Raw genomic sequence first — 56,028 nt, 5'->3', positions numbered from 1 at the left:
AGAGGATTTAATTTTATTTTTGAGAAGTATTGTATAGATTGCAAAAGTGAAATGAGGAATTTTGATGGCGAAAAAAAAGACAGCTTATGTTTGCCAAGAATGTGGATATAATGCAACAAAATGGTTAGGTAAATGTCCTGGCTGTGGTGAATGGAATACATTAGTTGAGGAAAGGATTCAGCCTGAACGACAAGGGGGACTTAGTTTGGGGCTTTCGACAGGGAGTTCGCCTATTGCAATTGACGAAGTCACTACGGAGGATATGCCAAGATTTCATACGGGATCTATGGAACTGGATAGAGTTTTGGGTGGTGGTGTTATTCCGGGCTCTATGGTACTTGTGGTTGGGGATCCAGGAGTAGGAAAGTCGAGTTTAACATTAAAAGTTTGTGCAAATGTTGCGAAAAAACAAGGTAAAGTACTTTATGTTACGGGGGAAGAAAGTACTCGTCAAGTACGTATGCGGGCAGATCGATTAGATGCAATAGAAAAAGATTTACTTGTACTTAGTGAAACGAATTTAGAAATGATTGCAAAACAGGTTTTAGAGGTGAATCCTGAACTGCTTGTTATTGATTCGATTCAGACCGTTTTTAAACCAGAAATTCAAAGTGCACCAGGCAGTGTAAGCCAAGTGCGTGAAAGTGCTGTGGAACTACTAAGAATTGCAAAATTAAATTCAATTGCTGTCTTTGTAGTCGGGCATGTTACGAAAGATGGTGTTTTAGCAGGTCCGCGAGTTTTAGAGCATATTGTGGATACAGTTCTTTATTTCGAGGGTGAGAGAAACGCACAATTTAGAGTACTTAGAGCAGTAAAAAATAGATTTGGCAGTACGAATGAAATTGGTTTATTTGAAATGCGGGGAGAAGGATTAGTAGATGTGCCTGATGCATCAAAATTATTTTTGTCAGATTCGCCAACGAATGTACCAGGCAGTGTGATTATTCCAACGGTTGAGGGAACAAGACCTTTATTAGTTGAGGTACAGGCCTTAGTCAGTCAAACACCTTATATGCCGCCGCGTCGTACGGCTGATTTTGTGGATGTAAAGCGTATCCAGCTATTGCTTGCTGTTTTAGAAAAGCGAGTAGGAATGTTATTGGGAAATTGTGATGTATATGTAAAAGTTGCAGGGGGAATTAAAATTGATGAACCAGCAATTGACTTGGCACTTACGATTGCATTAGCTTCAAGCTTTCGCAACAATACAATAATGAATGAAACTGTTATTTTTGGTGAAGTAGGGCTTGCAGGAGAGGTAAGAGCTGTTACACAAGTGGAAAGCCGTGTACGTGAAGCGGTAAAAATGGGATTTAAACACATCATTTTACCCAAAAAGAATCTTACCAATTTATCTACAGATAAATTGGTAAGAGTATATGGAGTTGAAAATGTCCGCGAAGCATTAGAAATCGCTTTTCGGTAAAGGTTATAAGTGTATTTTTTTTACAAATTTAGCGAATGCATGATTCCCGTCTAATTTTACGACTTCATATAAGCTGTTGTCTTCAGCAAGGACTTCATCACCGATATAAACTTGAACGGAAACGGTCATTAATTCAATGGTTCCAGTTTCATCGGTGATGCGATAATAATCAAAAGGTTTAGCTGTTTTTATCTCTGGTGAAGGCGTTAGGGGGAAATTGTCATTCATATGATAATAAAATGTATAAATTTCAATAAAACAGAATATGATACATAGTGTCCATAAAATGTAAATGTTAAATTTTTTCATAGCGCACCTCAATTTGGTGGGATTTTTGATTGTAGCTTAACCGGACAAATTATTTTTATGTATAATTTTATAATAAAGGAAGACTTGGTCCAGGGCTTTTATTTAAATCTTATTTTTAACGAATTAGCTGTTTTTAACTTTAACGATAAAAGGTAGGAAGCTGGAAAGATGTGAATCAAAATCTTTTGTTTTCCGTGAATTGCTATTTTTTGAGAAGAGAGGGATGGACATTGGATAAATAAAAGAGAAAAAAGTTTTTATCTGGATTGACAATGTGATGATTGCGTGCTAAAATAATAAATTTTGACAAATAAATAATTCTATGTTATAATTTTAGCATATAGGAGGTGCTGCTGTGCTTAATGTAGGTGATAAGGTAGTATATCCAATGCATGGTGCTGGAGTTATTGAAGGCATAGAAGAATGTGAAGTAATGGGCAAGAGTAAGAATTATTATATTTTAATGATGCCTTTTGGTGGAATGAAAGTGATGATTCCAATGGACAATGTTGAAAATATAGGCTTGCGTGAAGTCATTACTGCATCAGATGTTGAAAAAGTTGTTGAAGTATTTAAAAATGAGCCTGAGCAAACGACAGGAAGTTGGAACCGTAGGTTTAATGCCAATTTATTGAAGATTAAAAGTGGCAGTATATACGATGTTGCTGAAGTTGTAAGAAATTTGATATTACAGGACCGTTCAAAAAAAATATCTACTGGTGAAAGAAGGTTATTGGATACTGCAAAGCAAATATTAGTTAGTGAGCTGGTGTTTGCTTGTGATAAGGATGCTTCAACAGTTGAGGCATGGGTTTATGATTTACTTGATAAAAATACGCCAGGTGACTGACGTATTTTTTTATTGATTTTTGGTTAGAATTGTAATATGTTAGGTATAATAATGTTAAAAGGAGGTGAATCTATGTTAGATAGAGTGTTAAGATTTGTTATCACGATTTTAATGGCTATTGTTGGTTTAATGTTGATGAGAATGGCGAGTCCGCTTGTCACGTTGCTCATCGGTGCAGAGTTTTCACAGATGGGCATATTTGGCATGACCTTAACTAATATATTATCTGTTTTATTTGGTGCTATTTTAGGGGGAGCGCTTGGTTTTTATTCATCTCCATGGATGATTAAAAAGCTAATCAGCTTTTCTGTGTGGGTAGAAGCACAATTAAACAAAATGCCGATTCATGATGTAATTACTGGGGCCATTGGTTTGGCTATTGGACTTATAATTGCTAATTTATTAGGTGCTGCTTTTTCTTCTCTTCCGATTGTTGGAAATTATGTTCCGGTTATCTTTAGTATTGTACTTGGTTATTTAGGAATGCATATTACATTGCAAAAACGCGACGAAATTGCAAGTATGATGGCAGGATTGGTTGCTTTGTTTACCAGACTTGTAAGAGAGATTCCTCGTGAACGCGATAAAGAAAAAGATAAAGATAAACAGAAAAAATCCGATAAAAGCAAGTATAAGCTTCTAGATACAAGTGTAATTATTGATGGACGTATTGCTGATATTTGTAAAAGTGGTTTTATTGAAGGAACGCTTTTAATCCCGGTATTTGTTTTAGAGGAGTTACAACATATTGCCGATTCGGCAGATCTTTTAAAACGAAATCGAGGCCGACGTGGTCTAGATGTGTTGAATCGAATTCAAAAAGAATTTGAGATGTTTGTTGAAATTGATGAACGAGATTTTGAAGATGTTAGTGAAGTTGATTCAAAATTAATTAAACTAGCACAAGTAGTGCAGGGGAAAATCATTACCAATGACTATAATTTAAATAAAGTTGCAGAATTGCAGGGGGTACCTGTCTTGAATATCAATGAGCTTTCAAATGCCGTAAAGCCGGTTGTGATTCCAGGTGAGGATATGATTGTTTGTGTAGTAAAAGACGGTAAAGAATTTGGTCAAGGTGTTGCCTATCTAGATGACGGTACGATGATTGTTGTTGAAGGCGGTAAAAAATTCATGGGAGAAACGATTGAAGTAGTTGTAACTTCTGTGTTGCAGACTGCGGCAGGTAGAATGATTTTTGCGAAACCTAAAACTGCGGTAGAAAAAGGCGCTTGAGCCTAATTTTGAATTTCACTAAAGAAAAAGTTCTACTTTTGTAAAAGAAAGTAGGACTTTTTTTGTTTTGGTTGAACTTTTATAATATCAGAAAAAAGTATTTCGGAAAATGAGGGAAATAATAATCATGATAACAGCGATTTTTCCTGCTGCCGGTCAAGGCAAACGCATGGGGATGAAAGTAAATAAAATTTTTTTGTCTTTAGGGGGAAAAACAGTTTTATATCATACGCTATATACTTTTTCAAAGTGTGAAATGATTGATGAGTTGGTTGTAGTTGCTTCGCCAGAAGAGGTAACAGTTGTACGTGAATTATTAAAGACAATGGATGGATTGAAACCTTGGCAGGTAGTTGCAGGCGGCTTAGAAAGACAATACTCAATTGATAATGCGCTTGAAGTCGTTTCTCCGGGAACTAAAATTATTTTAGTGCATGATGCGGCTAGGCCTATAATTTCAGCTAAAATTATAGAAAAGGTCATAGAGGAAACCCGTCAGCATGGTGCGACGATTACTGCGGTCCGAGCTAAGGACACGATTAAAGTGGTTGATGAAAAGGGAATTGTTATTGATACTCCCCAGCGTAATGGACTGTGGGCGGTTCAGACACCGCAAGGGTTTCAAGCAGATATTTTGAAGGATGCTTATCAAAAAGCAAAAGAAGATGATTTTCTTGGAACTGATGATGCTAGCTTAGTAGAACGAATGGGCAGAAAAGTCAAAGTCGTGGAAGGCGATTATACAAATATAAAAATAACGACACCGGAAGATTTAATTATGGCGGAATCGTTTATCAAACGGAGGAGTAATCAATGATTAGATTTGGAATGGGCTATGATGTACATAAATTAGTCGAAGGACGTAAATTGATTTTAGGAGGCGTAGAAATACCGCATACATTAGGGTTATTAGGACATTCGGATGCAGATGTTTTATTACATGCAATTTCGGATGCGTTGCTTGGTGCCGCTGCACTTGGCGACATAGGACGTCATTTCCCCGATACAGATGAAAAATATAAAGGAATTTCTAGCTTAGTTTTACTAAAACATGTAAAAGATTTATTAATGAAAAAAGGGTATATGGTAAATAATATCGATGCAACAATTGTTGCACAAAAACCAAAATTAGCGGGATTTATTCTACAAATGAATAAAAATATTTCCGAAGTCTTGGAAATTGATTTAGATGGTGTGAATGTAAAAGCGACGACAACAGAAGGGCTAGGTTTTGCGGGTATGCAAGAAGGAATTGCTTCATACGCTGTTGTTGGAATTAAAAAAGTATAAAGTAGACTTGATTTAGGTGGAGTGTTCACTTCTCCTAAATCTTAGCCATCGGATAAATTTATTTTATTTGTATAATTTTTTTCTAATGGTATATATTAAAAGTAATGATTTGGCAGGGAGGACTTGCGATGCGTACTTTTATTTGTACTATATTAATTTATTTCATGATGGCTGCAAGTTGTGTACAAGCAAATGGATTAAATCTGGAGTTATCAATGGGCGAAGATTCTCATTTATCGGGACGACTTTGGTATGATAATCAATTGATTTGGTCAGTTTTTTTTGCCGGAAAAAATTATGCACAGCCAGCAGTGGCAAATCAAAGTGATGGTAAAACGGTTATCATTACTCCGGAAATTGAGTCAGGTTTTTTCGTTTTTAAATTGCATTAATGAAAAAAATAGCATAAAATAGCTAGGATAAGGTTTTTCTTGTCTTAGCTATTTTGCATGTATAGATATTATTTGATAGAATATACATATTATTGTTTTGGAGGTTTTTACATATGTCAGAAGAAATACGTGTACGGTTTGCGCCAAGTCCAACCGGACCATTTCATATTGGTGGAGCAAGATCAGCATTGTTTAATTGGTTATTGGCAAAAAAATATCAAAATGGGAAATTAATTTTACGTATTGAAGATACAGATCGCGCAAGATCGACAAAAGAATCAGAAGAAAACATCAAAGAAGCACTAAAGTGGTTAGGTATTACTTGGGATGAGGGGATAGATGTAGGTGGTGAGTATGGTCCATATCGCCAAACAGAACGCCTTGATATTTATAAAGAATATACAGATAGATTAATTGCTGAAGGTAAAGCATATTATTGTTACTGCACGGATGAAGAGTTAGAAGCGGAACGTAAATCGTTGATGGAAAAAAATGAAATGCCGATTTACCAAGGTCGCTGTCGCCATTTAACGGAAGAGCAAAAAGCGAAATTTATTGCTGAAGGGCGTAAACCGACAATTCGTTTTAGAACACCGGAAAACGGGCAGATTGTGTTCGATGATTTAGTTCGTGGGAAAATGTGTTTTGAATCTAATGGTGTTGGTGATTTTGTTATCGTAAAATCAGATGGAATTCCAGTTTATAATTATGCTGTAGTTATTGACGATGCATCGATGAAAATTACACATGTTATTCGTGCCGAGGAACATCTTTCCAATACGCCTCGTCAAGTTGTGCTTTATGAAGCTTTAGGATTAAAAGTTCCGACCTTTGGGCACATCTCTTTAATTCTAGGTAAAGATAAAACAAAAATGAGTAAGCGTCACGGTGCTACTTCGGTTGAACAATATCGTAAACTTGGATATTTGCCAGAAGCAATTGTAAATTTCTTAGCCTTACTTGGGTGGGCACCAAATAGTGAACAGGAAATTTTCTCAAGTGAAGAATTAATTCAAGAATTCTCTATGGATAGAGTTGCAAAAAATCCGGCTGTTTTTGATATTGATAAATTAAATTGGATTAATGCACACTACATGAAGGAAGCTGATCCACAGTTAATTACGGATTTAGCAATTCCACATCTAGTTGAAGCTGGATATATTAAAGGTGAGTTAACTGATGAGGGAAAAGCGAAACTTAAAGAGTTCGTAGCAGTTGTACAAGATCATTTAAGTTATGCAGCACAAATCGTAGATTATGCAGGCATTTATTTTAATGATGATGTTGTTATCGAAGGTGAAGATGCAGAGGAAGCAAAAGCAATGCTACTTGATGAAGAAATTCCAGCAGTGATTGCATTATTTAAAGAAAAATTGAATGCTTTAGAAATAGTAGATGCTACAGGAGTAAAACCAATTTTAAAAGCGATTACAAAAGAGTTAAAAGTGGGCGGGAAAAAAGTATTCATGCCAATTCGTATTGCAATGACTGGTCAGATGCATGGTCCAGATTTAGTACAATTAATTGCAGTATTAGGTCGTGAAAGAGTTATTCAACGCATTGATAAAACAATGCAGAGTGTTAGAGGATAAGTAAGCATTATTTTATGATGTATATCATAGAATACAAGGTAAAAACAATGATGAGGAGAGTAAGTGAATCGAATCTTGACAGAGAGGCGTTGCAAAGCTGGAAGCAATGCTAAGGGGCGATCACCCAAATGCACCTCGGAGTTATTTGGCTGAAGATAGTAGGTCAAATCGGCAGCAACCGTTATTGTGTAAGTGAGACATTTATTTTTATTTGTCTAAACAGAGTGGAACCGCGGACCACCGTCTCTGTATGAGATGGCGGTCTTTTTTTATTCATTTTTAAAGGAGGAATATGATGTTTGCTCGTATAAAAGAGGATATTGATGTAGTTTTTGATCGTGATCCTGCGGCAAAGAGTGTTTGGGAAGTGTTATTTTGCTACCAAGGCTTGCATGCGATTTGGTTGTATCGGATTGCACACTATTTATTTGTACGTGGTTGGGTCGTTTTGCCGAGAATGATTTCAAATTTTGCTCGCTTTTTAACAGGAATTGAAATTCATCCAGGAGCAACAATTGGCAAAGGTTTGTTCATTGATCATGGTTCTGGTGTTGTCATTGGAGAAACTGCAGAAATTGGTGATAATGTAACGCTATATCAAGGCGTTACTTTGGGTGGTACTGGTAAAGAGAAAGGGAAGCGTCATCCGACGATTAAAAACAATGCTGTTGTAGCCTGTGGGGCTAAAGTATTGGGATCTTTCACCGTTGGAGAACATGCAAAAATTGGTGCAGGTTCTGTTGTTTTAAAACCTGTACCACCGTATGCGACAGTAGTAGGTATTCCAGGGAAAGTTGTATTAATGTATGGTAAAAAAATAGACGAAGATTCGAGATCTATTGATTTGGAACATAATAATTTACCAGATCCAGAAGAAGAAATGTGGTTGTGTATGCATCGTAACATTCAACAGCTGGAAGAACGTATTAAGCATTTGGAAAAGGAGTAGAAACAGTGAGTTTGAGAGTATATAATACATTGACGAAACGAAAAGAAGAATTTGTACCACAAGTAGCAGGTGAAGCAAGTATTTATGTATGTGGAGTAACACCGTATAATCATCCTCATATAGGAAATGCAAGACCTTTTGTTACATGGGATGTAATTAAACGTTACTTAAGAAAGTCAGGGTATAAAGTAAAACATATTCAAAATTTTACAGATGTTGATGATAAGATTATTCGGACGGCAAATCAAGAAGGGGTAAAATGGTCAGACATTTCCAATCGTTACATTGATGCATATTTTAAAGTGATGGATCAATTACATGTAGAGCACGCCGATGTTTATCCAAAAGTATCTGAGCATATGGGTGAGATTATTCATATGATTGAAGTTCTAGTGGAAAAAGGTTACGCTTATCCATTAGATGGTGATGTATATTATAGTGTTGAAAGATTTGAAGGTTATGGTAAATTAAGTGGTAGAAAATTAGAAGATATGCAAGCTGGTGCACGTGTAGATATAGATCAACGTAAAGAAAATCCCATGGATTTTGCTCTATGGAAAAGTGCGAAACCGGGTGAACCGGCTTGGGAAAGTCCTTGGGGAAAAGGCAGACCAGGTTGGCATATTGAATGCTCGGCAATGTCGCTTAAATATTTAGGGGAAACGTTTGACTTTCATGGTGGTGGCAGTGATTTGATTTTCCCTCATCATGAAAATGAAATTGCCCAATCACAGGCTTGTTGTTCTAATCATGATAGCTTCGTAAAATATTGGCTACATAATGGCTTTATTACAATTAATGAAGAAAAAATGAGCAAATCGCTAAATAATTTCTTTACTGTATTAGATATTTTGGAAAAATATCCGGCAGAAGTTTTACGTTTCTTTATTGTTGCTACACATTATCGTAGTCCGCTTGACTTTAGTGATGAACGCTTAAACGAAGCAGCGCGCAGCCTTGACCGTCTAAAAACGGCAATGGAAAACTGTATGGAATTAGAAAAACATGCAGAAGGAGAAACAAGTGAAATTAGCAAGTCTTTAGTTGATGCTGCGAAACAGGCAAAAGCAGATTTCTATGCGGCAATGGATGATGATTTTAATACTGCATTAGCACTAAGCAGTATGTTTGCCTTAGCAAAAGAAATCAATGTATATTATAATGCGATAACAACAGGGAAAATTACACACGCGAAAGAAGATTTCATCATTGCCCATGATGTTTATTTTGATATGGCGGATATCTTGGGAATTTTAATTGATGTACGCGAAGGAAAACAAGAGGAGGATCAAGAAATGGTTGAAGATTTGATGAAGATTATTATTGAGTTACGTCAAGAAGCACGTCAAAATAAGGACTGGGCAACTGCAGATAAAATTCGCGATGGATTAAATGCAATTGGTGTGACCTTAGAAGATTCACCAACAGGCGTTAGGTGGAAAAAATAATGCAATTTGAACATTTTAAATATCTTGTGGATACGATGTTTCAAGAAGAAGAAACAGGTGGATTGAAACAGAAGTATCACGATATAAAAGTAGAAGCTATGCATCCGCTAGTTTTAGCATATATTGGTGATGCATATTTCAATTTATATGTACGGGGCAAACTTTTGGCTTATGAACAGAACAAGGTGCAAGTGCTGCATAGTTTTGGGGCGAAAATTGTTTCGGCAGCTTGGCAGGCAGTTGCTTATCAAGGAATTGCTGAAGAATTAACAGAAGAAGAGCAAACATTTTTTAAGCGAGGGCGTAACGCAAAAAGCCATGTGCCTAAAAGTGCGACAGTTGCTGAGTATCGTGCAAGTACCGGCTTTGAATCATTATTGGGGGCACTTTATTTAAGTGAGAGGTTTGACCGCTTAAATGACCTTGTAGAAAAATCTTTTCAAATTATTGCAAAAGCGATGATGCAAAAAACACGAAAAAAATGATTTCGAAGATCATAATGTTGGCTGGTAGAACCTTGGTTTTGCCAGCCAGCGTTCTCTTGTTGTTTTGATTTGTGTAAATTTAGGGGGATAGTGATGAAAATTACGCAATTTACCGCAACTGGCTTACAGGAATTAGAAGCTTGTTTAGAGATGAATGAAATTAATCGAATCGGCGAAAGTGAATTAAGAAGTTTATTAAAAACGATTAACTTGTCGTTTATTTATGAGGATATCAATCGCTTGCAAAGTACGTTAATTTGTGAATGCAAAGACTCCTATGTGCAGCAGAGTCAACGATATGTGTCATTAACGGAAGATGCTTATGACTTGCCGGAGTTGAGCAAAGAGGATGAAATTCAAGCGAATTCATTGTTAAAAGAAGCCTTTTCTCTATACGCCGAAATGTCAGAAAAAAAAGCGGGTGAGTTTAAAGGTCGTCCCAAAATTGAGCATTACTTACATGGAATTCCAATTGAAGATGCACGCTATATTTTGCCTTTAATGGCAAAAACAAATGTATGTACAGCAATGGCAGGAGACAAACTAATTGATTTATTTCGTTTATTTAATGATGTACAGTATGGTGCATTATTTCATGAAATCGCTGAAAGTTTGCAAGAGTTCGTTCCAAAGCGTTTATTTATGCTAATTTGTCAGCAGAATAATCGTGAGATACATTCAGAATTAGTGGAAAGTTTTTATGCAGAGATGTTTGCTAAATTATCACCGACGGATAATTTAGTTTTTTTCGATCAATGCGGGGAACTAGATAAAAAAGTAGGATTTGGTGCGTTGACGAGTACTATGAAAGACGCGCCGTCAGCTGTGATTGCACGCTGGGGTGAGGAAGCAGATACAAAGGCTCGCGGAGTAGTAGAGCGTGTTTTGGGATATGGACATGACAGCATTGCCGAACAGGCAAGAGTCCGTTTTGCGATGATGTGTAGTTTAGTGACGTATCATCAACAAGAACGCCATAGAATCACATCGAATTATCGGGAGGATTTTGTAAAAGTAATCTTAGATGAAAATCGTGAAGTAAAAATTCCACAGACGATTAATAATTCTAAATTTAAAGAGCGCTTTATTGAATTGACGAAAAAATTTAAAGATTTTCGTTTAGATATAGCTAAGCGTTATGGTATGGATAAAGCAATGTGCTTTTTATTAAATTGTGATCAAATAAAATTGATGATTTCCACAAATGCACGGGCGGATATTTCCATGCTTGCAGATCGAACTTGTATGAATGCACAATGGGAAATTCGTGAATTGGCAATTAAAAAGGTGATCGCACTTAGAACTTTATCACCTGTATTATATGAAAAAGCTTTACCTTCTTGTGTAAAAGGTATTTGCCGTGAAGGAAGAATGTCTTGTGGACAAGCAGGAAAAGTTCGGGAGTTATTTGCAAAACTTTAATAAAAGGAAGATGGCTATGGAAAACAATATGACAGATGAGATGATTGTTGGCAGAAACAGTGTGATGGAAGCTATAAAAAGTGGACGGGTAAATAAGATTTTGTTGGCAAAAGGTGATAGACAGGGTTCGATTCGCGAAGTTATTGGTGTGGCAAAAGAAAAAGGTATACTGATTCAAGATGTTGATATAAAGAAAATTAATGATTTGGCAAAAGGCTTGAGACATCAAGGCGTTTTGGCGTATGTTGCACCTGTTGAATATGTTGAGCTTGAAGATATTTTAGCAAAAGCGGAGGCTGCTGGTCAGCCACCTTTTATTGTTTTATTAGATGAATTAGAAGACCCACATAATTTAGGGGCGATTCTTCGGACTGCTGACGCAGCAGGAGTACATGGTGTGCTTATACCAAAACGTCGTAGTTGTCCACTTTCGGCTACAGTTGCAAAAACTTCGGCGGGTGCGGTAGAATATGTACCCGTTGCGAAAATTGGCAACGTCGCGCAAACGATTAAGGAATTGCAAAAACTTGGCATGTGGGTTGTCGGGGCAGATATGGACGGCGATAAAGATTATTATGAAGCGGATTTAACAGGTCCGTTAGTATTGGTCATTGGTAGCGAAGGTAAAGGAATTGGCAGATTAACCAAAGAAGTGTGTGATTTTCTCGTAAGGATTCCGATGCAGGGGAAAATAAACTCACTTAATGCATCGGTAGCAGGATCAATTTTAATGTATGAATCTATGAAACAACGTCAAATTAAATGAGAATATAATTAAGCCAATATAAAAGAAAGAGGTACTGTAAGAGTATCTCTTTCTTTTATATTAAGGGTAGTTTATAATGAATAGAGATTGTAGATTCATAGGAGATACAAGATGAAAAAGCATAAAAAAGAGCACTACATCATTGATGGATATAATGTAATAAATTCATGGCCAGAGCTTGTTGCACTACGTGATAATTTATCCTATGCTAGAGATCGTCTAATTGATATTATGGCTGAATATGGAGCGTTTGAACATTATGATATAACGATAGTTTTTGATGCATTATTTGTTGGTGGAAATGAATCACATTATGAAATAAATGAAAATTTAGTGGTTGTATACACTGAGGAAGGAGAGACCGCAGATAGCTATATTGAAAAATTTGCTTATCAATTGGTACGCGAGGGCAAAGAAGTGTATGTAGTTACCTCGGACGGAATTGAACAAAGTGTGATATTAGGAGCTGGAGCATATCGTATTCCATCAAAAGAAATGTTAAGGAATGTAAAAAAGACAAAGAAGAAAATAGCAGAGGAATATACTTTGCCTAAACATAAAATTCAGAGACGTGAATTAGGCGGTCGAATAAATGATGATATTGCAAAAAAATTAGATATTTTGCGGAAAAAGCAATAGAAACTATGGAAATATGAGGAGTATTTCTTAAAATGCTTGACTAGTATGGGGTGCTAGGGTATAATTTGCAGTAAAGTAAACATGTCTATTGCTTTTTTGGAGGCGCTTAATTGCGTTTTTTTTTCTGTTTTATTGGTCTGCAAGTTAAACGAAAGTGTTTATTTTGAATTCATTTAGAAGTTTTAGGTGTTGCTCTTCATGAAAGAGTTTGGTTTATATTAAATATAGTGTTTGGGAAATGCCGTTAGGAGGTGGTGCGATGCGTACAAATACTCAAAGTGAAGATTTGTATAGTGTCTTTGAGAACATGACAGATGAAGAGATTGTTGCTGAAGCCAAAGAAAATAATAATACTATCGCACTAAATTATCTAATTAATAAGTATCGTAATTTCGTTAGAGCGAAGGCTCGTTCTTACTTTTTGATTGGTGCTGACCGTGAGGATATTATTCAAGAAGGTATGATTGGTTTATACAAAGCAATTCGTGATTTTCGTAATGATAAGTTATCTTCTTTTCGGGCTTTTGCTGAGCTTTGTGTTACCAGACAGATTATTACAGCAATAAAAACAGCTACAAGACAGAAACATATTCCGTTAAATTCTTATGTTTCTTTAAATAAACCTATATATGATGAAGATTCAGATCGCACATTACTTGATGTACTATCTGGTTCGAAAATTTCAGATCCAGAGGAATTAGTAATTAGCAGAGAAGAATTTATAGATATTGAGTCCAAAATGGGACAAATCCTAAGTGACCTTGAATGGAAAGTTTTAATGGCATATCTTGATGGAAAATCTTATCAGGAAATTGCAGTAGAGCTTGATCGTCATGTAAAATCTATAGATAATGCTTTGCAACGTGTAAAACGTAAATTAGAACGCTACTTAGAAAATCGTAGTGATGATACAGATGTAAATACTGTATACAATGGACTTACGACGATAAATAAGCAGCTACATGGATTATGTGGTGGACTAGGACACGATTGATAAAAAGCATAGAAAGTTAATGCGAATATAAAAAGTGGACAAGGTTAAAATTGATTAGAAATAATCATTTATAAAAGAAAAATTGAGATTGTGTCATATAAAAAAAGGCATCTATTAAATGATTAGATGCCTTTTTTCATGGTATGTTTTGTATTGTATGAAGGATGAAATAGTAATTTTGACGAATACATAAATGATAAAACTTTTATCCGGAATTATTTACCGAGATATTCATAATATAAAGTTTTAAAGAATATTCTTTTAACGTTGTCTATCTGTAAGTGAATTTTTAGCTGATAGCAAGGATAAAAATTTTAGGAGGAAATGGAATGACAAACAAGAAAAGATTGGCGATTATTTGCGGTGGTGGTCCAGCACCAGGAATGAATAGTGTAATTAGTGCAGTTACGATGGAAGCGCATAAACAAGGCATTGAAGTATTGGGAATGTATGATGGTTTTTCACATCTAGCACAAGGAAAGAAAAACTATGTAGTTTTGAATTATGATATGGTAAGTCGCATTCATTTAAATGGTGGCTGTATTCTACATATGTCTAGATACAACCCAACCAAGAATGAAGATGATTTAGCTAGAGTGGTAGATACTTTGCTTGAACTTGGTGTAACGTATATGGTCACAATAGGTGGGGATGATACTGCTTTCAGTGCTTCAAAGGTTTCAGAATATGCACGAAAATGTGGAAAAGTAATCAATTCCGTTCATGTACCTAAAACAATAGACAATGATTTACCTTTGCCTGAAGGGATTAGTACATTTGGTTTTGAAACAGCTAGAGCATTAGGCACTACAGAGTTAGAAAATTTGATGGAAGATGCACGTACGACAAATAATCGTTGGTATTTTGCAATTGCTATGGGGCGTACAGCTGGACATTTAGCGCTCGGCATGGGAAAAAGTGCTGGAGCGATTATTACAATCATTCCTGAAGAGTTTAAAACAAAGGAAGTTAGGCTGCAACATGTAGTTGATTTACTTGTTGGTTCGATTGTAAAAAGGAATGCAACTGGTCGTAACTATGGTGTAGCGGTTATCGCAGAAGGTGTTATCGACAGGATTGCTCCAGAAGATTTTAGTGTGCTAGGCGCAGCTTGTTTTGATGATCACGGTCATCTTCGCTATTCTGAACTTGATTTTGGTGATGTATTAAAAAAATTAGTGATAATAGAATTGAAAAAGATTGGTTTGAATGTAACGATTATAGATAAGGAAATTGGTTATGAGCTTCGTTGCGCTGCACCGATTTCTTTTGATATTGATTATACGCGATCGCTTGGTTATGCAGCAGTAAGTTTCCTTATGGAGGGTGGAACGGATGCAGTTGTAAGTATTCAAAATAATAAAATTGTTCCTTTGAAATATGAAGAAATTCGCGATGAAAATACAGGAAAAACAAAAGTAAGATATGTGGATATTCATTCATTAAATTATTTTATTGCTACAGAATATATGATTCGTTTAGTAAAAGATGATTTTATAAATGAGGATAAATTGAAAATTTTAGCAAAAGAATTTAACTTAACACCTGAACGCTTTAAAGAAAAATACGAATATCTTGTAAAATAGAGAATGGAAAGATGAAGAAAATTGATTTTTCTTCATCTTTTATCTGATAACTAAGCTGCGCTAAGACTTTTAACCTTTATAAGGAGGAGTTAGTTATACCCACAGGGCATAGGCGGGCGGCTAAGTTTCTGGATAAGATCAACTAAGGTTCAGATAGAGTGGAAACTTTACCTGGATCAAGTCTTACCTTAACATTTTCAGTAAAATGTTAAGAATATGTATAAATTTTTAAAAAAAAGATAAAATATTTTCAAAAAGGTATTTACAAATTTAAAAACATGTGATAATATTATATATCGTCACCAGTTGATAGAACACATCGCGGGGTGGAGCAGTTGGTAGCTCGTCGGGCTCATAACCCGAAGGTCGCAAGTTCGAGTCTTGCTCCCGCAACCAAAAAAAGTGTTGACAAAGCAAAAAAAACGGTGTACAATAAATGAGGTTGTTAACGCTGGTGTAGCTCAATTGGTAGAGCAGCTGACTTGTAATCAGCAGGTTGGGGGTTCAAGTCCTCTCGCCAGCTCCATATAAGGATGGGTTCCCGAGTGGCTAAAGGGAGCAGACTGTAAATCTGCCGGCTCTGCCTTCGTTGGTTCGAATCCAACCCCATCCACCATTAATTTAATATCGCGGGGTGGAGCAGTTGGTAGCTCGTCGGGCTCATAACCCGAAGGTCGCAAGTTCGAGTCTTGCCCCCGCAACCAAAACAAAAGTTAGTGATCGCTGATGTAGCTCAGTCGGTAGAGCGTATCCTTGGTAAGGATAAGGTCACCGGTTCAATCCCGGTCATTAGCTCCATAAATACGGCGGCGTAGCTCAGTTGGCTAGAGCATGCGGTTCATACCCGCAGTGTCCGGAGTTCGAATCTCTGCGCCGCCACCAACAAAAAAATAAACCCCTATTGGGGTTTTTATTTATGTCAAGGTATCTGTTTATCATAAATTTATGTATATAGGCTTTATTAATGTATATAATAAGTAAAATATCTACATAAGTATCTGTTTATTTCAACTTATTACTGTGAAGGTTTTTAAAATAAGTTTTTGTTGTAATAATCTTGATAGAAAAAGGTGTGGATAAGCTGTTGACAGCTTGGATTAATTATGATAAATTATATTAGTGACATTTTGAAATGTAGTATATTTTCAGGCAAGAGGGGTGCATAGGATGCGTAATGCAGTTACATTGGCCTGCGTTGAATGTAAACAACGTAATTATCAGACCAATAAAAACAAAAAAAATGACCCGGATAGATTAGAATTCAACAAATACTGCAAGTTTTGTAAAAAACACACTTTACACAAAGAAACAAAATAAAATTTTGCTTAAATTTGTTTTGATATAGGGGTATAGCTCAATTGGTAGAGTAGTGGTCTCCAAAACCATTGGTTGTGGGTTCAAGTCCTACTGCCCCTGCCAATTTACTTTGTGGTGTATCTAGCAGTATGTTACGGGGATGTGAAATGATGGCTGCTCAAGAAACAGCTGTTCAAGCTAACGGTTCACGTGTTAAGAAATTTTTCCGTGAAGTAAAGGCGGAGATGCGTAAAGTATCATGGCCTAATAAAAAGGAACTTATAGCGTATACAGGTGTGGTTTTTATTTCTGTAGTGTTTATAGCTGCGCTTATCGGTTTAATTGACGGAGTATTTGCGCGTTTGCTAGAACTTTTTTTACGTTAATTCGGCTAAGGGGGTGGGGGACGTAGTTGTCGTCCCTTAAGTGATGGAATCCGAAAAAAAATGGTATGTAATCCATACATATTCAGGCTATGAAAATAAAGTAAAAGCTAATCTAGAACGTAAAGTTCATTCTATGGGAATGGAAGATGAGATTTTTCGCATTGTTGTTCCTATGGAAGATGAAGTTGAATACAAAGGTGACCAAAAGAAAGTCACGAAGAAAAAAGTTTTTCCTGGATATGCATTGGTTGAAATGATTGTAAGTGATAAATCTTGGTATATTGTTCGTAATACACCGGGTGTTACTGGGTTTGTTGGTTCTGGAACGAAGCCTATACCTTTGACAGATGCTGAAGTGAAACGAATTCTTAAATCCATGGGGATCGAAGAGTTGAAGCCGAAGTTTGATATTGAAGTATCACAAGCGGTGAAAATTACTTCTGGTGCTTTTGAGAATTTTGAAGCTACAGTGACAGAAATTAATCCTGAACGTAGCAAGATAAAAGTTCTTGTTAGTATGTTTGGACGTGAAACTCCAGTTGAACTGGATTTTACTCAAGTAGAAAAGATTTAATGGTTTATATTAAGGAGGTGTAATACAAATGCCGAAAAAAGTTGTTAAACTTGTAAAATTGCAAGTCCCTGCTGGTAAAGCTACTCCAGCTCCTCCAGTTGGTCCTGCACTAGGTCAAGCTGGTGTTAATATCATGGCTTTCGTAAAAGACTTTAACGAAAGAACTGCACAACAATCTGGACTTATTATTCCAGTTGAGATTACAGTTTTTGAAGATAGATCCTTTACATTTATCACGAAGACTCCTCCAGCTGCTGTTCTTCTTAAAAAAGCTGCTGGTATTGAAACTGCTTCTGGTGAACCTAACAAGAAGAAAGTTGCTAAATTACCACGTGCTAAAGCTATGGAAATTGCTGAAAGCAAAATGAAAGATTTAAATGCTGCTAACCTTGAAGCTGCTACTCGCATGATTGAAGGTACTGCTCGCAGTATGGGTATCGAAATCGTAGATTAATTCTGCATTTGATATCTGTGGGAGGAATAACCGCTATTACCACGAAAGGGGAAAGAAAGATGCCAAAATTCGGTAAAAAATATCAAGAAGTTGCAAAACTTATTGAAGATAAATTATATGATCCGCAAGAAGCGATTGAGCTTGTGAAAAAAACGGCTACAGCTAAATTTGACGAAAGTGTTGAACTTGCTGTAAAATTAGGTGTAGATCCTAAACATGCTGATCAACAAGTTCGTGGTGCTGTTGTATTACCACATGGTACTGGTAAAAGTAAACGTGTGTTAGTATTTGCTAAGGGCGACAAAGTGAAAGAAGCAGAAGCAGCTGGTGCTGATTTTGTTGGTTCTGATGAACTTGTTGCAAAAATTCAAGGAGGCTGGGCAGACTTTGATGTTGCTGTAGCTACTCCTGATATGATGGGTACGGTTGGACGTTTAGGTAAAATCCTTGGTCCAAGAGGTTTAATGCCAAATCCTAAAGTTGGTACTGTAACTTTAGACCTTACTCGTGCTATTAATGAAATTAAAGCAGGTAAAATCGAATACCGTACAGATAAAGCTGGAAATATCCATGCTCCTATCGGTAAGGTGTCATTCGATGCTGAGAAGTTATTAGAAAACTTCCAGACCTTAATTGATACATTGAATAAAGTGAAACCTGCTGCTGCTAAAGGTCAATATATGCGTTCAATTTCTGTAAGCGCAACTATGGGCCCTGGCATTAAGGTTAATCCACTTAAAGTTTCCGCCAAAGGCTAATTTTAGTCTTACAACTTAATAATTTTTAAGGCTGTAGATAGCAGGTGCGTATGCATAATGGAGTAGTCCTCCTGCCGAGGTCGGAGATTTAAGTATGGCTTACATTGCCATTTACGACCTCCGGTATTTACTGCCGGAGGTCTTTTCGCGTTATTTAATGAGAGGAGGTGTAGTTCATGGCTGTAACTTCAGCAAAACAAGCAGTTGTTGCTAGTTTGAAAGAAAAAATTGGCAGTGCCCAAGGTGCTGTATTAACTACTTATAGTGGTTTAAGTGTTGCTCAAGATACTGAACTTCGTGCTAGACTACGTGAAGCGGGTGTTGAGTATCGTGTTGTAAAAAATACAATGCTTCGCATTGCGACTAATGAGTTAGGTATTGAAGGTTTAGAACAATATCTTGAAGGTACTACTGCAATCGCAATTTCTGCGACTGATCCAGTAGCTCCAGCAAAACTTATTTCTGAGTTTATTAAAGAAAACAAATTAAAAGCTCTAGAAGTAAAAGCTGGTCTTGTAGAAGGCAAAGTAATTGACGCCGATGGCGTTAAAGCTCTTGCTGCATTACCTGCACGCGAAGTGCTTATTGCACAAGTTCTTGCTGGTATGCAATCCCCGATTGCTGGTCTTGTCAATGTATTGCAAGGTTCTATCCGCAATGTGGTTTATGCGCTTGATGCAATTCGTCAACAAAAAGAATCTGCGTGATGCGTGAATTAATAAAACAATAAATTAATAAAAATGAATTTTTGGAGGTATTTTATAATGAATAAAGAACAAATTATGGAAGCTATTGAGAACATGACAGTTCTTGAATTATCTGAATTAGTAAAAGCTTTAGAGGAAAAATTTGGTGTATCCGCTGCTGCTCCTGTAGCTATGGCTGCTGCTCCTGTAGCTGGCGCTGCTGCTGCTGAAGAAAAAAGCGAATTTGACGTTATCTTAGCATCTGCTGGTGCTAGCAAAATTAATGTTATCAAAGCTGTTCGCGAAGCAACTGGCTTAGGTCTTAAAGAAGCTAAAGAATTAGTTGATGGTGCTCCTAAAGCTGTAAAAGAAAAAGTAAGTAAAGCTGATGCTGATGCTCTTAAAGCAAAACTTGAAGAAGCTGGCGCAACTGTAGAAGTTAAATAATTTTGGCTGAGATGAAAAATTAAAGAGTACCCAAAAGGTACTCTTTAATTTTGCTATAAATTCATAAATAAAAGATTGACAAATGAAGATGTTTGTGATAATATTTTTTAATGCAGAACGTATAATAAAAATACATATTTCTACGATTGTGTAGGTTTCTGCAATAAAAATATTCAATTTAGGTATAACATGCGAACTGGTAGGAAATAGTAATATAATGGAGGATGAAGATGGTATCTCATCAATAAAAAAGCAAGGTGAAATGTTATTTAGCAAAAGCCTTGTCTTTTTTTGATATTATATATCTTCTCCATTTATCATTTTTATCCTGCCATGACTGCGAAGTTTAGTCAAATTGGGCTAAGGGGTGAAGGATTTAATGTTCAATCCTGTTCCGGTGGGCAAAAGAGTCAGGTATAGCTATGCAAAAATTAAAGAAGTACTGGACATGCCTCATCTTCTTGATATTCAAAGAAATTCCTATGAGTGGTTTTTGAAGGAAGGTTTACAGGAAATCTTCCACGATATTTCACCTATTCAGGATTTTACAGGAAACTTAGTGTTATCGTTTGAAGCTTTTAACTTAGGTGAAGCGAAATACGATGTTGATGAATGCAAAGAACGTGATGTAACGCATTCTGCACCACTAAGAGTAAATGTACGATTGATTAATCGTGAAACAGGCGAAATAAAAGAACAAGAAGTGTTTATGGGCGATTTTCCGTTAATGACTGATACTGGTACGTTCATTATTAACGGTGCGGAACGTGTTATTGTAAGTCAGTTAGTACGTTCTCCAGGAGCGTACTATGGTGAAACGATTGATGCTAGTGGTAAAAAATTGTACAATGCTACGGTAATTCCGAATCGCGGTGCGTGGCTAGAATTAGAAACAGATGCGAATGATGTTATTTCGGTACGAGTTGATAGAACTCGTAAGTTACCTGTAACTGTATTGATTCGTGCATTAGGCTATGGGTCTAATATGATGATTTCAGAATTATTTGGTGACGATGTTCGTATTAAAGCGACTTTAGAACGCGATAATACGGATTCAAGAGAAGAAGCCTTGGTTGAAATCTATAAAAGACTTCGTCCAGGTGAACCTCCAACTGTAGATAATGCTACCCAATTATTAGAATCATTATTCTTTGATCCAAAACGTTATGATTTAGCTACGGTTGGTCGTTATAAATTGACGAAAAAATTAGGTTGGAAGAGACGTTTGATGGGTAAAACTCTTTATCAGCCTATTGTTGATAAAGAAACAGGGGAAATCATTCTTCCAGCAGATACCGTTGTTACGGAAAGTATGCTAGAAGAGCTTGATGAAGTTAAATTATTTGAAGCAGATCAAGTAATTGAAATTAAAATTAAGGATAAAGATGGTAATCCAATCAAAATGATTTGTTCGCCTACTTTACCGTATAAACATAGAACAATTACAAAAGAAGATATTATTGCTTCAATTAACTACTTATTAAACTTAATGGATGGGTTCGGCAATACTGATGATATCGATCATCTAGGGAATAGACGTGTTCGTTCTGTTGGTGAATTGTTGCAAAATCAATTTAGAATTGGTTTATCCAGAATGGAACGTGTCGTAAAAGAACGTATGACAATTCAAGACGTTGATGTAATTACCCCTCAGGCTTTAATTAACATCCGTCCAGTTGTAGCTGCGATTAAAGAATTCTTTGGTTCCAGCCAGTTGTCACAGTTCATGGACCAACATAATCCATTAAGTGAATTGACACATAAACGCCGTTTAAGTGCATTAGGTCCTGGTGGTTTAAGTCGTGAACGCGCGGGCTTCGAAGTTCGTGACGTCCATCACTCTCACTATGGCCGTATGTGTCCAATTGAAACACCAGAAGGTCCTAACATCGGTTTGATTGGTTCGCTTTCTACTTATGGTAGAATTAATGAATTTGGTTTTATTGAAACTCCATATCGTAAAGTAGATAAAGTAAATCGCAAAGTTACAGATGATGTTCGTTATCTAACTGCCGATGAAGAAGATGAAATGATTGTTGCACAGGCAAACCAAGAATTAAATGATGATGGCTGGTTTGCTGATGAGCGCGTTACAGCGCGTTATAAACATGATACATTACTCGTTCCGGGGGAAAGCGTAGACTATATGGACGTTTCGCCAAAACAAGTTGTATCTATAGCAACGGCAATGATTCCTTTCCTTGAAAACGATGATGCGAATCGTGCCTTAATGGGGGCGAACATGCAACGTCAAGCGGTACCTTTACTTCGTACACAAGCTCCGATTGTTGGAACTGGTATGGAATATAAAGCTGCTTGCGATTCAGGGGTAATGATTCTTGCTAAAAATTCTGGTGTGGTTGAAAAAGTAACAGCAGATGAAATTCATATTCGCACTGAAAAAGGTGCGTTAGATATTTATAAAATGCAAAAGTACCTTCGTTCTAACCAAGGTACTTGCATTAATCAGCGTCCAATTGTTCATAAAGACGATGTAATTGTAAAAAAACAAGTTCTTGCTGATGGTCCGGCGACTGACAATGGAGAATTAGCTCTTGGTTATAATGTGTTGGTAGCATTTATGCCTTGGGAAGGTTACAATTACGAGGATGCGATTTTACTTAGTGAAAAATTAGTAAAAGAAGATATCTATACTTCCATACATATTGAAGAATATGAATGTGATGCTCGTGATACAAAACTTGGGCCAGAAGAAATTACACGTGATATTCCAAATGTAGCTGAAGAAGCTTTACGTGATTTAGATGATCGCGGTATTATCTGCATTGGTGCTGAAGTTCGTCCAGGAGATATCTTGGTAGGTAAAGTAACGCCGAAAGGCGAAACTGAGCTTACGGCGGAAGAACGGTTACTTCGGGCAATTTTCGGTGAAAAAGCTCGTGAAGTACGTGATACATCACTTCGTGTACCACATGGAGAAGCTGGTAAGATTGTTGATGTTAAGGTGTTCAGTCGTGAAAATGGTGACGAATTGCCACCAGGAGTAAATCATCTTGTACGTTGTTATATTGCACAGAAACGTAAGATTTCTGTCGGCGATAAAATGGCCGGTCGCCATGGTAATAAAGGGGTTGTTTCACGTATTATGCGTGAGGAAGATATGCCGTTTTTACCAGATGGAACGCCAGTACAGATTGTACTTAACCCATTAGGTGTACCTTCGCGTATGAATATTGGTCAGGTACTTGAAACTCACTTAGGTATGGCAGCTCGTGCACTTGGTATGCAGATTAAAGCTGGTGATCCTACAGTAGAAACTAGATTACGTGACTTAGGTTATGATATAGATAAAAATGGTATGCCGGTACCTGATGTTGCGGGTATTCATATTTCAACTCCAGTATTCGACGGTGCGAAAGAGACAGAAGTGTTTTCAACATTAAAAGCAGCTGGCCTTCGTGATGATGGTAAAACGATTCTTTACGATGGTCGTACAGGAGATCCATTTGATAACCCTGTAACTGTTGGCTGTGTTTACATGTTAAAATTGGCGCATTTAGTTGACGATAAGATTCATGCTCGGTCAACTGGTCCGTACTCCTTAGTAACGCAACAACCATTGGGTGGTAAAGCTCAATTTGGTGGACAACGTTTTGGGGAAATGGAAGTTTGGGCATTAGAAGCTTATGGTGCTGCTTATACATTGCAAGAAATCTTAACAGTAAAATCTGATGATGTTGTCGGACGTGTTAAGACGTATGAAGCGATCGTAAAAGGCGAAAATATACCAGAACCAGGTGTACCAGAATCATTTAAGGTATTGATTAAAGAGCTACAAAGTATTGGACTTGACATTAAAGTATTAACTGAAGATGCGCAAGAAATTATGATTCGTGATACAGATGAAGATATTAATGAAACAGCAAAAGAATTAGATCTAAATGTGGATGGCGTACAACCAAAGCCACCAACGGAGCCAGCTTTAGAACCTGAGGCATATAACGATGATGCTGAAGGAAATGAAGAGGCTGAACCTGATACAGCTGATTTAGATATTATTGCTGAACTTGGAAAATTCCCGAATGATGAGAATTTGGACGATGAAGATGCTGATGTATCTTTAGAAATTGATGATTTAGTCGAAGATGACTTCGAATAATAGAAGGGAGTGACACCCCCTTGTTGGATGTAAACAATTTTGATTCGATGCGTATAGGTTTAGCTTCGCCAGAAAAGATCAGAGAATGGTCACATGGTGAAGTGAAAAAACCAGAGACAATTAATTATCGTACATTGAAACCAGAACGTGAGGGTTTATTCTGTGAAAAGATTTTTGGACCAACACGTGACTGGGAATGTCATTGCGGTAAGTATAAACGTATTCGTTATAAAGGTATTATTTGCGATCGTTGCGGTGTTGAAGTTACGCGTTCGAAAGTACGTCGTGATAGAATGGGGCACATTGAACTTGCTGCCCCAGTATCGCATATTTGGTATTTCAAGGGCATACCAAGTCGCATGGGATTGATTCTAGATATATCACCTAGATCATTAGAAAAAGTTTTATATTTTGCTTCTTATATCGTACTTGATCCTGCAGATACTCCTTTGATAAAAAAACAACTTTTAACAGAAAATGAGTATCGTGAAAACCGAGATAAATACGGTGCAGCATTTAAAGTTGGTATGGGTGCTGAATCTATTAAAAAGCTTCTTGCTGAACTTGATTTAGAAAAAATGAGCAAAGAATTACGTCAAGAATTAAAAGAAGTGAGCGGGCAACGTAAAATTCGTGCGATTCGTCGCTTGGAAGTAGTTGAAGCTTTCCGCAAATCTGGCAATAAACCAGAGTGGATGATCATGGATGTTGTACCAGTAATTCCACCGGAATTACGTCCAATGGTTCAACTAGATGGTGGCCGTTTTGCTACTTCTGATTTAAATGATTTATATCGTCGTGTTATTAATCGTAATAATCGTTTAAAACGGTTACTTGATTTGGGTGCACCCGATATTATTGTTCGTAACGAAAAAAGAATGTTACAAGAAGCGGTGGATGCATTAATCGATAATGGTCGTCGTGGCCGTCCAGTAACAGGCCCAGGAAATCGTCCGCTTAAATCTTTGAGCGATATGCTTAAAGGTAAACAAGGGCGTTTCCGTCAAAACTTACTTGGTAAACGTGTTGACTATTCTGGTCGTTCCGTTATCGTTGTTGGACCGGAGCTTAAGTTACATCAATGTGGTTTACCTAAAGAAATGGCACTTGAATTATTCAAGCCATTTGTAATGAAAAAATTAGTGAATGCTGGTCACGCACATAATATTAAGAGTGCAAAACGTATGGTGGAAAGAATTCGGCCAGAAGTTTGGGATGTACTTGAAGAAGTTATTAAAGAGCATCCAGTACTTTTAAATCGTGCACCAACGCTTCATAGATTAGGAATTCAAGCATTTGAACCTGTACTTACAGAAGGGCGTGCGTTAAAATTACATCCACTTGTATGTACTGCTTACAATGCCGATTTTGATGGTGACCAAATGGCGATCCATTTACCACTATCAGCAGAAGCACAAGCAGAAGCACGTATCTTAATGCTTTCAGCACACAATATTCTTTCGACGAAAGATGGTCGCCCAGTTGCTGTTCCTACGCAGGATATGGTACTTGGAGCGTACTATTTAACAATTGTTAAACCAGGTGCTTTAGGTGAAGGCAAAGTAATGACTGGCATTAATGAAGCATTGCTTGCTTATCAACATAAAGAATTATCATTGCAAGCGCAAATTAAAGTGCGCGTTGAAGGTTATGGTATGGTTAACACCACGCTTGGCCGTATGATCTTTAATGAAAGCTTGCCACCAGAAATTCGTTATTATTATAAAGATGATAATGAGGAATGGTGCTTAGGTATTCTTATGGATAAGAAAAACCTTGGTAAACTTGTTGGTAACTGTTACCGTAACTTTGGTAATGCAAAAACTGCAGAAGTTATTGACCGTGTAAAAAATCTTGGTTATTCTTATGCTTGTCGTGCTGGTATGACAGTTGCGATTGCCGACATCAAAATTCCGAAAGAGAAGAAAGAAATTCTTGCAAATACGGAAGCACAAGTTAATTCGATCGAAAGACAATATCGTCGTGGACTCATCACCGATGATGAAAGATATAACAAAGTTATCAGCTTATGGACGAAAGCTACAGATGATGTAACAAAAGCCATGATGGATAACTTGGATAGATTTAATCCGATTTACATGATGGCTAACTCTGGAGCCCGCGGTAATATCCAACAGATGCGTCAGCTCGCTGGTATGCGCGGACTTATGGCGGATCCATCAGGTAAAATTATCGACTTACCAATTAAAGCAAATTTCCGTGAAGGATTAACGGTATTAGAGTACTTTATTTCTACGCATGGTGCTCGTAAAGGACTTGCGGATACAGCTCTTAGAACAGCCGATTCTGGATATTTGACACGTCGTCTTGTTGACGTTGCACAAGATGTAATTGTTCGTGAAGATGATTGTGATATTGTAGGTATCAATTTAGTTCGTGAACGTGCGAAATTGGCAAACTCTACAAGTGGAGCAATTGAGTTCTTAAAAGATTCTTTATTAGGACGCTTGCTTGCAGCGGAAGTAACTGATCCGAAAACGGGCGAAGTAATCATTCCTATTGAAACAGTGCTTGATGAAGAAAATCTTAAGCTTATTGCTGAACATTCAATTCCTGAAATCGTTGTACGTGGTACTTCTTATGAAGGAGATATCAGCAATGCAACGACAACAGAAACAATCACATTAGGTGCGCCAGAAGAACATGTTCGTGAGACAATCAAAAAATCAATGATTCGCGAAATGCTTGGTAAAAATACAACAAGTGCTGTGTTTGATCAAGATGAAAATGAAATTGTACCTGCAAATGTACCGCTTACAGAAGATCATATTGAAGCAATTCTAGCTAGCGATGCAAAAGAGGTACGAGTTCGTAACAATAATATTCGCGGTATTGAAGTTCAGGCAATTATGGAAGGTGCTGCTGTTATTGAACACTTAAAAGATCGTATTGCCGGTCGTGTTCTTGCAGAAGATATTGTTGAGCCTGAAACAGGAGAAGTTATTGCAGCAATTAATCAAGCAGTAGATGAAGATTTAGCAGAACGTATTTGTAAAGTACGTAAAAAAGTAAAAATTCGTTCTGTACTTACTTGTAAGTCACAATTTGGTGTATGTATCAAATGTTATGGACGTAATTTGGCAACAGGTCATCAGGTGGATGTCGGTGAAGCTGTTGGTATTATTGCAGCACAATCTATCGGTGAGCCTGGTACACAGCTTACAATGCGTACGTTCCATACGGGTGGGGTAGCCGGTGACGATATTACACAAGGTTTGCCACGTGTCGAAGAGTTATTTGAAGCTCGTAAACCGAAACGTCAATCCATCATTGCTGAAATTGATGGTCGCGCTGAAGTTAAAGATACAAAAGGGATGCGCAAAGTAACTATCTTCCCAGAAACTGGCGAAGAACGTGTTTACCAAATTCCTTACGGTGCACGCATTATTGCGAAAGATGGACAAATGGTAGAAGCTGGAGATAGACTTACGGAAGGATCTATCAATCCACACGATATTCTAAGGGTTTGTGGTTTAAAGGCTACACAACGTTACTTAGTATATGAAGTACAAAAAGTATATAAATCTCAAGGTGTTGAAATTAATGATAAACATATTGAGGTTATGGTTCGTCAAATGCTTCATAAAGTTAAAGTTGAAGAATCTGGTGATACGGATTTCTTACCTGGTGAATATATTGATGTAAACAACTTTGAGGCTGAAAATGCAAAAGCGATTGAAGTTGGCGGAGAACCCGCAGTTGCTAGACCAATTTTACTTGGTATTACAAAAGCTTCTCTTGCTACTGATTCCTTCCTATCTGCAGCATCATTCCAAGAAACAACACGTGTTCTTACTGATGCAGCAATAAAGGGTAAAGTTGATCCATTGCTCGGCTTAAAGGAAAATGTTATTATCGGTAAATTAGTACCAGCTGGTACTGGCATGACACGTTATCGTAATATTAATGTTGTAAAAAATCATCCATCACAAGATGAAGTTGTTGCAACTGAAGAATAAGAAAAGAGGACGATTTTCGTCCTCTTTTTTTGTTTTATAAAGAATTAATAGGAATTTGTTGCTTTCATATTATGAAAATTTTAAAATCTTTCTTTTAATATAGATGTAGATTAATAATAGACGATTTAAAAAAAATAAAAAATAGAAATAAAAGGTATAATTTTCTGGATTTCTGTTATAATGAATTAATGACACACCACGCACCGTGTACTTAAAAATATTGATTAAATAAGTGTTGACAATGATTATTTCAAATGGTATTATATACGAGTGCCAGAAATGAGAAGAATCATCTGTGAAACACGGGAGTGAAAATTATGGCGCTTAATCGTTTGAAGAATGCGAATCGAGTTATTGGCATCAAGCAAGTCACAAAATCTATTAATAAAGATGTAGTAGAAAGTGTTTTTTTAGGAAATGATGCTGATGCGCGTGTAATTGTTCCGCTAAAAAAATTATGCGAAGCGAAAAATATTCTTTTTTCTGAAGAATATACGATGGCTGAACTTGGTGAAGCTTGCAAAATTGAAGTCGGGGCAGCGGCGGTCGCTATTCTAAAGTAATTTTGTTAAAAATTTCAACTCTTTTATAAATTGAGTTGAGGTTATTAAATAATGAATCTTTATTTTGAGGAAGGAGGTGCATGTATGCCTACAATTAGCCAATTAGTACGTAAAAGTAGAGAAAGTATGACTAAGAAATCCGCATCGCCAGCTTTGAAAGAATGTCCACAAAAGCGCGGTGTGTGTACGAGAGTATATACAACTACTCCTAAAAAACCTAACTCTGCATTAAGAAAAGTCGCAAGGGTTCGTTTAACTAATAGCATTGAAGTAACTGCATATATCCCTGGTATTGGTCACAATCTTCAGGAACATAGCGTTGTATTGATTAGAGGCGGCAGGGTAAAAGATTTACCAGGTGTTCGTTATCATATCGTTCGCGGTGCTTTAGATACTGCTGGCGTTCAAAATCGAATGCAAGGTAGATCTAAATACGGTGCGAAACGCGCTAAACAAAAAAAATAATTTGAAGATAATTTCCAATAGGAGGGGATTTATATGCCAAGAAAAGGTGCTGTACCAAAACGTGACGTGTTACCAGATCCGGTGTATAATTCCAAAGTCGTAACTAAGTTTATTAACAAAGTTATGTTATCTGGTAAAAAAAGCGTTGCAGAAAAAGTTGTTTATGATGCATTTGAAAGTATCAGAGCAAAAACTGGTAAAGATCCATTAGAAGTGTTTGAAACTGCTTTGAAAAATGTAATGCCAGTATTAGAAGTTCGTGCTCGTCGTGTCGGCGGTGCTAACTATCAAGTTCCAGTAGAAGTTCGTCCTGATCGTCGTATGACATTAGGTATTCGTTGGGTTGTGAACTACGCTAGACTACGTGGTGAAAAAACAATGAATGAAAGATTAGCTGCTGAATTAATGGATGCTGCGAATAATACAGGAGCAGCAATTAAGAAAAAAGAAGATACTCATAAGATGGCTGAAGCTAATAAAGCATTCGCTCATTATCGCTGGTAGTATCTAAATAGACTTTTATCTCTATACTTAATTAAGGAGCGATGTAATAGTGGGTAGACAGTTTCCACTTGAAAAGACTCGGAACATTGGTATTATGGCTCATATAGATGCCGGAAAAACCACTACTACTGAACGTATTCTGTTTTACACTGGGAAAGTGCACAAGATTGGTGAAACTCATGAAGGTGCGGCAACTATGGACTGGATGGCGCAGGAGCAAGAAAGAGGTATTACCATTACTTCTGCTGCTACTACTTGCCAATGGCTAGATCATCGCATTAATATCATTGACACACCAGGGCACGTGGACTTTACAGTTGAGGTAGAACGTTCGTTGAGAGTACTTGATGGTTCTGTTGCTGTATTCTGTGCAAAAGGTGGAGTTGAACCTCAATCTGAAACAGTATGGCGTCAAGCAGATAAATATCATGTTCCACGTATGGCTTACGTAAATAAAATGGATATCTTGGGTGCGGATTTTTACCGTGTTCTTGATATGATGAAAACTCGCTTAAATGCTAATCCGGTAGCACTTCAATTGCCAATCGGTTCTGAAGAAGATTTTATTGGTATGGTTGATTTGATTAAAATGGATGCTATCATCTATACAGATGAACTTGGCAAAGTGAGTGAAGAAGTTGCAATTCCTGATGAAATGAAGGAAAAAGCTGAAGAATATCGTCAAATCTTATTGGATGCTGTTGCAGAATCTGATGATGAGTTGATGATGAAATATCTTGAAGGTGAAGAATTAACAACAGAAGAAATTAAAGCAGCTATTCGTAAAGCTACAATTGATTGCAAAATGACTCCTGTTCTTTGTGGTTCTTCTTACAAGAATAAAGGTGTTCAACCGATGCTTGATGCAGTAATTGAATATATGCCATCTCCACTTGATATTCCAGCTATTAAAGGTGTTAATCCTGATAGTGGTGAAGAAGATCATCGTGAAGCTAGTGACGAGGTTCCGTTCTCTGCTTTAGCGTTTAAAATTATGGCTGACCCTTATGTTGGTAAATTGGCGTTCTTCCGTGTGTACTCTGGCATAATCGGTTCAGGTTCTTATGTGTTTAACTCCACAAAAGGCAAGAAAGAACGTATTGGTCGTATCTTACAAATGCATGCGAATCGTCGTGAAGAAATCGAAATGGTTTACAGTGGTGATATTGCGGCAGCCGTTGGTTTAAAAGATACTACAACAGGTGATACTCTTTGTGATGACAAAGCACCTATCATTTTAGAATCCATGGAATTCCCAGATCCTGTTATTTCGGTTGCTGTTGAACCAAAAACAAAAGCCGATCAGGAAAAAATGGGTATTGCACTTGCAAGACTTGCTGAGGAAGATCCTACATTCCGCATGGCTACAGACCAAGAAACTGGTCAATGTATCATTTCCGGTATGGGTGAACTTCATCTTGATATCATTGTTGACCGTATGCTTCGTGAATTTAAAGTGGATTGTAATGTAGGTAAGCCACAAGTTGCTTATCGTGAAACAATCCGTAAAACGGTTAAATCCGAAGGAAAATTTGTTCGCCAATCTGGTGGTCGTGGTCAATACGGTCATTGCTGGCTTGAACTTGTTCCTCAAGAGCCAGGTGCTGGCTTTAGCTTTGAAAATAAAGTTGTCGGTGGGGCGATTCCTAGAGAATATATTAGTCCAATCGAAGCTGGTGTAAAAGAAGCTATGGAAAACGGTGTTGTTGCTGGTTATCCAATGGTTGATATTAAAGTTATTGTTTATGATGGTTCTTATCATGATGTTGACTCTTCAGAAATGGCGTTCAAAATTGCTGGTTCCATGGGCTTTAGAGCTGGTGCTCAAAAAGCAACTCCAGTACTTTTGGAACCATATATGAAAGTTGAAGTTGTTGTTCCAGAAGAGTATATGGGCGATGTTATCGGTGATATCAACTCGAGACGTGGCCGTATAGAAGGAATGGAACCACGCGCAGGTGCTCAAGTAGTAAATGCATTCGTTCCACTTTCTGAAATGTTTGGTTACGCAACAGACCTACGTTCTAAAACACAAGGTCGTGGTAATTACTCCATGGAAATTTCACATTATGATGAAGTTCCTAAAAATATATCAGAAGCTATTACAGCTAAAAACAAAGGCGAATAAGGGAGGATTTTTTAACAATGGCAAAACAAAAGTTTGAAAGAAGTAAACCACATGTAAACATTGGTACAATTGGTCACGTTGACCATGGTAAAACTACTTTAACTGCTGCAATTACAAAAGTATTAGCAGAAAAAGGCGGCGCTGATTTCATGGATTACTCCATGATCGATAAAGCTCCAGAAGAAAGAGAACGTGGTATCACAATCAACACTTCCCACGTTGAGTATGAAACTGAAAAAAGACATTATGCTCACGTTGACTGCCCAGGCCATGCTGACTATGTAAAAAACATGATTACTGGTGCTGCACAAATGGATGGTGCTATCTTAGTTGTAAGTGCTGCTGATGGTCCTATGCCACAAACTCGTGAACATATTCTTCTTTCTCGTCAAGTAGGCGTACCTGCTATGGTTGTTTTCTTAAACAAAGCAGATATGGTTGATGATGAAGAACTTATGGAATTGGTAGAAATGGAAGTTCGCGAACTTCTTTCCAGCTATGACTTCCCTGGTGATGACATTCCTGTAATCACTGGTTCAGCTCTTAAAGCTCTTGAAGGTGATGCAACTTATACAGCTAAAATTTTTGAATTAATGGATGCTGTTGATGAATACATCCCAACTCCAGTTCGTGATACTGATAAAACTTTCTTAATGCCAGTCGAAGACGTTTTCACAATCACTGGTCGTGGTACAGTAGCAACTGGCCGTGTTGAACGTGGTGAAATCAAAGTTGGTGACGTAGTTGAAATCGTTGGTATGAACGATGAACCTAAATCTACTACTGTTACAGGTGTTGAAATGTTCCGTAAATTGTTAGACCAAGCTGTTGCTGGTGATAACATCGGTGCGTTACTTCGTGGGGTTGACCGTAAAGAAATCGAACGTGGTCAAGTACTTGCAAAACCAGGTTCCATTAAACCTCACACTAAATTCAAAGGTGAAGTTTACGTTTTATCCAAAGAAGAAGGCGGACGTCATACTCCTTTCTTCACTAACTATCGTCCACAGTTCTACTTCCGTACAACTGACGTTACTGGCGTAGTTAACTTACCAGAAGGTGTAGAAATGGTTATGCCTGGTGATAACATTCAAATGTCAATCGAACTTATCACTCCAATCGCTATTGAAGAAGGTCTTCGTTTCGCTATTCGTGAAGGTGGCCGTACAGTAGGCGCTGGCGTAGTAACTTCCATTGAAGCATAATTATAGTCTTAGCTTTATAGGGGCGACAGAAGTCGCCCCTATAAAAAAGGCTTTTGGTACCCCAAATGCGATGACGTGGAAGATTGCTTATCATTGATAAGGGAACTTGCGCGGAGAAATGTCCGTTCTAGAAAAGGGCGATAAGGAGGAAATTAAATTGCCAAAACAACAAAAAATTAGAATTCGTTTAAAAGCATATGACCATAAAGCACTTGATCAAAGCGCGGTGAAAATTGTTGAAACTGCAAAAAGAACAGGTGCAATGGTATCTGGTCCAATTCCACTACCTACGGAGAAAAAAATCTTTACAATCCTACGTTCTCCACATGTTAATAAAGACTCTCGTGAGCAATTTGAAATGCGCACACATAAACGTCTAATTGACATTTTAGAACCAACTTCCAAAACTGTAGATGCTTTAATGCGCTTAGATTTGCCAGCTGGTGTGGATATCGAGATTAAATTGTAAGAGGAGGTGGAATAAATGGCTAAAGCAATTATAGGTAAAAAACTTGGTATGACACAGATCTTTACTGAAGAAGGCAAAGTAGTTCCTGTAACTGTTGTTGAATCCGGTAAAAACTTTGTTGTTCAAAACAAAACTGTTGAAAACGATGGATATAATGCGGTACAATTAGGTTTTGGTACTGTTAAAGATAAAAAAGTTACGAAACCAATGAAAGGTCATTTCACTAAAGCTGGTGTAACTCCTGTAAAATTTATTCGTGAAATGCGCTTAACTGATGCTTCTGAATATAAAGTCGGTGATGTTATCGGCGTTGACATATTTAGTGCTGGTGAATTGATTGATGTAACTGGTACTGCAAAAGGTAAAGGCTTTGCTGGCGGTATCAAACGTCACAATTTCAGACGCGGACCTATGGGGCATGGCTCCAAGTCACATCGTGAACCAGGTTCAACTGGTGCAATGATCAGTGGTGGCGGCGGTAGAGTACTAAAAGGTAAAAAATTACCAGGCCGCATGGGTGCTCATAAAGTAACAATTCAACGTTTAAGCATTGTTAGAGTAGATGCTGAACGTAATTTAGTTTTAATTAAAGGTGCTATTCCTGGACCTAAGGGTAGCTTCGTAGTGATAAGAAATACTGTAAAACCTAAGAAATAAGCTCTTGTAGCTCGAAAGGAGGATGTGCTATATTATGCCTAAAGTAGCAGTCTATACAATCGCAGGCAAAGAGGCCGGCGAGTTAGAATTAAATGAAAGCGTATTTGGCGTAGAAGTGAATGAAGCTCTTGTTCATCAAGCTGTGGTAATGCAACTTGCAAGCCAACGTCTTGGTACTCATGCAACAAAAACTAGAGGTTTAGTACGTGGTGGTGGCCGTAAGCCTTGGAAACAAAAAGGTACAGGTCGTGCTCGTTCAGGAAGTACTCGTTCCCCAATTTGGGTAGGCGGTGGTACAGTTTTTGGACCAACACCTCGTTCTTATGCATTCAGAATGCCTCGCAAACAACGTCGTTTAGCAATTAAATGTGCGTTATCTTCAAAAGTACAAAATGGTGAATTAGTGGTAGTTGACAGCATTGATTTTGCAGCACCTAAAACTAAAAATGTTGTACAAATGATGAAAGATTTTGGCTTTGATAAGAAAGCTCTTATCATTACAGCTGATATGATTGAAAACGTGGAGAAATCTTCCCGTAATATTCCTGGTGTAAAAGCTATTAGTTCTTGTGGGCTTAATGTTTATGATATCTTAAATCATAATAAGCTTTTCATTACTAAAGATGCAGTTACCCGCATTGAGGAGGTACTTGCGTAATGGCAAATGCACGTGATATTTTAATCCGTCCACTTGTAACTGAAAAGTCCACTGCTTTAATGCAAGAAGGTAAATATACTTTCGTTGTAGCAAAGGGTGCTAACAAGATTGAAATCGGCGCAGCTGTCGAAGAAATCTTCAAAGTAAAAGTTGCAAGTGTAAACACAGTTCGTGTTTTAGGAAAAACAAAACGTATGGGGCGTACTCAAGGTAAACGCCCAGACTATAAAAAAGCTATTGTTAAACTTGCTCCAGGAGAAAGCATTGAATTCTTCGAGGGCGTATAATAGCTGATTTTTTGGAAAAGGAGGTAACCCAATGGCAGTAAAAAGTTTTAAACCATATTCTGCAGGTAGAAGATTTATGACAGTAGCTAGTTTCGATGAAGTTACTACTGATAAACCAGAAAAATCTCTTGTTGTATCGCTTAATAAAACTGGCGGTCGTAATCAACAAGGTCGTTTAACTGTAAGACATCAAGGCGGCGGTCATAAACGTCGTTATAGAATCATTGACTTCAAACGTAATAAGGATGGTATCGTTGCAAATGTTGCAACAATTGAATATGATCCTAATCGTTCAGCGCGTATTGCACTTTTAAACTACGTTGACGGTGAAAAACGTTATATCTTAGCTCCAAACGGTTTAAAAGTTGGAGATAAAGTTGTAAGTGGTCCTGATGCTGATATTAAACCAGGTAATGCATTACCTATTAAAAATATTCCAGTTGGTACTATGCTTCATAACATTGAGTTAAAAATCGGTAAAGGTGGACAGTTAGTTCGCTCTGCTGGTACAGGTGCTCAACTAATGGCGAAAGAGGGAGATTATGCACTGCTTCGTATGCCATCAGGTGAACTAAGAAAAGTTCACATCAACTGCCGTGCAACAATCGGTCAAGTTGGTAATCTTGAACATGAAAATATTACAATTGGTAAAGCAGGCCGTAATCGTTGGAAAGGCGTTCGCCCAGAAACCCGCGGTGTTGCAATGAACCCTAATGACCATCCACATGGTGGTGGTGAAGGCCGTAGCCCAGTTGGTCGTAAAAATCCAGTTACTAAATGGGGTAAATGTGCTATGGGTGCTAAAACTCGTCGTAAAAAAGCTTCTGACAAACTTATTGTTAAAGCTCGCACGAAATAATAAATAATTAAAACACATTTTATACGAGCAGCATCGCTGCCTTGCGAAAGGAGGATACATCGTTGTCAAGATCGATTAAAAAAGGACCTTATGTGCATGAAAGCGTAATGAAAAAAATTGACGCTATGAATGATGCTAATGAAAAAAAGGTTATAAAGACTTGGTCACGTAGTTCTACTATTCTTCCTAGTTTTGTTGGTCATACTATTGCAGTACATGACGGACGTAAACATGTACCTGTTTATGTAACAGAAGATATGGTAGGTCACAAACTTGGTGAATTCGCACCGACTCGTACATTTAAGGGTCATTCTGGCGAAGAAAGACGTACATCACTTAAGTAGTTTTGCCGAAAGGAGGCTAATCTGTGGAAGCTAAAGCAGTTGCAAAATATATTCGTATTACGCCTCGTAAAATTCGTATTGTCATGAACTTAATCCGTGGCAAAAACGTTGCAGAAGCGTTTGCGATTTTAAAATTCACACCAAAAGTTGGTGCTGATGTAATAGAAAAAGTGTTAGGCTCAGCGGTAGCAAATGCTGAACATAACTTTGATATGAATGTTGATAAATTATACGTTGCAGAAGCATATGTAGATCAAGGACCTACATTAAAACGCATTCATCCACGTTCCCGTGGGCAAGCGTTTAAAATCCTAAAACGTTCCAGTCATGTAACAGTTGTTGTAAAAGAAAGATAAGAAGGAGGGAAACGAATTGGGTCAAAAAGTTAATCCACATGGCTTACGTCTTGGTGTTGTAAAAACATGGGATGCTAAGTGGTATGCTGATAAAGATTATGCAAATAATTTGCATGAAGATATAAAAGTTCGTAAGTATTTGAAAGAATCACTTCGTACTGCGGGCGTATCAAGAATTGAAACTGAACGTGGACAAAATCGTTTAAAATTAACGATTCACACAGCGAAACCAGGTATGGTTATCGGTCGTGGCGGTTCAGGAATTGAAACTATTAAAAAAGGCTTAAAAAAATTAACAACTAAACACGTTGATATCAATATTGCTGAAATTAAACAACCTGATCTTGATTCAACATTAGTTGCTGAAAATATTGCAGCTCAATTAGAACGTCGTATTGCGTTCCGTCGTGCGATGAAGCAAGCTGTTGGTCGTACAATGCGTATGGGCGCGAAAGGTATTAAAGTAATGGTAGGCGGTCGTTTAGGCGGTGCTGAAATTGCAAGAAGTGAATCTTATCGTGAAGGTAGTATTCCACTTCATACTTTAAGAGCTGACATTGATTACGGTACTGCTGAAGCACATACAACTTACGGCTTAATTGGCGTAAAAGTATGGATCTTCAAAGGTGAAGTTTTACCAGAAGTAAAAAGACCTGCTGCTGCCGAAGTTGAAGGGAGCGAAGCATAATGTTATTACCAAAAAGAGTGAAACACCGTAAACAGTTCCGTGGTCGTATGAAAGGTAAAGCGCTAAGAGGTAACACAGTAAGTCATGGTGAATTTGGCTTACAAGCGCTTGAACCAGCATGGATTACAAATAGACAAATTGAAGCTGCACGTATTGCGATGACTCGTTACATCAAACGTGGTGGTAAAGTTTGGATTAAAATATTCCCTGATAAGCCTGTAACTGCAAAACCTGCTGAAACTCGTATGGGTAGTGGTAAAGGTTCACCTGAATACTGGGTAGCAGTAGTAAAACCAGGTCGTATCATGTTTGAAATGGATGGCGTTGCTGAAGAAGTAGCTAAAGAAGCTATGCGTCTTGCAGCACACAAACTTCCTATTAAAACAAAATTCGTAACAAAAGCACAATCAATAGCGCAGGCGAAAGCGCAAGCGGAGGGCGGTGAAGTAAATGAAGGTTAATGATATACGCGATATGAGTGCTGGTGAACTTAACCAAAAACTTGCTTCCCTAAAAGAAGAATTATTTAACCTCAGATTTCAACTTGCTACTGGTCAGCTTGAAAATCCAATGCGTATCAAAGAAGTAAAGAAAACGATTGCCCGTATTAAGACAATCCAACGTGAGCAAGAGTTAAAAGCTGAGCAAGCGTAAGGATTTCGACGGCTAGAATGATATGCAACGGAAGGAGGCTTTTTACATGAGTGAAAGAAATGAACGTAAAACTAGAATCGGTAAAGTTGTGAGCGACAAAATGGATAAAACAGTTGTAGTTGCTGTTGAAGATTTAGAGCAACATCCACTTTACAAAAAAGCAGTGAAAAAGACTGTAAAATTTAAAGCTCATGATGAAAACAATGACAGCCATATTGGCGATACTGTTGAAATCATGGAAACTCGTCCATTGTCGAAAGACAAACGTTGGAGAGTTATTGAAGTTCTTGAAAGAGCTAAATAAGAATACAACGACTTTTGTATTCTCTATGAATGGAAGAATTTCATAAAGGAGGGAAAACAATGATTCAACAACAAACAATGCTTAATGTTGGTGATAATACTGGTGCGAAAGAAATCATGTGCATTCGTGTGCTTGGTGGTTCTTACCGTAAATTTGCTAACATTGGTGACGTAATTGTAGCTGCAGTTAAATCCGCATCTCCAGGTGGTATGGTAAAAAAAGGTGATGTTGTTAAAGCTGTAGTTGTACGTTCTAAAAAAGGTTTACGTCGTCCTGACGGTTCTTATATTCGCTTTGATGAAAATGCTGCGGTAGTGATCAAAGATGATAAGACACCTAGAGGTACTCGTATATTTGGACCAGTAGCTAGAGAGTTGCGTGAAAAAGATTTCATGAAGATCGTATCCCTAGCTCCAGAAGTAATCTAAGGTAGGAGGTGCCTAGTTTGTCACAAAGTAAATTGCACGTAAAAAAAGGCGATACAGTTCTTGTTTTATCCGGCAAAGATAAAGGCAAACAAGCGAAAATCATTGAAGCATTACCGAAAAAAGCTAAGGTTGTTATTGAAGGCGTAAACAAAGTAAAACGTCATACAAAACCTAGCCAAAGTGCTCCACAAGGTGGCATCGTGGTAAAAGAAGCTCCAATGAGTGTTGCAAAAGTTATGTTGGTTTGTCCTGCATGCTCTAAAGCAACTCGTATTGCGAAAAAAGAATTAAATGGTAAATTCGTTCGCGCATGCAAAAAATGCGGCGAAATCGTTGATAAATAAGAAATGATGGAAAGGAGGTAACCTGTCAGTGGATAGACTGAAAGAGAAATACCTTAATGAAGTAGCTCCGGCTATGACTGAAAAGTTCGGATATAAAAACGTAATGGAAATTCCTAAAGTAGAAAAAATCGTAATTAACATGGGTGTTGGTGAGGCTGTAGGTAATCCTAAAGTTCTTGATTCAGCAGTAGCAGATTTAACTCTTATTTCTGGTCAAAAGCCAGTGCTTACTCGTGCTAAGAAATCTTTAGCTGCTTGGAAATTACGTCAAGGCATGCCAATTGGTGCGAAAGTAACACTTCGCGGTGAACGCATGTACAATTTCATGGATAAATTTATGAATGTTGCTCTTCCACGTGTGCGTGACTTCCGTGGTATCAGTGCAAAAGCATTCGATGGACGTGGAAATTACTCCATGGGTCTGAAAGAGCAATTAATTTTCCCTGAAATCGAGTATGACAAAATTGATAAAGTTCGTGGAATGAATATTATCATTGTAACAACTGCAAAAACAGACGAAGAAGCGAGAGAGCTTCTAAAATTAATGGGAATGCCATTTAGCGCGTAAAGGAGGTACTTATTGTGGCCAAAAAGGCGATGATTGAGAAATGGAATCGCGAACCTAAATTTAAAGTTCGTGCGTATAACAGATGTAAAATTTGCGGCCGTCCACATGGATTTATTCGTAAGTTTGAAATGTGCCGTATTTGTTTCAGAGAACAAAGCTACAAAGGTGCTATCCCTGGGGTAACCAAAGCTAGCTGGTAAACATTAACGGAAGGAGGATATCTACCTATGGTAATGACTGATCCAATTGCTGATATGCTGACTCGTTTGCGTAATGCAAATTCTGTATATCATGAGAAAGTAGAAATACCGGGATCAAAAATTAAAGAAGCAATTGCTAACATTTTAAAAGAAGAAGGCTTCATTAAAGATTTTGATTTCGTTTCTGACAATAAACAAGGTGTTATTCGCATTAGCCTGAAATATGGTCCTAATCGCGAAAAAGTAATCACTGGCATTAAACGTATTTCCAAACCTGGTTTACGTGTATATGCAAAAAGTGAGCAATTACCTCGTGTACTTGGTGGACTTGGGATCGCGATTGTTTCTACTTCAAAAGGAATGATGAGCGATAAGCAAGCTCGTCGCAATGGTCTTGGTGGCGAAGTAATCGCTTACGTTTGGTAATATAGTTTGTGTAGCTAGGAGGTGTACGAATGTCAAGAATTGGTAGAGCACCGATTGAGATTCCAGCTGGCGTAACAGTAAAAATGGAAGATAATACGGTGACTGTAAAGGGTCCAAAAGGCGAATTAACTCGCGCTTTTCATAAAGATATGATTATTGAAATTGAAGGTAACGTTCTTACAGTAAAACGTCCTTCCGATGTAAAAGAACATAGATCATTGCATGGTCTTACTCGCACATTAATCAATAATATGGTAATCGGCGTAACAACCGGTTTTACAAAAACTCTTGAAATCAATGGTGTTGGTTACAGAGCGGCGAAAGCTGGTAACAATGTAAACTTATCACTTGGTTTCTCTCATCCAGTAGTAGTTGAACCACCTAAAGGTATTACTTTAGATGTTCCTGCTCCAAATAAAATCATTGTATCCGGTATTAATAAAGAAGAAGTTGGCGCAATGGCAGCTAACATTCGTGGATACAGAGAACCAGAACCTTACAAAGGTAAAGGTATTAAATACGAAGGTGAAACTATTCGTCGTAAAGTTGGTAAAGCCGGCGGTAAAGGCAAGAAGTAATCTTTAAGTGAAAGGAGTGACTAACTTGCTTCTTAAAGCAGATAAAAATAAAGCTCGTCAAAAACGTCATTTAAGAGTACGTAAAAATATTTCTGGTACAGCTCAAAAACCACGTTTAAACGTGTTCCGTAGCTTAAGTAATGTTTATGCGCAAATCATTGATGATGTGAATGGTGTAACTTTAGTTGCAGCAAGTTCTAAAGATAAAGATTTAGCATTGAACTATGGCGGAAATATCGAAGCTGCAAAAGCAGTTGGTGCAGCAGTTGCAAAACGCGCATTAGAAAAAGGTATTGAAGATGTAGTTTTTGATCGTGGTGGTTATATCTATCATGGTAGAATTAAAGCATTAGCAGAGGCAGCTCGTGAAGCTGGACTAAAATTCTAAAAGTTTTAAAAAAGGAGGTAAATTATGGCCAGAATAGACTACACTTCTCTAGAATTACAAGAGAAAGTTGTTTATATCAACAGAGTTGCTAAAGTTGTAAAAGGCGGACGTCGTTTTTCATTCAGCGCACTTGTTGTTGTTGGAGATGGGAATGGTCACGTTGGTGCTGGTTTAGGTAAAGCTGGCGAAGTTCCTGAAGCAATTAGAAAAGGCATCGAAGATGCTAAGAAAAATCTTATTAACGTATCGTTAGTAGGAAGAACAATTCCACATGAAATTATCGGTGTATTTGGTGCAGGTCGCGTACTTTTAAAACCTGCTGCTGAAGGTACTGGAGTTATTGCTGGTGGTCCTGCACGTGCCGTGCTTGAACTTGCTGGTATCCATAACATCCTAACTAAATCACTTGGTTCATCTAATCCTAATAACATGGTTCGTGCAACGTTAAAAGGTTTAGAACAATTGAAAAAAGCTGAATTAGTAGCTGAACTTCGTGGTAAAACTGTTCAAGAACTTTTGGGTTAAGGAGGAATTTTTGATGGCAAAACTAAAAATCACTCTTACCAGAAGCCTGATCGGCAGACCTGAAAAACAAAGAGCTACTGTTAAGGCTTTAGGTTTAAGAAAAATCAATTCATCAGTAGAACAAGAAGATAATGCGGTGATTCGCGGCATGGTTCATAAAATTGAACATCTTGTTACAGTTGAAGAATTGCAAGACTAAGTTCAAGGAGGTGCTATGCATGAAATTACACGAATTAGCTCCAGCGCCTGGATCTAAAAAAGTACGTACCCGTGTTGGTCGTGGTTTAGGTTCTGGCTTAGGTAAAACATCCGGTAGAGGTCATAAAGGACAAAATGCTCGTTCTGGTGGTGGCGTTCGTACAGGATTTGAAGGCGGTCAAATGCCGATTTACCGTAGATTACCAAAACGTGGATTTACTAATATTTTTGGGAAAGAATATGCAGAAGTGAATGTTGCTGATTTAAATCGTTTTGAAGACGGTGCTGAAGTAACACCAGTAACTTTAATTGAAGCTGGTATTCTTAAAAATGTACGTGATGGCGTGCGTATTTTAGGTAACGGCGAATTAACAAAGAAATTAACTGTAATCGCTAACGGCTTTACAAAATCCGCTGAAGCAAAGATCACTGCAGCTGGCGGAAAAGTCGAGGTGATCTAAGGTGCTTTCGGCCCTGTCAAATATACTCAAGATAACTGAGCTCAGACAAAAAATCGTATTCACACTGACGATGTTTGCTATCTTCAGACTAGGAACTCATATTCCTGTTCCGGGTGTTGATGCGAGTGTAATCGAAAAATTGTTCACGAGCGGCAACCTTTTTGGCCTTTTGGATTTATTTTCCGGTGGTGCTTTAAGTAAATTCTCAGTATTTGCGATGAGTATTACACCTTATATCAATGCTTCGATTATTATGCAATTATTAACAGTAGTTGTACCACAATTAGAGCAATGGTCTAAGGAAGGAGTAGAAGGGCGAAAGAAGATTACCCGTATTACTCGGTATGCAACTGTTTTTTTAGCTTTTATTCAAGCGATTGGTATGGCTTATGGATTAAAAGCTGCGATCATAAATCCAGGGTTCGCGTCAATTCTTTTAATAGCAATTACGCTTACAGCTGGTACTACATTTTTGATGTGGATTGGTGAACAGATTACTGAAAAAGGCATCGGTAATGGGATATCTCTTATTATCTTTGCTGGTATAGTTTCAAGATTGCCTGAAGGGGTAATGCACATTTGGCAGTACTTACAAGCAGGCGCAATTAATTTATTCAATGTTTTATTGTTTGCAATTATTGCAATTGCGATGATTGTATTTGTAATTGCAATACAACAAGGTCAACGTCGCATTCCTGTACAATATGCAAAACGTGTCGTTGGTCGCAAAATGTATGGTGGTCATTCAACACACATTCCGCTTAAAGTAAATCAAGCGGGTGTTATTCCAATAATCTTTGCGTCATCCGTGCTGATGTTTCCAGTAACTATTGCCCAGTTTATTGATATTGGATGGGTAAAAACAATTGCGGGATATTTTGCGTGGGGAACTCCACTTCAAACAGTGCTTTATGCGCTTATGATTATTTTCTTCACGTATTTCTATACTGCGGTTACTGTAAATATATCGGATATGGCAGAGAATCTGAAAAAATACGGTGGTTTTATTCCGGGATTACGTCCTGGCAAGCCAACGGCAGAATATTTAGACCGCGTTATGACCAGAATTACTCTCGCTGGAGCAGTTTTCCTTGCTTTAATCGCAATCTTACCAAACTTTATCGCGGCTGTTACAAATATTGATGGGGTTTATTTTGGTGGTACTGCCCTACTGATCATTGTCGGTGTAGCACTTGATACGATGAAGCAAATTGAGGCTATGGTCTTAATGCGTCACTATCAAGGATTCATGAAGTAGGGAGGAAATCGAATGTATATCCTATTAATGGGCCCTCCGGGTGCTGGTAAAGGTACTCAGGCGGCTATGTTAGTTGAAAAGTTTACAATCCCTCATATTTCTACAGGAGATATGTTTAGGGCTGCGGTAAGTGAAGGAACTGAGCTGGGTAAACAAGCAAAAGCATGTATGGATGCTGGTCAATTGGTTCCGGATAGCATAACTATCGGTATTGTAAAAGAACGTCTGGCAAAACCAGACTGTCAAAATGGTTTTATTCTTGATGGTTTTCCACGTACTATTGAGCAAGCGGATGCACTTGATAACACGCTTGAAGAACTAAAGATAAAACTTGATCGCGTGATAAACATCAGTGTTCCGGCTGAAGATTTAATCAGCCGGGCAACTGGACGCCGTATTTGTAAGAACTGTGGTGCTACTTACCATGTTACTTATAAGCCTACTCAAGTAGAAGGTAAATGCGATACATGTGGCGGAGAAACATATCAACGAGCTGATGATAGCGAAGCTACCATGACAAAACGTCTTTCGGTTTATGCTCAGCAGACTAAACCGTTAGTGGAATACTATCAAGATAGAGGTTTATATACTGAAATCGACGGTAGGCAGGCAATTGATAAAGTTCTTACCGATATTGTTGCTAGCTTGAGGAGCGAATAGGATGATCATCCTAAAGTCTGATCGAGAAATTGACTACATGCGTGATGCTGGTAAGATTGTAGCACAAACGCTGGTTGAGATTCAGAACGCTGTTAAGCCGGGAGTTAGTACACTCGAGCTTGATAAAATCGCCGAGAAATATATAATAAGCTGCGGAGCAATTCCCGCTTTTAAAGGCTATGGTGGTTTTCCAGCGACAATTTGTTCATCAATTAATGAAGAAGTTGTTCATGGAATCCCTGGTTTAAAAAAGTTAAAAAATGGAGATAATGTCAGTATTGATGTTGGTGCGGTAATTAATGGTTATAATGGTGACTCGGCTGTGACTTTTCCAGTTGGTGAAGTTACAGATGAGATGCAGGAACTATTAAATGTTACCGAGCAGTCTTTATACAAGGGTATTGAACAAGCAATTGATGGTAATCGTCTCGGAGATATATCTAATGCTGTTCAAACATGCGCCGAAAAACATAGTTACGGAATCGTCCGTGACTATGTGGGGCATGGAATTGGCAGAAAAATGCATGAAGATCCTCAGATACCGAATTTCGGTGCTGCTGGTCGCGGACCACGGTTGAAAGCTGGTATGGCATTAGCGATAGAGCCGATGATTAATTTAGGAACTCACGAAGTAAAGACATTACATGATGGATGGACGGTTGTAACAAAAGATAAAAAGCCTTCGGCACATTTCGAGCATACAATCGTTGTTACTGATGGTAAGCCCGAGATTTTAACAAAACGCTGAGGTGATCTAAAAAGTGAAGAGCGTTTATCCTATATCATTAGGTCAGAAAGTCGAAAGCATTACCGGTCGTGATGCAAATAAGATTTATCTGGTTGTCGCAATAAAAGGGAAGGAAGTATTTCTCGCTAATGGCAGAGAAAGAAAACTTGCCAATCCAAAGAAAAAAAATATTCGGCATGTCAAAGTTTACAAGTGGATTGCTGAGGCTGTGGCTGATAAATTTGCAAGTAACAAAAAAGTTACGGATGAAGATATTCGCCTAGCTATCGTCAAGTGCACATCGGATAATTTGTGACAAGCGGACGAGGAGGGAGAGATCTCATGTCCAAGCAAGACGTAATTGAGGTTGAAGGAAAAGTACTTGAAGCATTGCCAAACGCAATGTTCCAAGTTGAATTAGAAAATGGTCATGTTGTATTGGCACATGTTTCAGGTAAAATTCGGATGAATTTTATTCGTATCTTACCTGGTGATAAAGTTACAATTGAGCTTACGCCATATGATTTAAAACGTGGCCGTATAACCTACCGTTTCAAATAGTCTTTTTGATGTCTGGTGCAAACAGGCATCAGGCAAGTAAATTGACAATGTAAGAAAAGGGGGCATAAACGCAATGAAAGTTAGACCGTCGGTTAAACCTATTTGTGAGAAATGCAAAGTAATTAAACGTAAGGGTCACGTAATGGTGATTTGCGAGAATCCCAAACATAAACAAAAACAAGGTTAGGAGGTGCTTATTATATGGCACGTATTGCCGGAGTAGATTTACCTCGTGATAAGAGAATCGAAATCGCTTTAACATACATTTTTGGTATCGGTCTTACAACTTCAAAAGAGATTTTAGCAGCTACTGGTATTAATCCTGATACTCGTACTCGTGATTTAACTGAAGATGAAGTTGCAAAACTTCGTGAGATCATCGATAAAAATTATAGAGTAGAAGGCGACTTACGTCGTGAAATTTCTTTAAATATTAAACGTTTAGTTGAAATTGGTTGCTATCGTGGTAGAAGACATCGTATGGGTCTTCCTGTTAGAGGTCAAAAAACTAAAACTAATGCGCGTACTCGTAAAGGTCCAAAAAGAGCTGTTGGCGCTAAAAAGAAAAAGTAAGGGAGGGTTAAGCATTGGTAGCTAAAAAAGTTGCTCGTCCAAAAAGAAGAGAACGTAAAAATATCGAGCATGGTATTGCTCATATTCGTTCTACTTTTAACAATACAATCGTAACGATTACGGATACAAAAGGAAATGCACTTTCTTGGGCAAGTGCAGGCGGACTTGGTTTTAGAGGTTCCAGAAAAAGCACACCATTTGCTGCGCAAATGGCAGCTGAAGTAGCAGCAAAAGCCGCTATGGAGCATGGTCTTAAACAAGTAGAAGTATTTGTAAAAGGTCCTGGATCAGGTCGTGAAGCTGCAATCAGATCATTACAAGCGACTGGATTGGAAGTTAACTTAATTAAAGATGTTACTCCAATTCCTCATAATGGATGTCGCCCACCAAAACGTAGAAGAGTTTAATAGGAGGTGCAAAATAGATGGCAATAGATAGAGTTCCTGCTCTTAAAAGATGTAGAGCACTTGGAATTGAACCAGCTGTAGTTGGATTAAGTAAAGAATCCAAACGTCAACCAAGACGTGCTGGCAAAAAAATGAGTGAATACGGAATCCAATTAAGAGAAAAACAAAAAGCAAAATTCATTTATGGTGTTTTAGAAAAACCATTTAGAGCTTATTATGATAAAGCGAAAAAAATGCCTGGTATTACTGGTGAAAACCTACTTGGTCTTTTAGAAAGAAGATTAGATAACGTTGTTTATCGTTTAGGATTAGCTGCTACTCGCAGACAATCCCGCCAATTAGTTTCTCATGGTCATATCCTAGTAAATGGCAAGCGCCTTGATATTCCATCCGCTTTAGTAAGAGTTGGCGATGTGATTTCAATTAAAGAATCCAGTCGTGCAAACGAATTCTTTAAAGGTCTTGCAGAATCATTTGATTCTTTAAGTACACCAGCTTGGCTTACTGTAGATGCGCAAAACTTAGGCGGTACAGTAACAAGATTCCCTAATCGTGATGAAATTGATGTACCTATCGAAGAACAAATGATCATTGAATTGTACTCCAGATAAGCTGCCCTCACCCGTGGGCATAGCGTAACTTGGTATTGCGCATAAATGAGGAGGGTTATTCCAGATGATCGAAATCGAAAAGCCGAAGATTGAGATAGTGGAAATTAGTGAAGACAATCGTTATGGCAAATTTGTCTGCGAACCGTTAGAGCGTGGTTATGGAACTACACTTGGCAATAGTTTGCGCCGAATCTTGTTATCATCCTTGCAAGGTGCAGCTGTTACATCAGTTAGGATTGAAGGAGTTCTTCATGAATTTTCTACTGTGCCAGGTGTTCGGGAAGACGTTACTAACATCATTTTAAATTTAAAATCACTTTGCCTAAAAACATACTGTGAAGAGCCAAAAGTAATCAGAATTGATGTAAGCGGTGAAAAAAACGTTACTGCAGCTGATATCATCACTGATGCGGATGTAGAAATTTTAAATCCTGAATTACACATTGCTACAGTAGATGCCAGCGGTTCACTGAAAATGGAACTTACCGTTGAACGTGGCCGCGGCTATGTCCCTTCCGATAAGAATAAAAAACCTGATCATGTCATTGGGATTATTCCTATCGATTCAATTTTTTCGCCAATTCAGAGGGTTAACTATACGGTAACAGATACTCGTGTGGGTAACGTCACAGATTACGACAAATTAACTTTGGAAGTATGGACTGACGGTAGTATGAGACCGGAAGAAGCAGTTAGTAAAGCTGCAAGCATTATGATTGCTCATCTTAGACTATTCCAGAACATGGCCGGAGTTCCTCAAGAAGACGAAGAAACTGAAGGAACATTTACTGAACCAGCGGAAAGTGCTGTTTCTAAAACTTTAGAAATGACAATTGAAGATTTGGATTTATCAGTTCGTTCCTACAATTGCTTAAAAAGAGCTGGCATTAACACAGTTGCTGAATTAGCTCAAAAGAGTGAAGAAGATATGATGAAAGTGAGAAACCTTGGTCGCAAGTCTCTTGAAGAAGTTAAGAAAAAACTTGATGAGCTAGAATTATCACTTGTTGAATTTGAAGAATAGGAGGAGGGAAGAGAATGGGCTACAGAAAATTAGGCCGTGATTCAAGCGCACGTAAAGCATTATTTCGTAGTATTTTGACTTCCTTCTTTAAATATGAGCGTATTGAAACTACTGAAGCGAAAGCAAAAGAAATTAGTGGTCTTGCAGATCAACTAATTACTTTGGCTAAGCGTGGCGACTTACATGCTCGCCGTCAAGTTTTAGCACGTCTTATGGACGAAGAAGTTGTGAAAAAACTATTTGATGAAATTGCACCTAAATACAATGAACGCCAAGGTGGTTACACTCGTGTACTAAAACTTGGTCCTCGTCGCGGTGATGCTGCGCCGATGGCAATTCTTGAATTAGTGTAATAAGTATTTAATGAGGCGACCTTGAAGGTCGCCTTTATTGACGGTTAAAACTTTTAATCGTCAATAAAGGCGATTTTTTGTATAAGAAGGCTTACTTAGTCTATTAAATAATTATAAAGAACTAAGTAAGATGCAAAAGATTTTTATATATTATTTAGAATAATCCCCTGCAGGTTTAGGAGGAAACAAAGACCTTTAGGCTGTGTATCCATTTTCAATGGAGATTTAAATCTTGCTGAACTATATTTGTTAATCTGAGAGGTGAATGATGAAAAACATAATAGAAGTTAAAAATTTAAGTCATATTTATCATGAGAATACAGGAAATGAATTTATTGCTTTGCATGATATTAATTTAAATGTACATGAAGGGGAATTTTTAGTTATTATTGGTACGAATGGTTCAGGAAAATCGACATTGGCAAAACATTTTAACGCACTGCTTATGCCCTCCAATGGTACTTGTAAAGTAGATGGATTAGATACTAAATCATCAGAAGATTTATGGAAAATAAGACAGAAGGTAGGAATGGTTTTTCAAAATCCAGATAATCAGATTGTTGCAGCAATTGTTGAAGAGGATATTGCTTTTGGTCCAGAAAATCTAGGGGTTCCAAGTGATGAAATAAAAGCACGTGTCACAAAAGCATTGAAGCAGGTAGGGATGGAATCTTATCGAAGTCATGCACCACATTTATTATCAGGCGGACAAAAACAACGTGTCGCGATTGCTGGAACTTTGGCTATGCAAACGGAGTGTCTTGTACTTGATGAGCCAACAGCGATGTTAGATCCACAAGGACGTTCAGAAGTATTAGAAACATTAAAAAATTTACATAAAGAATCAGGCATTACAATTATTTTAATTACACATTTTATGGAAGAAGCTGTAGAAGCAGATCGTGTTATTGTTATGGAAAAAGGAAGTATTTGTATGCAAGGGAATCCTGTACAAGTTTTTTCAGAAGTAGAAAAATTGCAAGAGTTAGGATTAGATGTCCCTTTAGCAGCGCAAATCGTATATAAACTAAGAAAAAAAGGAATAGATATTCCACAAAATATTATTACAGATAAAGCTTTGGTGGAGGCATTATGTCAATACAATTAAACAATGTATCTTACACTTATATGGCAAGGACACCTTTTGAGAAACAAGCAATTAAGAATATCAATCTTGAAATAAAAAAGGGTGAGTTTGTTGCGATTATTGGGCATACTGGTTCTGGAAAATCTACACTTGTACAGCATTTAAATGGGCTATTAAAGCCGACAAATGGTTCCATTACAATTGATGAAATAGTTCTTGGTAAAAAAGATGAAAAATCTAAATTGGCGAGAAAAAAGGTTGGCATGGTATTTCAGTATCCAGAACATCAATTATTTGAAGAGACGATTTATGCGGATATCGCTTTTGGTCCTAAAAATTTGGGATTGGGTAAAAAAGAAATTGATAAGCGTGTCCGCCGTGCTATGAATTTTGTTAATCTTGATTACGATATGTACAAGGAGCGTTCTCCATTTCAGCTTAGTGGGGGGCAGATGAGGCGTGTAGCAATTGCTGGAGTTGTTGCGTTACAGCCAGATTATTTAGTCCTTGATGAACCAGCAGCAGGGCTAGACCCATGTGGACGAGATGCAATTTTCAATAAAATTGTTGAATTACATAAAAAGACTGGGATAGCAGTTATTTTAGTATCACATAATATGGATGATGTAGCAAAGATGGCCTCTAGACTTATCGTGATGAAATCAGGTGAAGTAGCAGCCGATGGTAAACCGGCAGATGTATTTAAAGAAACAGAAACGTTAGTAAATACTGGTCTTGACATACCGCAAATTATATCGCTTATGCGTGCTTTAGAAAAACGAGGACTTCCTGTTAATACGGATGTATTAACAATAAATCAAGCTGTAGATACCATTTTATCGGCTTTAAGGGGGAAAAATCATGCTAAGTGATATAATCATAGGTCAATATTTCCCGGGGAATTCTTTTTTATATAAACTTGATCCGAGAACAAAAATTCTTCAGTTACTTGCTTTGATTAGCATAATCTTTATGATGCATTCATTTTCTGCATATAGTCTTTTAATTGCTTTTACAGCATTTATTATTATTTTGTCGCGGTTACCGATAATTATGTTGTTAAAATCAATAAAGCCTCTTTTATGGATTATAGTATTCACGATACTTATCCATTTAATTTCTACACCGGGAATCACAGTATGGACTATAGGATTTTTGTCGATTACGCAAGAAGGTATTGTGCAGGCTGCACTTATTTCAATTCGATTAATTTTACTGATTGTATTATCTTCTATATTAACCTTGACGACATCTCCTCTGGCCTTAACGGATGGACTTGAGAGCTTATTAAATCCATTGAAAAAATTTGGAGTGCCTGCTCATGAATTGGCAATGATGATGACGATTGCACTTAGATTTATTCCGACGTTGTTAGAAGAAACGGATCGAATAATGAAAGCGCAAGAATCTAGAGGTGCAGACTTTACCACAGGTTCTTTAAAAAAGCGTGTGCAACATATGATTCCATTATTAGTCCCTTTATTTATTAGTGCTTTTCGCCGTGCTGATGATCTGGCAACAGCAATGGAAGCTCGTTGTTATCGTGGTGGAGAGAATAGGACGCGAATGAAAGAACTAAAATTGAAATGTATTGATTACATATCTTATGGGATTATGGTAATTTTTTTTGGAGTATTAATTTTACTAAATATGTGTGGGTATTAGTATGGTTGACTTATCAATGAAATTAAAAGAAAATGCGAGGAATGTCATGTTAGTTCTTGCCTATGATGGAGGACGATATCATGGCTTTCAGCGGCAGAAAAATGCTATATCAGTACAAAATATTTTAGAACAGAAGCTAGCTGTTCTATTTGGTCATACAATTGAGCTTGCAGCGTCGGGAAGAACAGATACAGGTGTACATGCTTATGGACAAGTTGTCAATTTTTTTACTATAGGTACAATTCCTATTGATCGTGTGGTAAAAGCAATCAATAGCTTATTACCTGACGATATTGTAGTACAAAAGGCAAGAGAAATGGATATGGAGTTTAGTGCAAGGCATTCGGCAAAAGATAAAACTTATATTTATCGAGTACAGCAGGGAGAGTTGTTAGATCCATTTTTACGTAATTACACTTGGTTTGTTAAAAAGAGCCTCAATATTGATTTAATGAATCAAGCATTGGCAATGCTCGTTGGGGAACATGATTTTTCGGCTTTTCAAGCAGCTGGCAGTGCACCTATGCATCCAGTTCGGACGATTTATCGTGCAGATTGTGAAAAGCAAAATAATGAAATTATTTTTACTTTTTGGGGAAATGGTTTTCTCTATCATATGGTGCGTAATATTGTTGGAACAATTGTTAATGTGGGATTAGAAAAAACCTCAATTGAAAAATTTAGAGAAATTTTTTACTCAAAGGATCGAAAGAAAGCAGGTGCGACGGCACCTGCACAAGGACTTTATTTAAAAGAAGTGAACTATTGACAAGAAAATGTGGATAAAAGCGATTAGATTTCCCAAAGAGTTAAAAACTATTTTAATTAAGTCTTATTTTATGCAAAAATATAATGATTTTTTTTAATAAAGGCTATACAAGAGGATTCTAGACTGGTATAATATTTCGTGTTGTTAATTATCCACAAGAAGTATGTGGATAAGATTTGGGCAGATTGAGTAGATTAGAGAAGTTGGATGAATTGAAAACTTTGTTAAAAAAGTAAAAATAGCTTGACTTTACTTGCTATTTTTATTAAAATGACTCTATGAGGCTTTTACCAAGTTCCCACTAGCCCCGGGAATACGGACAAATCTTCACAACGATTATGAATTGTATGAAAGTTTGTTACAAGGAGGGAAATATCGAATGAAAACAACGTTTATGGCAAACGTATCAAACATTGAACGTAAATGGTACGTAGTAGACGCTGAAGGTCAAACTGTAGGTAGATTAGCTGCTGAAGTTGCGAAAGTGCTTCGCGGTAAACATAAACCGACTTTTACACCTCATGTTGATACTGGTGATCATGTCATCGTTATCAATGCAGATAAAGTAGTATTCACTGGTAAAAAATTAATCCAAAAAACTTATTTCCGTCATTCGGGTTATCCAGGAGGAACTACATTTACAACAGCTGGCAAGATGCTAGCAACAAGACCTGAGAGAGTCGTAGAAATGGCTGTTAAAGGTATGTTACCAAAAAATAGACTTGGTGCAAAAATGTACACTAAATTAAATGTATACGCTGGTTCTGAGCATCCACATGCTGCTCAACAGCCGGAAGTACTTAATTTAAATATTAGATAATAACTGGAAGGAGGAACATCATTAATGGCATTAGTTACTTACTACGGCACAGGCCGCAGAAAAACTTCCGTTGCTAGAGTTCGTCTGGTTCCAGGTGAAGGAAAAATCATTATCAACGGTAGTGAACTTAAAGAATACTTTGGTTTGAAAACTCTTGAATTGATTATTAAACAACCTTTAAACTTGACTGATACTCTTGGTAAATACGATGTAATTACAAAGGTAGAAGGTGGCGGTCCATCCGGACAAGCTGGCGCTATCCGTCATGGTATTTCCCGTGCTCTTTTAAAAGTAGATGCTGAATTACGTCCTGCTCTTAAAAAAGCTGGTTTCTTGACACGTGACCCACGTGAAAAAGAACGTCGTAAATACGGCTTGAAAAAAGCTCGTAAAGCATCCCAATTCTCCAAACGTTAATATTTATATTTTCATATGGAAATTGCAAACCCTGCAAACCTCAAGGTTGCAGGGTTTTTTGTACTATTTTGATTTTATTAAAAAATGAGGGAGAAAGATGAAGTATCAAGCAGTAATTTTCGATTTGGACGGAACTTTATTAAATACATTGGAAGACTTAGCTGATAGTGTAAATTTTGCTCTAAAGCAATTTGGTTATCCAATAAGAACCATTGCAGAAGTTCGTGCTTTCGTTGGTAATGGTGTACAAAAATTAATAGAACGTGCTGTACCAGAGCAGACGACTATGGAAAAGACTTTGGCTTGTTTGGAAGTCTTTCGTAATTATTACGCAAAAAATATGCGAAATAAAACATGTTTATATGAAGGAATAAAAGAACTCCTCCAAGGATTAAATGAACGAAAGATAAAAATGGCAATCGTATCAAACAAATTTGATGCTGCAGTAAAAGAATTAAAGAAAGAGTTATTTAGTGAATATATACAGGTAGCTATTGGCGAATCCATTACAGTGCCCAAAAAACCGAACCCCTCAGGTGTATTTGCAGCGTTAGAAGAACTCGGAGTAAAGAAAGAAAATGCTTTATATGTTGGTGACTCTGAAGTGGATATAATGACCGCGAAAAATGCAGGAGTAATATCAGTTGGAGTTACTTGGGGATTTCGTGATTGTACGGTTTTAGAAAATTCAAAGGCAAATCATATTATTCATACGCCACAAAGATTATTGGATATTATTGATTTTTCTATTTAAAATTTTTATATTTTGTTGTATAATTTGTCATGTATAGTTAAATATAGGAAACGGGGTTGAGTGTTTTGAAAAAGTTAGCATTAGTGTTATTTATGGTAGGGACATTCATATCTAACGGACAAGTCGCAGGGGCGCAGAATATTCTAACAGATTCAGATTTCGATTTTACAAGCATTAGAAGATTGATTGTTTGTGAAGCAAATAATTCAAATGAAAAGGATTCCTTAACGAATGATGTTCTTTATCACGCTTTTTTGACTAGACCTGATAAGGTAAATTTGCAAATTAGTGGGATAAGAGATTATACGGGAAAAATCAATCAAGACCAATTAAGTTCATTAGCGAAATACGCAGAGGTCTATATGGTACCAACTGTTGTTAGGCAACGAAATACACATATATTTTTTGAAGTGTATGAAGCTATTACTCAAAAGTTAATTTATAGTGAGCGTGTTAGTGTGAGTGGAGCACAATCAGCTAAATTATATGAAGATGCAACGAAACAATTTTATAAAGAGTTTAATCAGCTTTTAACGGGCAAAGCAAAATTGGAGAAGAAATCAGATAAAGCAGCATAAACAAGGCTGTTTCAGTAGGCGTTTTAACTTACATTGAAATCAGACGCGTAATCCGGGGGCTTACAAGGTCTTTACTTCCACTTAAAGAAGCAGGGGTATAGAGCACGTTAACCATCGGATAAAAATAAAATGCAGTAAATTAGATTTCTCAATCTTTTTGCTGCATTTTTATATTTCTATAAAAAGTAAAGAAAGAAGTTAGAATCTTCAATAAAATGGATTCACCTATAAATGAGAATTATGTCTTTACAGTTATAGATAAAAAATGAATGATTGTGTATTTTTTTGTATATTTTATTGACAATTATCTAGACGATAAGTATAATTGTCTGTAATTGATATTATTTATAGAATCACTTAATGATGTCATTTTGTTGACCGCTTTATAGTCAGCTTTTTTTTATGTCTGTAAAATAGTTAGGATTTATTAAGGTATTACTGTTATTTATTTGAAATTATCTGATTATTTTTACTATGTTTTTATCTTGAGCCTGGAAAAGCCCTCGATGAGGGCTTTTATTATCTTGTTGCTTAGCATATAAAAATAAAAAATTAGAAATTTGTGGATTAAGTATTTTTATTACAGAAAGTGAAATACTTTATTGCAATAGCTTTATTTATATTTTAATTTTCATAATATACTTAAAATAATTTAAGGAGAGGATAAAATGGCTGAATTTAGTGGCGTTGGAATTTTTCTTGTTATTGCATTATTTTTTCCATTGATGGCATTATTACCATCGTGGCTTATACAACCTCGTCAGCCAACCGAGGAAAAACAAAAGCCTTATGAATGTGGTGTCGATACAATCGGCAAGAGCTGGGTTCAATATCGAGTGAGTTATTTTTTATATGCATTAGTATTTTTAGTGTTTGATATTGAAACTGTATTTTTATATCCATGGGCAGTTAAGTTTGGTGAACTAGGGTTATTTGCTTTAATTGAAATGTTTATCTTTTTGGGCATCTTAGTTATGGGTCTATGGTATGCCTGGAAGAAAGGAGCTTTGACATGGAAATAGTTGATTTAGTACCACCTTCGTTAAAGGATAATGTAATCGTGACAAGTGTGGATAGTTTGTTTAAATGGGCTAGAGGAAATTCTTTATGGCCGCTAACTTCAGGCCTTGCATGTTGCTCTATCGAAATGATGTGTTCGGCAGCAGCCCGTTTTGATGTGTCTCGTTTTGGCTATGAGGTATTTAGACCTTCGCCGCGTCAAGCTGATTTATTAATCGTTGCAGGGACGTTGACTTGGAAAATGGCACCGCCATTAAAAAGATTATATGAGCAAATGCCAGAACCTAAATATGTAATTGCAATGGGAAATTGTGCTAATGCTGGAGGCCCATTTGCAGATTCATATTCTGTTGTCCCAGGCGTTGATCAAATTTTACCGGTGGACGTATATGTACCAGG

General features: G+C 37.3%; 72 protein-coding genes, 7 tRNA genes and 2 other annotated features (1 of these 81 cut by a window edge). Of the genes, 78 read left to right on the top strand and 1 reads right to left on the bottom strand.

The genetic code is table 11. The features are described from left to right. Positions 1–61 precede the first annotated feature (61 nt). Positions 62–1,429 (top strand): DNA repair protein RadA, encoded by a 1,368-nt coding sequence (radA, locus tag ACWZFG_RS05745; RefSeq protein WP_177505677.1) that lies wholly within the window; start codon positions 62–64, stop codon positions 1,427–1,429. Between the two features lie 3 nt (positions 1,430–1,432). On the opposite strand, the gene ACWZFG_RS05740 is transcribed toward radA, so the two are convergent. Beyond that, positions 1,433–1,657 carry a hypothetical protein gene (locus tag ACWZFG_RS05740; RefSeq protein WP_455577232.1) on the bottom strand — a complete coding sequence of 75 codons (225 nt, stop codon included), beginning with the start codon at positions 1,655–1,657 and terminating at the stop codon, positions 1,433–1,435. 436 nt (positions 1,658–2,093) lie between these two features. On the opposite strand from ACWZFG_RS05740, the gene ACWZFG_RS05735 reads away from it, so the two are divergent. From ACWZFG_RS05735 to ACWZFG_RS05355, 77 genes are all read left to right on the top strand, one after another. Further along, positions 2,094–2,588: a CarD family transcriptional regulator gene (locus ACWZFG_RS05735; protein WP_147670267.1), complete on the top strand. Its 495-nt coding sequence runs from the start codon at positions 2,094–2,096 to the stop codon at positions 2,586–2,588. Positions 2,589–2,660: 72 nt separating this feature from the next. Beyond that, positions 2,661–3,824, top strand: coding sequence for a PIN/TRAM domain-containing protein (locus ACWZFG_RS05730; protein WP_177505679.1), 1,164 nt, complete (start codon positions 2,661–2,663; stop codon positions 3,822–3,824). 109 nt (positions 3,825–3,933) lie between these two features. Continuing rightward, entirely contained in the window at positions 3,934–4,641 is a 708-nt protein-coding gene (gene ispD / locus ACWZFG_RS05725; protein ID WP_455577231.1) for a 2-C-methyl-D-erythritol 4-phosphate cytidylyltransferase, read from the top strand. Further along, positions 4,638–5,114 carry a 2-C-methyl-D-erythritol 2,4-cyclodiphosphate synthase gene (gene ispF, locus ACWZFG_RS05720; RefSeq protein WP_177505681.1) on the top strand — a complete coding sequence of 159 codons (477 nt, stop codon included), beginning with the start codon at positions 4,638–4,640 and terminating at the stop codon, positions 5,112–5,114. The genes ispD and ispF overlap by 4 nt, the downstream gene beginning before the upstream one ends. Before the next feature lie 128 nt (positions 5,115–5,242). Continuing rightward, a complete protein-coding gene (locus tag ACWZFG_RS05715; RefSeq protein ID WP_177505682.1) occupies positions 5,243–5,506 on the top strand; it encodes a hypothetical protein in 264 nt (87 codons plus the stop codon). A 113-nt stretch (positions 5,507–5,619) separates the two neighbouring features. Then, complete coding sequence (gltX, locus tag ACWZFG_RS05710; RefSeq protein WP_177505683.1) at positions 5,620–7,098, top strand: glutamate--tRNA ligase; 1,479 nt, start codon at positions 5,620–5,622, stop codon at positions 7,096–7,098. 38 nt (positions 7,099–7,136) lie between these two features. Continuing rightward, positions 7,137–7,349 (top strand) — a binding site (T-box leader). A gap of 44 nt (positions 7,350–7,393) precedes the next feature. Further along, a complete protein-coding gene (gene cysE / locus ACWZFG_RS05705; RefSeq protein ID WP_177505684.1) occupies positions 7,394–8,047 on the top strand; it encodes a serine O-acetyltransferase in 654 nt (217 codons plus the stop codon). A 5-nt stretch (positions 8,048–8,052) separates the two neighbouring features. Then, positions 8,053–9,495, top strand: a complete 1,443-nt coding sequence (gene cysS, locus ACWZFG_RS05700; RefSeq protein ID WP_455577230.1) for a cysteine--tRNA ligase — start codon at positions 8,053–8,055, stop codon at positions 9,493–9,495. Further along, complete coding sequence (locus ACWZFG_RS05695) at positions 9,495–9,980, top strand: Mini-ribonuclease 3 (RefSeq protein ID WP_177505686.1); 486 nt, start codon at positions 9,495–9,497, stop codon at positions 9,978–9,980. Before cysS ends, ACWZFG_RS05695 begins: the two co-directional genes overlap by 1 nt. Before the next feature lie 93 nt (positions 9,981–10,073). Next, the gene (locus ACWZFG_RS05690; protein ID WP_177505687.1) at positions 10,074–11,402 is read left to right on the top strand and encodes an FAD-dependent thymidylate synthase; all 1,329 of its coding nucleotides are present in this window, start codon (positions 10,074–10,076) and stop codon (positions 11,400–11,402) included. Positions 11,403–11,418: 16 nt separating this feature from the next. Further along, the gene (gene rlmB, locus ACWZFG_RS05685; RefSeq protein WP_455577229.1) at positions 11,419–12,168 is read left to right on the top strand and encodes a 23S rRNA (guanosine(2251)-2'-O)-methyltransferase RlmB; all 750 of its coding nucleotides are present in this window, start codon (positions 11,419–11,421) and stop codon (positions 12,166–12,168) included. Between the two features lie 111 nt (positions 12,169–12,279). Continuing rightward, positions 12,280–12,807 (top strand): NYN domain-containing protein, encoded by a 528-nt coding sequence (locus ACWZFG_RS05680; protein ID WP_147670288.1) that lies wholly within the window; start codon positions 12,280–12,282, stop codon positions 12,805–12,807. Between the two features lie 259 nt (positions 12,808–13,066). Next, positions 13,067–13,801: an RNA polymerase sporulation sigma factor SigH gene (gene sigH, locus ACWZFG_RS05675; RefSeq protein WP_147670290.1), complete on the top strand. Its 735-nt coding sequence runs from the start codon at positions 13,067–13,069 to the stop codon at positions 13,799–13,801. A 329-nt stretch (positions 13,802–14,130) separates the two neighbouring features. Next, positions 14,131–15,387: a diphosphate--fructose-6-phosphate 1-phosphotransferase gene (gene pfp, locus ACWZFG_RS05670; RefSeq protein ID WP_177505688.1), complete on the top strand. Its 1,257-nt coding sequence runs from the start codon at positions 14,131–14,133 to the stop codon at positions 15,385–15,387. A gap of 320 nt (positions 15,388–15,707) precedes the next feature. Next, positions 15,708–15,783, top strand: a tRNA-Met gene (locus ACWZFG_RS05665). A 54-nt stretch (positions 15,784–15,837) separates the two neighbouring features. Then, positions 15,838–15,913, top strand: a tRNA-Thr gene (locus ACWZFG_RS05660). A gap of 5 nt (positions 15,914–15,918) precedes the next feature. Beyond that, positions 15,919–16,003, top strand: a tRNA-Tyr gene (locus tag ACWZFG_RS05655). A 12-nt stretch (positions 16,004–16,015) separates the two neighbouring features. Then, positions 16,016–16,091, top strand: a tRNA-Met gene (locus tag ACWZFG_RS05650). Positions 16,092–16,109: 18 nt separating this feature from the next. After that, positions 16,110–16,185: transfer RNA gene (locus tag ACWZFG_RS05645), tRNA-Thr, on the top strand. Between the two features lie 7 nt (positions 16,186–16,192). After that, positions 16,193–16,269: transfer RNA gene (locus ACWZFG_RS05640), tRNA-Met, on the top strand. A gap of 285 nt (positions 16,270–16,554) precedes the next feature. Continuing rightward, positions 16,555–16,704 (top strand): 50S ribosomal protein L33, encoded by a 150-nt coding sequence (rpmG, locus tag ACWZFG_RS05635; protein WP_110955668.1) that lies wholly within the window; start codon positions 16,555–16,557, stop codon positions 16,702–16,704. A gap of 26 nt (positions 16,705–16,730) precedes the next feature. Then, positions 16,731–16,806 (top strand) — tRNA-Trp (locus tag ACWZFG_RS05630). A gap of 47 nt (positions 16,807–16,853) precedes the next feature. After that, positions 16,854–17,069 carry a preprotein translocase subunit SecE gene (secE, locus tag ACWZFG_RS05625; protein WP_147670575.1) on the top strand — a complete coding sequence of 72 codons (216 nt, stop codon included), beginning with the start codon at positions 16,854–16,856 and terminating at the stop codon, positions 17,067–17,069. 43 nt (positions 17,070–17,112) lie between these two features. After that, a complete protein-coding gene (nusG, locus tag ACWZFG_RS05620; RefSeq protein WP_147670577.1) occupies positions 17,113–17,643 on the top strand; it encodes a transcription termination/antitermination protein NusG in 531 nt (176 codons plus the stop codon). A gap of 28 nt (positions 17,644–17,671) precedes the next feature. Beyond that, on the top strand, positions 17,672–18,097 hold the full coding sequence (rplK, locus tag ACWZFG_RS05615) for a 50S ribosomal protein L11 (protein ID WP_177504485.1): 426 nt from the start codon (positions 17,672–17,674) through the stop codon (positions 18,095–18,097). A 59-nt stretch (positions 18,098–18,156) separates the two neighbouring features. Continuing rightward, positions 18,157–18,855 (top strand): 50S ribosomal protein L1, encoded by a 699-nt coding sequence (gene rplA / locus ACWZFG_RS05610; RefSeq protein WP_147670296.1) that lies wholly within the window; start codon positions 18,157–18,159, stop codon positions 18,853–18,855. Between the two features lie 13 nt (positions 18,856–18,868). After that, positions 18,869–19,012: a sequence feature (ribosomal protein L10 leader region), on the top strand. Between the two features lie 19 nt (positions 19,013–19,031). Further along, positions 19,032–19,562, top strand: a complete 531-nt coding sequence (rplJ, locus tag ACWZFG_RS05605; protein WP_147670298.1) for a 50S ribosomal protein L10 — start codon at positions 19,032–19,034, stop codon at positions 19,560–19,562. A 57-nt stretch (positions 19,563–19,619) separates the two neighbouring features. Further along, the gene (gene rplL / locus ACWZFG_RS05600) at positions 19,620–19,988 is read left to right on the top strand and encodes a 50S ribosomal protein L7/L12 (RefSeq protein WP_147670300.1); all 369 of its coding nucleotides are present in this window, start codon (positions 19,620–19,622) and stop codon (positions 19,986–19,988) included. A gap of 379 nt (positions 19,989–20,367) precedes the next feature. Further along, a complete protein-coding gene (gene rpoB, locus ACWZFG_RS05595; RefSeq protein WP_177504482.1) occupies positions 20,368–24,108 on the top strand; it encodes a DNA-directed RNA polymerase subunit beta in 3,741 nt (1,246 codons plus the stop codon). A gap of 20 nt (positions 24,109–24,128) precedes the next feature. Then, positions 24,129–28,088 (top strand): DNA-directed RNA polymerase subunit beta', encoded by a 3,960-nt coding sequence (gene rpoC, locus ACWZFG_RS05590; protein ID WP_177504480.1) that lies wholly within the window; start codon positions 24,129–24,131, stop codon positions 28,086–28,088. A gap of 317 nt (positions 28,089–28,405) precedes the next feature. Further along, a complete protein-coding gene (locus ACWZFG_RS05585) occupies positions 28,406–28,651 on the top strand; it encodes a ribosomal L7Ae/L30e/S12e/Gadd45 family protein (RefSeq protein ID WP_177504478.1) in 246 nt (81 codons plus the stop codon). A gap of 84 nt (positions 28,652–28,735) precedes the next feature. Further along, positions 28,736–29,116, top strand: coding sequence for a 30S ribosomal protein S12 (rpsL, locus tag ACWZFG_RS05580; RefSeq protein WP_177504476.1), 381 nt, complete (start codon positions 28,736–28,738; stop codon positions 29,114–29,116). 33 nt (positions 29,117–29,149) lie between these two features. Continuing rightward, positions 29,150–29,620, top strand: coding sequence for a 30S ribosomal protein S7 (gene rpsG / locus ACWZFG_RS05575; RefSeq protein ID WP_147670310.1), 471 nt, complete (start codon positions 29,150–29,152; stop codon positions 29,618–29,620). 49 nt (positions 29,621–29,669) lie between these two features. After that, positions 29,670–31,748 carry an elongation factor G gene (fusA, locus tag ACWZFG_RS05570; RefSeq protein WP_177504473.1) on the top strand — a complete coding sequence of 693 codons (2,079 nt, stop codon included), beginning with the start codon at positions 29,670–29,672 and terminating at the stop codon, positions 31,746–31,748. A gap of 17 nt (positions 31,749–31,765) precedes the next feature. Further along, positions 31,766–32,953, top strand: a complete 1,188-nt coding sequence (gene tuf, locus ACWZFG_RS05565; protein WP_177504471.1) for an elongation factor Tu — start codon at positions 31,766–31,768, stop codon at positions 32,951–32,953. A 157-nt stretch (positions 32,954–33,110) separates the two neighbouring features. Continuing rightward, on the top strand, positions 33,111–33,422 hold the full coding sequence (rpsJ, locus tag ACWZFG_RS05560; RefSeq protein ID WP_309320343.1) for a 30S ribosomal protein S10: 312 nt from the start codon (positions 33,111–33,113) through the stop codon (positions 33,420–33,422). 15 nt (positions 33,423–33,437) lie between these two features. Further along, positions 33,438–34,079, top strand: a complete 642-nt coding sequence (rplC, locus tag ACWZFG_RS05555) for a 50S ribosomal protein L3 (RefSeq protein ID WP_147670318.1) — start codon at positions 33,438–33,440, stop codon at positions 34,077–34,079. A 34-nt stretch (positions 34,080–34,113) separates the two neighbouring features. Then, a complete protein-coding gene (gene rplD / locus ACWZFG_RS05550) occupies positions 34,114–34,737 on the top strand; it encodes a 50S ribosomal protein L4 (protein WP_147670320.1) in 624 nt (207 codons plus the stop codon). Further along, the gene (rplW, locus tag ACWZFG_RS05545) at positions 34,737–35,024 is read left to right on the top strand and encodes a 50S ribosomal protein L23 (protein ID WP_147670322.1); all 288 of its coding nucleotides are present in this window, start codon (positions 34,737–34,739) and stop codon (positions 35,022–35,024) included. The genes rplD and rplW overlap by 1 nt, the downstream gene beginning before the upstream one ends. A gap of 31 nt (positions 35,025–35,055) precedes the next feature. Beyond that, positions 35,056–35,883 (top strand): 50S ribosomal protein L2, encoded by an 828-nt coding sequence (rplB, locus tag ACWZFG_RS05540; RefSeq protein ID WP_177504469.1) that lies wholly within the window; start codon positions 35,056–35,058, stop codon positions 35,881–35,883. A 62-nt stretch (positions 35,884–35,945) separates the two neighbouring features. Further along, a complete protein-coding gene (rpsS, locus tag ACWZFG_RS05535) occupies positions 35,946–36,227 on the top strand; it encodes a 30S ribosomal protein S19 (protein WP_177504467.1) in 282 nt (93 codons plus the stop codon). Positions 36,228–36,250: 23 nt separating this feature from the next. Next, positions 36,251–36,583 carry a 50S ribosomal protein L22 gene (gene rplV, locus ACWZFG_RS05530; protein WP_147670328.1) on the top strand — a complete coding sequence of 111 codons (333 nt, stop codon included), beginning with the start codon at positions 36,251–36,253 and terminating at the stop codon, positions 36,581–36,583. A gap of 16 nt (positions 36,584–36,599) precedes the next feature. Continuing rightward, entirely contained in the window at positions 36,600–37,271 is a 672-nt protein-coding gene (gene rpsC / locus ACWZFG_RS05525) for a 30S ribosomal protein S3 (RefSeq protein WP_177504465.1), read from the top strand. Next, the gene (gene rplP, locus ACWZFG_RS05520; protein ID WP_147670332.1) at positions 37,271–37,732 is read left to right on the top strand and encodes a 50S ribosomal protein L16; all 462 of its coding nucleotides are present in this window, start codon (positions 37,271–37,273) and stop codon (positions 37,730–37,732) included. The genes rpsC and rplP overlap by 1 nt, the downstream gene beginning before the upstream one ends. Continuing rightward, positions 37,722–37,925 (top strand): 50S ribosomal protein L29, encoded by a 204-nt coding sequence (gene rpmC, locus ACWZFG_RS05515; protein WP_147670335.1) that lies wholly within the window; start codon positions 37,722–37,724, stop codon positions 37,923–37,925. Before rplP ends, rpmC begins: the two co-directional genes overlap by 11 nt. A gap of 46 nt (positions 37,926–37,971) precedes the next feature. Then, positions 37,972–38,229, top strand: a complete 258-nt coding sequence (gene rpsQ / locus ACWZFG_RS05510) for a 30S ribosomal protein S17 (protein WP_147670337.1) — start codon at positions 37,972–37,974, stop codon at positions 38,227–38,229. Positions 38,230–38,288: 59 nt separating this feature from the next. Next, entirely contained in the window at positions 38,289–38,657 is a 369-nt protein-coding gene (gene rplN / locus ACWZFG_RS05505) for a 50S ribosomal protein L14 (RefSeq protein WP_147670339.1), read from the top strand. Between the two features lie 17 nt (positions 38,658–38,674). Further along, complete coding sequence (rplX, locus tag ACWZFG_RS05500; RefSeq protein WP_418627329.1) at positions 38,675–39,001, top strand: 50S ribosomal protein L24; 327 nt, start codon at positions 38,675–38,677, stop codon at positions 38,999–39,001. Positions 39,002–39,029: 28 nt separating this feature from the next. Next, positions 39,030–39,569: a 50S ribosomal protein L5 gene (gene rplE, locus ACWZFG_RS05495; RefSeq protein ID WP_147670343.1), complete on the top strand. Its 540-nt coding sequence runs from the start codon at positions 39,030–39,032 to the stop codon at positions 39,567–39,569. 14 nt (positions 39,570–39,583) lie between these two features. Further along, positions 39,584–39,769: a type Z 30S ribosomal protein S14 gene (locus ACWZFG_RS05490; protein ID WP_147670345.1), complete on the top strand. Its 186-nt coding sequence runs from the start codon at positions 39,584–39,586 to the stop codon at positions 39,767–39,769. Positions 39,770–39,796: 27 nt separating this feature from the next. Further along, positions 39,797–40,195 (top strand): 30S ribosomal protein S8, encoded by a 399-nt coding sequence (gene rpsH, locus ACWZFG_RS05485; RefSeq protein ID WP_147670347.1) that lies wholly within the window; start codon positions 39,797–39,799, stop codon positions 40,193–40,195. A 29-nt stretch (positions 40,196–40,224) separates the two neighbouring features. Further along, entirely contained in the window at positions 40,225–40,773 is a 549-nt protein-coding gene (gene rplF, locus ACWZFG_RS05480; protein ID WP_147670349.1) for a 50S ribosomal protein L6, read from the top strand. A 25-nt stretch (positions 40,774–40,798) separates the two neighbouring features. After that, positions 40,799–41,161: a 50S ribosomal protein L18 gene (rplR, locus tag ACWZFG_RS05475; protein WP_147670351.1), complete on the top strand. Its 363-nt coding sequence runs from the start codon at positions 40,799–40,801 to the stop codon at positions 41,159–41,161. Between the two features lie 24 nt (positions 41,162–41,185). Beyond that, positions 41,186–41,686: a 30S ribosomal protein S5 gene (gene rpsE, locus ACWZFG_RS05470; RefSeq protein ID WP_418627330.1), complete on the top strand. Its 501-nt coding sequence runs from the start codon at positions 41,186–41,188 to the stop codon at positions 41,684–41,686. A gap of 13 nt (positions 41,687–41,699) precedes the next feature. Next, entirely contained in the window at positions 41,700–41,885 is a 186-nt protein-coding gene (rpmD, locus tag ACWZFG_RS05465) for a 50S ribosomal protein L30 (RefSeq protein ID WP_147670355.1), read from the top strand. Between the two features lie 19 nt (positions 41,886–41,904). Then, positions 41,905–42,345, top strand: coding sequence for a 50S ribosomal protein L15 (rplO, locus tag ACWZFG_RS05460; protein ID WP_177504460.1), 441 nt, complete (start codon positions 41,905–41,907; stop codon positions 42,343–42,345). 1 nt (position 42,346) lies between these two features. After that, the gene (gene secY / locus ACWZFG_RS05455; protein WP_177504458.1) at positions 42,347–43,603 is read left to right on the top strand and encodes a preprotein translocase subunit SecY; all 1,257 of its coding nucleotides are present in this window, start codon (positions 42,347–42,349) and stop codon (positions 43,601–43,603) included. A 12-nt stretch (positions 43,604–43,615) separates the two neighbouring features. Beyond that, positions 43,616–44,263, top strand: a complete 648-nt coding sequence (locus ACWZFG_RS05450) for an adenylate kinase (RefSeq protein WP_147670359.1) — start codon at positions 43,616–43,618, stop codon at positions 44,261–44,263. A 1-nt stretch (position 44,264) separates the two neighbouring features. After that, on the top strand, positions 44,265–45,011 hold the full coding sequence (map, locus tag ACWZFG_RS05445) for a type I methionyl aminopeptidase (protein WP_147670362.1): 747 nt from the start codon (positions 44,265–44,267) through the stop codon (positions 45,009–45,011). 13 nt (positions 45,012–45,024) lie between these two features. Continuing rightward, entirely contained in the window at positions 45,025–45,306 is a 282-nt protein-coding gene (locus tag ACWZFG_RS05440; protein ID WP_147670364.1) for a KOW domain-containing RNA-binding protein, read from the top strand. Between the two features lie 26 nt (positions 45,307–45,332). Beyond that, positions 45,333–45,551, top strand: coding sequence for a translation initiation factor IF-1 (gene infA, locus ACWZFG_RS05435; protein WP_147670366.1), 219 nt, complete (start codon positions 45,333–45,335; stop codon positions 45,549–45,551). Positions 45,552–45,624: 73 nt separating this feature from the next. After that, on the top strand, positions 45,625–45,738 hold the full coding sequence (gene rpmJ, locus ACWZFG_RS05430; protein WP_004092858.1) for a 50S ribosomal protein L36: 114 nt from the start codon (positions 45,625–45,627) through the stop codon (positions 45,736–45,738). Positions 45,739–45,752: 14 nt separating this feature from the next. After that, on the top strand, positions 45,753–46,124 hold the full coding sequence (gene rpsM, locus ACWZFG_RS05425; protein ID WP_147670368.1) for a 30S ribosomal protein S13: 372 nt from the start codon (positions 45,753–45,755) through the stop codon (positions 46,122–46,124). 14 nt (positions 46,125–46,138) lie between these two features. Then, positions 46,139–46,531: a 30S ribosomal protein S11 gene (rpsK, locus tag ACWZFG_RS05420; protein WP_110955714.1), complete on the top strand. Its 393-nt coding sequence runs from the start codon at positions 46,139–46,141 to the stop codon at positions 46,529–46,531. 17 nt (positions 46,532–46,548) lie between these two features. Continuing rightward, positions 46,549–47,142 (top strand): 30S ribosomal protein S4, encoded by a 594-nt coding sequence (rpsD, locus tag ACWZFG_RS05415; protein ID WP_147670370.1) that lies wholly within the window; start codon positions 46,549–46,551, stop codon positions 47,140–47,142. A gap of 64 nt (positions 47,143–47,206) precedes the next feature. After that, complete coding sequence (locus tag ACWZFG_RS05410) at positions 47,207–48,166, top strand: DNA-directed RNA polymerase subunit alpha (RefSeq protein WP_147670372.1); 960 nt, start codon at positions 47,207–47,209, stop codon at positions 48,164–48,166. Between the two features lie 14 nt (positions 48,167–48,180). Then, entirely contained in the window at positions 48,181–48,519 is a 339-nt protein-coding gene (rplQ, locus tag ACWZFG_RS05405) for a 50S ribosomal protein L17 (RefSeq protein WP_147670374.1), read from the top strand. A gap of 268 nt (positions 48,520–48,787) precedes the next feature. Continuing rightward, positions 48,788–49,627, top strand: a complete 840-nt coding sequence (locus ACWZFG_RS05400; protein ID WP_147670376.1) for an energy-coupling factor transporter ATPase — start codon at positions 48,788–48,790, stop codon at positions 49,625–49,627. After that, complete coding sequence (locus ACWZFG_RS05395) at positions 49,612–50,478, top strand: energy-coupling factor transporter ATPase (protein ID WP_177504456.1); 867 nt, start codon at positions 49,612–49,614, stop codon at positions 50,476–50,478. Before ACWZFG_RS05400 ends, ACWZFG_RS05395 begins: the two co-directional genes overlap by 16 nt. Beyond that, complete coding sequence (locus tag ACWZFG_RS05390; RefSeq protein ID WP_177504454.1) at positions 50,468–51,271, top strand: energy-coupling factor transporter transmembrane component T family protein; 804 nt, start codon at positions 50,468–50,470, stop codon at positions 51,269–51,271. The genes ACWZFG_RS05395 and ACWZFG_RS05390 overlap by 11 nt, the downstream gene beginning before the upstream one ends. A gap of 1 nt (position 51,272) precedes the next feature. Then, positions 51,273–52,040, top strand: coding sequence for a tRNA pseudouridine(38-40) synthase TruA (gene truA, locus ACWZFG_RS05385; protein ID WP_177504452.1), 768 nt, complete (start codon positions 51,273–51,275; stop codon positions 52,038–52,040). A 379-nt stretch (positions 52,041–52,419) separates the two neighbouring features. Beyond that, positions 52,420–52,860, top strand: a complete 441-nt coding sequence (gene rplM, locus ACWZFG_RS05380; RefSeq protein ID WP_147670385.1) for a 50S ribosomal protein L13 — start codon at positions 52,420–52,422, stop codon at positions 52,858–52,860. Between the two features lie 24 nt (positions 52,861–52,884). Next, complete coding sequence (gene rpsI / locus ACWZFG_RS05375) at positions 52,885–53,277, top strand: 30S ribosomal protein S9 (RefSeq protein ID WP_147670387.1); 393 nt, start codon at positions 52,885–52,887, stop codon at positions 53,275–53,277. A 97-nt stretch (positions 53,278–53,374) separates the two neighbouring features. Continuing rightward, positions 53,375–54,031, top strand: coding sequence for an HAD family hydrolase (locus ACWZFG_RS05370; protein ID WP_177504450.1), 657 nt, complete (start codon positions 53,375–53,377; stop codon positions 54,029–54,031). Positions 54,032–54,096: 65 nt separating this feature from the next. Continuing rightward, complete coding sequence (locus ACWZFG_RS05365; RefSeq protein ID WP_177504448.1) at positions 54,097–54,609, top strand: hypothetical protein; 513 nt, start codon at positions 54,097–54,099, stop codon at positions 54,607–54,609. A gap of 668 nt (positions 54,610–55,277) precedes the next feature. Further along, positions 55,278–55,631 carry an NADH-quinone oxidoreductase subunit A gene (locus ACWZFG_RS05360; protein WP_147670393.1) on the top strand — a complete coding sequence of 118 codons (354 nt, stop codon included), beginning with the start codon at positions 55,278–55,280 and terminating at the stop codon, positions 55,629–55,631. Beyond that, on the top strand, positions 55,622–56,028 hold the 5' portion of the coding sequence (locus ACWZFG_RS05355; protein WP_147670395.1) for an NADH-quinone oxidoreductase subunit B. Its footprint extends 112 nt past the window's final position; the window shows 407 of its 519 coding nt (coding positions 1–407); its start codon is at positions 55,622–55,624; its stop codon lies off the right edge, out of view. Before ACWZFG_RS05360 ends, ACWZFG_RS05355 begins: the two co-directional genes overlap by 10 nt.

It is taken from the genome of Anaerosinus sp., assembly GCF_965318445.1.
The sequence above is the reverse complement of the archived record's forward strand: the minus strand, read 5'-3'. Positions and strand labels throughout refer to the sequence as shown.

Coding starts and splice junctions, on each gene's coding strand:
- ACWZFG_RS05740 (WP_455577232.1), bottom strand. CDS start 1,657: ATGAATGACAATTTCCCCCTAACGCCTTCACCAGAGATAAAAACAGCT.
- ACWZFG_RS05730 (WP_177505679.1), top strand. CDS start 2,661: ATGTTAGATAGAGTGTTAAGATTTGTTATCACGATTTTAATGGCTATT.
- ispD (WP_455577231.1), top strand. CDS start 3,934: ATGAGGGAAATAATAATCATGATAACAGCGATTTTTCCTGCTGCCGGT.
- ispF (WP_177505681.1), top strand. CDS start 4,638: ATGATTAGATTTGGAATGGGCTATGATGTACATAAATTAGTCGAAGGA.
- ACWZFG_RS05715 (WP_177505682.1), top strand. CDS start 5,243: ATGCGTACTTTTATTTGTACTATATTAATTTATTTCATGATGGCTGCA.
- gltX (WP_177505683.1), top strand. CDS start 5,620: ATGTCAGAAGAAATACGTGTACGGTTTGCGCCAAGTCCAACCGGACCA.
- cysE (WP_177505684.1), top strand. CDS start 7,394: ATGTTTGCTCGTATAAAAGAGGATATTGATGTAGTTTTTGATCGTGAT.
- ACWZFG_RS05695 (WP_177505686.1), top strand. CDS start 9,495: ATGCAATTTGAACATTTTAAATATCTTGTGGATACGATGTTTCAAGAA.
- ACWZFG_RS05690 (WP_177505687.1), top strand. CDS start 10,074: ATGAAAATTACGCAATTTACCGCAACTGGCTTACAGGAATTAGAAGCT.
- rlmB (WP_455577229.1), top strand. CDS start 11,419: ATGGAAAACAATATGACAGATGAGATGATTGTTGGCAGAAACAGTGTG.
- ACWZFG_RS05680 (WP_147670288.1), top strand. CDS start 12,280: ATGAAAAAGCATAAAAAAGAGCACTACATCATTGATGGATATAATGTA.
- sigH (WP_147670290.1), top strand. CDS start 13,067: ATGCGTACAAATACTCAAAGTGAAGATTTGTATAGTGTCTTTGAGAAC.
- pfp (WP_177505688.1), top strand. CDS start 14,131: ATGACAAACAAGAAAAGATTGGCGATTATTTGCGGTGGTGGTCCAGCA.
- rpmG (WP_110955668.1), top strand. CDS start 16,555: ATGCGTAATGCAGTTACATTGGCCTGCGTTGAATGTAAACAACGTAAT.
- secE (WP_147670575.1), top strand. CDS start 16,854: ATGGCTGCTCAAGAAACAGCTGTTCAAGCTAACGGTTCACGTGTTAAG.
- nusG (WP_147670577.1), top strand. CDS start 17,113: ATGGAATCCGAAAAAAAATGGTATGTAATCCATACATATTCAGGCTAT.
- rplK (WP_177504485.1), top strand. CDS start 17,672: ATGCCGAAAAAAGTTGTTAAACTTGTAAAATTGCAAGTCCCTGCTGGT.
- rplA (WP_147670296.1), top strand. CDS start 18,157: ATGCCAAAATTCGGTAAAAAATATCAAGAAGTTGCAAAACTTATTGAA.
- rplJ (WP_147670298.1), top strand. CDS start 19,032: ATGGCTGTAACTTCAGCAAAACAAGCAGTTGTTGCTAGTTTGAAAGAA.
- rplL (WP_147670300.1), top strand. CDS start 19,620: ATGAATAAAGAACAAATTATGGAAGCTATTGAGAACATGACAGTTCTT.
- rpoB (WP_177504482.1), top strand. CDS start 20,368: ATGTTCAATCCTGTTCCGGTGGGCAAAAGAGTCAGGTATAGCTATGCA.
- ACWZFG_RS05585 (WP_177504478.1), top strand. CDS start 28,406: ATGGCGCTTAATCGTTTGAAGAATGCGAATCGAGTTATTGGCATCAAG.
- rpsL (WP_177504476.1), top strand. CDS start 28,736: ATGCCTACAATTAGCCAATTAGTACGTAAAAGTAGAGAAAGTATGACT.
- rpsG (WP_147670310.1), top strand. CDS start 29,150: ATGCCAAGAAAAGGTGCTGTACCAAAACGTGACGTGTTACCAGATCCG.
- tuf (WP_177504471.1), top strand. CDS start 31,766: ATGGCAAAACAAAAGTTTGAAAGAAGTAAACCACATGTAAACATTGGT.
- rplC (WP_147670318.1), top strand. CDS start 33,438: ATGGCTAAAGCAATTATAGGTAAAAAACTTGGTATGACACAGATCTTT.
- rplD (WP_147670320.1), top strand. CDS start 34,114: ATGCCTAAAGTAGCAGTCTATACAATCGCAGGCAAAGAGGCCGGCGAG.
- rplW (WP_147670322.1), top strand. CDS start 34,737: ATGGCAAATGCACGTGATATTTTAATCCGTCCACTTGTAACTGAAAAG.
- rplB (WP_177504469.1), top strand. CDS start 35,056: ATGGCAGTAAAAAGTTTTAAACCATATTCTGCAGGTAGAAGATTTATG.
- rplP (WP_147670332.1), top strand. CDS start 37,271: ATGTTATTACCAAAAAGAGTGAAACACCGTAAACAGTTCCGTGGTCGT.
- rpmC (WP_147670335.1), top strand. CDS start 37,722: ATGAAGGTTAATGATATACGCGATATGAGTGCTGGTGAACTTAACCAA.
- rpsQ (WP_147670337.1), top strand. CDS start 37,972: ATGAGTGAAAGAAATGAACGTAAAACTAGAATCGGTAAAGTTGTGAGC.
- rplN (WP_147670339.1), top strand. CDS start 38,289: ATGATTCAACAACAAACAATGCTTAATGTTGGTGATAATACTGGTGCG.
- rpsH (WP_147670347.1), top strand. CDS start 39,797: ATGGTAATGACTGATCCAATTGCTGATATGCTGACTCGTTTGCGTAAT.
- rplF (WP_147670349.1), top strand. CDS start 40,225: ATGTCAAGAATTGGTAGAGCACCGATTGAGATTCCAGCTGGCGTAACA.
- rpsE (WP_418627330.1), top strand. CDS start 41,186: ATGGCCAGAATAGACTACACTTCTCTAGAATTACAAGAGAAAGTTGTT.
- rpmD (WP_147670355.1), top strand. CDS start 41,700: ATGGCAAAACTAAAAATCACTCTTACCAGAAGCCTGATCGGCAGACCT.
- rplO (WP_177504460.1), top strand. CDS start 41,905: ATGAAATTACACGAATTAGCTCCAGCGCCTGGATCTAAAAAAGTACGT.
- ACWZFG_RS05450 (WP_147670359.1), top strand. CDS start 43,616: ATGTATATCCTATTAATGGGCCCTCCGGGTGCTGGTAAAGGTACTCAG.
- map (WP_147670362.1), top strand. CDS start 44,265: ATGATCATCCTAAAGTCTGATCGAGAAATTGACTACATGCGTGATGCT.
- infA (WP_147670366.1), top strand. CDS start 45,333: ATGTCCAAGCAAGACGTAATTGAGGTTGAAGGAAAAGTACTTGAAGCA.
- rpmJ (WP_004092858.1), top strand. CDS start 45,625: ATGAAAGTTAGACCGTCGGTTAAACCTATTTGTGAGAAATGCAAAGTA.
- rpsM (WP_147670368.1), top strand. CDS start 45,753: ATGGCACGTATTGCCGGAGTAGATTTACCTCGTGATAAGAGAATCGAA.
- rpsD (WP_147670370.1), top strand. CDS start 46,549: ATGGCAATAGATAGAGTTCCTGCTCTTAAAAGATGTAGAGCACTTGGA.
- ACWZFG_RS05410 (WP_147670372.1), top strand. CDS start 47,207: ATGATCGAAATCGAAAAGCCGAAGATTGAGATAGTGGAAATTAGTGAA.
- rplQ (WP_147670374.1), top strand. CDS start 48,181: ATGGGCTACAGAAAATTAGGCCGTGATTCAAGCGCACGTAAAGCATTA.
- ACWZFG_RS05400 (WP_147670376.1), top strand. CDS start 48,788: ATGAAAAACATAATAGAAGTTAAAAATTTAAGTCATATTTATCATGAG.
- ACWZFG_RS05395 (WP_177504456.1), top strand. CDS start 49,612: ATGTCAATACAATTAAACAATGTATCTTACACTTATATGGCAAGGACA.
- ACWZFG_RS05390 (WP_177504454.1), top strand. CDS start 50,468: ATGCTAAGTGATATAATCATAGGTCAATATTTCCCGGGGAATTCTTTT.
- truA (WP_177504452.1), top strand. CDS start 51,273: ATGGTTGACTTATCAATGAAATTAAAAGAAAATGCGAGGAATGTCATG.
- rplM (WP_147670385.1), top strand. CDS start 52,420: ATGAAAACAACGTTTATGGCAAACGTATCAAACATTGAACGTAAATGG.
- rpsI (WP_147670387.1), top strand. CDS start 52,885: ATGGCATTAGTTACTTACTACGGCACAGGCCGCAGAAAAACTTCCGTT.
- ACWZFG_RS05370 (WP_177504450.1), top strand. CDS start 53,375: ATGAAGTATCAAGCAGTAATTTTCGATTTGGACGGAACTTTATTAAAT.
- ACWZFG_RS05360 (WP_147670393.1), top strand. CDS start 55,278: ATGGCTGAATTTAGTGGCGTTGGAATTTTTCTTGTTATTGCATTATTT.